This is a genomic window from Candidatus Dormiibacterota bacterium, assembly GCA_035532035.1.
Taxonomy (GTDB): Bacteria; Vulcanimicrobiota; Vulcanimicrobiia; order Vulcanimicrobiales; family Vulcanimicrobiaceae; genus Tyrphobacter.
The window spans coordinates 173,014-230,684 of sequence record DATKRS010000029.1 but is presented as its reverse complement, the minus strand read 5'-3'; the positions used below and the strand labels follow the sequence as shown (position 1 = coordinate 230,684).

Sequence of the window (57,671 nt, the reverse complement as noted above, 5' to 3'; positions counted from 1 at the left end):
ACTTCGTGACGTTCGTCCTGTGCGCGATCGGCGCGTACGCGGCGTACGCCATGCGCCGCCGGACGGCGCGCCCGCTCCTCATCGCGGCGGCGGCAATCGCGCTCGCATGGACGGGATGTTGGCTTGCGTGGCCGGCGCGCCGCGCCGTACCGCCGACGATTCCGGTCGCGGCGATTCAGGGCAACATCGTGCAGACGCTGAAGTGGCAGCCCGGCTCCCTCGCGCTAGCCGTGCATCGCTACAGCGCGATGACGCGCAGCATTGCGTGGTTGCATCCCAGGCTGGTCGTCTGGCCGGAGACCGTCATCGCGATTCGCGGTACCGGCTTGAATGCCGATCCGGCGCTCGAAAGCAGGTTCGCGTCGCTTGCGAAACGGCTCGGGACGACGCTCGTCGTCGGATCGATCGACCAGCATGAGGGCGACTACTACAACGCACTCTTTTTCTATACGGGCGGAACGCGCACCGCCATCTACGACAAGCGCCAGCTCGTGCCGTTCGCCGAAGATTTTCCCGCGTCGAGGTTTCTCTCGTGGCTGCCGTACGTCGGAACCCTGAACGGCGGATTCGCAGCCGGAAACGTCGATGGCGTCTACGCGACGAGGACGGGATTGCTCGCCGCGCCGCTCATCTGCTGGGAGTCCGCTTTTGCGGATCGCGTGTACGCTCAGGTTGCGAACGGAGCGCAATTTCTCATCGTCAGCACGGACGACGCATGGTTCGGCCGGACGTCCGGCCCGTACCAGCACGCACAGATATCGCAGCTGCGCGCGGTCGAAAACGGCATGTGGGTCGTGCGCGCCGCTGCTACCGGCGTCAGCGGCATCATCGCTCCCGACGGCCGGTGGACGCAGCGCGCACCTATGGACGTGCAAACGGCGGTGACGGGCAAGATCGGCCCTCCGTCGGGATCGCTCTTCGCGCGCATCGGCCCGGCACCGGTGATCGGCGCATTCGCGTTGCTCTATCTCGTGCTCGTCACGCGCAAGCGCAGACCGTCCGAGCCCACCGCGTGACGCGCAAGAAGCGACTGCGCTGGGCACTGATCGCGGCAGGCTGCGCGTTCCTTGCCTACGTGATCGTCGAGATCGTTCTCGCCGGCCGCGGCCCCTCGCCCACTCCCCCGGCAAACGCTCCCATCGTCCTGCGCGGCGGTGAGGTTCGCGGCGGCAGCCATACCGTTGCAACGCACTCCTGGAGCCTCTCCTACGACCGCGGTGAGTTTTCGTCTGACGGCATCACGGGTACGCTCGACGGCGTGCACGACGGAATCGTGTACCGCAAAGGGAAGCCCTATATCGCGATCGACGCGCGGCACGTCGCACTCAACACGCAGACTCTCGACTTCACCGCGATCGGCCGCGTGCACATCCGCATGCTCGAGGACCCGTACCGCCGCTCGTTCGACACGGACTACGTCACCTGGACGAACGACGCGAAGCTTCTGTCGATGGAGCATCCGAGCTTCTTGCACGTCGGCGGCCAGACGCTGCGCATCCGAACCATCACGATCGACTTCGGGAAGAACGAAGTGCACCTCGGAGCGCTCGACGGCTCCGTCGGCATTCCTAGGCGCTGACTCGTCGCGCCGGCGCTACTTTTTCGGCTCGCGGCTGGCGTCTTCGGCGATGCGCCTCTTCGCCTCGGCGATCAGTTTTTTCACCTTCTGCCCGCCCTTGTGCCCGATTTCTTCGTAAAAGTCTGCGCCATATTTTTCCTTGACGATCTTGCCGCCTTTTTGGCCGATCGACTCGTAGAACTCTACGCCATGACGATCGCGCGTCGCCTTCCCGCCTTTGCGCCCGATCTCTTCGTAGAAACCGGACCCATACCGGTCGCGCACGGTGTCGCCGCCCTTTTTCCCGGCTTCGCGAACCGACATCTCTCGGTCCGCGTTGCCGGTAGGTCTCTTCGACGCCATGACCGTTTCTTTAGCCGTGCAGCCTTGCGTTACGCGGTCTTGCGCTTCGGCTTCTGACCGCCTTTTTGTCCGATGACTTCGTAAAACGACGGGCCGTACTTGCTCTTTGTGGCCTCGCCGCCTTTGCGGCCGATCTCTTCGTAGAACTCGGTGCCGTACTTCGCCTTGACACGCTCGCCACCGCGGCGACCGGCTTCGCGGACACTCATGCCGCCGACGTGAATTTCGTTTTGCATCTGGACTACTTCACCTCGAAAGAAAGGGGGTACTCAGCCTCGTTTACCCATACGAGCGCTCGCTAAACCAAGGTAAGGGGCTTCGATTCATCCTACGCGTGCAGTCTGGAGAAAAGCTGAGGCTCGGGGACTCGCATGGTGCCCTGAATTGGGCGCTCTTAGCCCGCCGCGCTCAGAAGTTTCTCAAAGACGTCCGTCACGCGGCGGTGCAGCAGTGCGAGATCTCCGTCGTTCTCGATCACTGCGTCGGCGCGCCGCATCGCCTCCTCGGGCGCGATCTGCGCCGCCATCCTGGCACGTACGTGCGTTTCGTCCATATGATCGCGGGCCGCGATGCGTGCTATCCGTTGTTCCTCCGGTGCGACGACGACCACGGCCTTATCGACGTCGCGCGCGTAGTCCGTTTCGAAGAGCAGGGGAACGACCTCGAGGATCATCTGCCCGGGTTGCGCGAAGCGCGCGCGCTCGCGTGCGAGGCGCCGTACGTGCGGATGGACGATCGCATTCAATCGCGCGCGCGCGTCGGCATCGCTGAAAACGATCTCGGCGAGCGCCGCGCGGTCGAGCGCATCGTTTCGGATGACGCTCGGCCAGACGCGTGCAATCTGCATGAGACCGTCGCTATATGGAGCGACGGCCTCACGCGCGAGAGCGTCCGTGTCGATGATGAATGCGCCGAGCTCTTCGAAGATTCGAGCTACCTCGCTCTTGCCGCTGCCGATGCCGCCCGTCAAGCCTACACGCACGCTGGAAGGTTCCCTAGGAGCCTGTCGGGTTAGGCTTGCGCCGCGCCCTCGTCCTTCGCCACGAGCGCCTCGATCTGTTCCTCGGGCACGTCGGCAATGTGCTGAATCGACGCGGTGATGCGCCGCGTGGCGTGATTGAGCGTCAACAGCGTCACGTCGGCCTCTTGCCCGGCGGCGTACTGCGCGCCGGTATCGAACTCGCCGCTCGGCACCATTGCGAGGATGCCGGGCACGAGTTCCACGAGCAGGTAGTTCGGGGTGACCTTGACGACTTGCGCCGTCAGGCGATTCGTCTCGTAGAGCTTGTCAGCATGCTCGTCCCATGGATCGGGTAGCGTATGTTTGAGCGAGAGGCTAACTTTCTTGGCCTCGGGGTCGAACTTCATGATCTCGACTTGCACGACGTCGCCGATCTTCACGACCTCCGACGGGTGCTTGATGCGCGCGTACGAGAGCTCGCTGTTGTGAATCAACCCGTCGACGCCGCCGAGATCGACGAACGCGCCGAAATCGGCAAGCCGTACGACGACGCCTTCGCGGATCTGACCGACTTCGAGGGTTCCGAGCAGCTCTTGCTTCTTGGCTTGCAGCTCCTCTTCGAGCACCTGCCGTTGCGAGAGCACGACCCGATGGCGCTTGTGATCGAGATCGATCACCTTGAGGCGAAGACGCTGTCCGAGCAGCTCGTCGAGATCGCCGACCGGCTGGCGCCGAATCTGCGAGGCCGGAACGAAGCCGCGCATGCCGAGGTCGACGAGGACGCCGCCCTTCACGACGTGTGTGACGGTCGCTTCGATCACTTGGTCGCGCTCGTGCGCTTCGATGACTTGTTCCCAGGTCTTGAGCGCGCGCGCGCGCCGTTCTGAGAGGAAGAGGGTCCCGTCGAGCTCGTCGATCCGGTGGACCATGACCTCGAGCGTATCCCCGACGCGAAGCGTCTTCGCATCGACGGCGAGCGAGAGCTCCTTGAAAGGAAGCACGCCCTCGGATTTGCCGCCGACGTCGACCAGGAGTTCGTCTTTGTCTTTCTGGACGATGGTGCCGGTGAGCACCTGACCTTCGTCGAGTACCTTCAGCGACTCTTCGTAGAGGCGCTGCTCCAGTGCGAGTTGATCCTCCTCGGCCGGCGCGGGAGCAATTTGCGTAGTTGTGATGGTGTCTGCCTACCTTATGAAAGGCGAAGCACTTTCACGCTTCACCTGGCGCTACGCTTCGCATCCGGCATTTTCGCGCCGGAAGCTTCGCTTTCGCGCCCCGTGCGGACGTTGCCGCGCGGATCCCCTTTCTTTCTTCACTAATTTTATATTCAATGCTGGCAACCCCGGCACCACCACGTTCCACGCTGGCCAAGCACCGTCCGTACGATCGACTTGCCGCAACGCGGACACGGCGCTCCGTGCCGCCCGTAAACCGAGAGAACGTCCTGAAAACTGCCCCGCGCTCCCGCTGCGTCCACGTAGTCGTCGATGCTGGATCCGCGCAGCGCGATGGCCCGCGAGAGAACGCCGACGACGGCGTCGTGCAGCCGGCTCGCAGCCGCCCTGGTCAACGATTTCGAAGGGCGACTCGGACGAATCCCCGCTTCCCATAACGCTTCGCAGGCGTAGATGTTTCCGATGCCGGCGATGCGGTGCTGATCGAGCAGGAGGACCTTGACCGGTATTTTCCGCCCCGCCAGCATACCGGTAAAGGCCTCAGGTGTAAAGCCCGAACCCAGGGGCTCGACGCCGAGCGCGTGGTCCCAGACCCGGTCCCGTTCGACAAGCGTCATCCTCCCGAACGTGCGCACGTCGGCGAAGGTGAGGAGCCGATCGCCCGAGAGTCGCAGCACGACGTGCGATCCCGGCACCGCACGCCCGCCCGGAGATCCGGCGAGAAGCCGCCCCGTCATTCGCAAGCCCACAACCAGCCGCCGTCCGGATTGCAACTCGAGCAGGACGTACTTCCCTCGCCGCCCCGCGCGTTCGATTCGCTCGCCGCGCAGAGCCGATGCAAAGTCGACCCCCGGAGGTGCGACCGCGTTCTTGCGCGAGCGTACCTCGACCGAAAGGATCGTCGCCCCGGCGATCGCGCGGTCGAGCCCGCGAGCGATCGTCTCTGCTTCAGGGAGCTCGGGCAAAGCACAGTCGAACGCCGCGAGCGATGCCATCGCGCGCGGCTTCGCCCGCCGCAAGCTCGATGACATAGCGGGCGTTGGCAGACTCCAGCGGAATCGCGGCGTCGGGAGTCCCCGGCGCAACCGGCCGGACATCCGAGAAGATCTCGCGCACCGTGCCGTCCGTCGCGACGAAGATCATGTCGAGCGGTATCAGCGTATCCTTCATCCAGAACGACACGGGCCCGTCAGAATCGAAAACGAAGAGCATGCCGGTGTGCGCCGCGAGACGCGTACGGCTCATCAGGCCACGCTCGCGCTGCGCGGGCGTGTTTGCAGTTTCGAGCGTGAGATCGGCACGCGGCGCGACGACGCGTATCGAAGGCAGCGTCGGATTCGGCGACGCAAGTGCAAGCGCTGCGGCGATCGCGATCGCGCTAAACACCGGTCAATACCTTGACGTCGTACCAGTTGGGACCCGCTTTGAGCGTCGTCTCGAGAGGAACGCTCAACGCCATCGCGCCCTCCATGAGATCTCGAACGAGGTGCGCCGCTTCGTGCAGATGCGCTTCCCGCACGTCGAAGATGAGCTCGTCGTGTATTTGCAGCAGCATCGTCGCATCGAGTCCCGCGTCGCGCAGTCCGCGGTCCACGCGCACCATCGCGAGCTTCATGAGGTCGGCCGCGCTCCCTTGTAACGGTGCGTTCGTCGCCTCGCGTTCCGCAGCGCTGCGAATCGCGAAGTTCGACGAAGCGAGCCCCGGCATATACCGCCGGCGGCCGAGAATCGTGCTCACATAGCCGTCACGACGCCCCTGCTCCAGGCTCTTTTCGATGAACGCTCGCACCGACGGAAACCGCGCAAAATAGGCGGCCGTGATCTCCTTGGCCTGCGCGCGCGGAATTTCGAGACGCTGCGCGAGACCGAACTCGGACATTCCGTACAGCAGACCGAAGTTGACGCTCTTGGCCATGCGCCGTTGATTTGGATCGACGCGCTCTCCTTCGGGTATCGCAAAGAGGCGGCGGGCGGTGAAGTCGTGGATGTCCTGTCCTTCCTCGAAGGCGCGACGCATCGCTTCATCGCCGGAGAGATGCGCCATCAACCGAAGCTCGATCTGACTGTAATCCGCTGCGAGCAAGACGTAGCCGCTAGACTTCGCCACGAACGCGCGGCGAATGCGCCGTCCGAGCTCGCCTCGAACGGGAACGTTCTGGAGGTTCGGGCTCGTCGACGACAGGCGCCCCGTTGCGGTCGCCGTTTGATTGAAAACGGTGTGCAGCCGGCCGTCGCGAGGATCGATCAACTGGGGGATGACGTCGATGTACGTGTTCTTGAGCTTCGTGACCTCGCGCCAGTCGAGCACGAGCGCGCAGATGGGATATTCGCGCGCCAGCGTAAACAACACGTCGACGCCCGTCGCCCACCCCGTCTTGATCTTCTTGCCGCCCGGTATTTGCAGCTTTCCGAACAGGATCGCGCCGAGCTGCTGCGGCGACCCGATGTTGAACGTTTCGCCCGCGAAATCGTAGATGCGGCGCTGAAGCTGCTCGACCGCACGATCGATCTCCGTGCCGATGCGCTGCAACTCGCTCGGCTCGACGGCGACCCCCGCGCGCTCCATCCCGGCAAGGATGGGGGCGAGCGGCACTTCGACCTCGTCGTACAGACGAAGCTGGCCGCGCTGTGCGAGCGCCGTGCGAATCGGATCGACGAGCTGCAGCGTCGCGTCGGCATGGGCTGCGGCCTCCGCGGCGACGCTCGCAGAGAGCACCTCGGCGACCGCATCGCCGACCGACGAAAACGCGCGCCCTGGGTTGAGCAGATGCGCGCCGAGCATCGTGTCGTCGTCGAATTGCACCTCGATGCCGTGCGCGTGCAACGCGTGACCGGCGCGTTTTGCGTCGTGGACGACGCGCCGCCCAGCACCGGCGAGCAACGTAGAAAACGCCGCGCGCACGCGCGCGTGCACGAGCGCGTCGAGCGCGAATGCAATGCCTTCACCCGCCCGCACGCTGGCACCGACCGCTCCGTCGTGAAACGCGATCGCGGCGCGCGCCCCGCCGCCCATGCGCTCGAGCTCTTCGGCCAGACGTGCGAACTCCGGCGGATCGACCGAGGCGACGTAGCTGCGGTACGAGCCGGCGATCTGCTCGGCTCCCGGCGCGAGCGGCAGATCCTCGGGAGGCTTCATGCGCGCGAGAAGCGTCTTGAACTCGAGCTCCGCGAAGAGCGGATAGAGCGTCGCATCGGAGGGCTTCTCGTAGCGGCTGCGCGTCCAATCGAGATCGATCGGCAACTCGCGATCGGCAACGGAGACGTCCCGGCAGAGCTGCGCTTGCCCTGCGTACTCCGCGACGAGACGCTCGAGCTTGGGGGATCCCGCGAGCGACGGATTCGCGACGAGCGCGTCGAGCGATCCGGCGGACTGTAACAGCTTCGAGGCGGTCTTCTCGCCGACCCCGGGGATCCCGGGAAGGTTATCGGAGGGATCGCCTTTGAGCCCCCGATAATCGGGCAGCTGCGCCGGAGCGAGACCGAAGCGCTCGTGCACGGCGGCAACGTCGTAGCGTGCGAGATCGGTGATGCCGCGCCGCGTCGCGAGAACGGTCGTCTTGTCGTCGACGAGCTGCAACAAGTCCAAGTCGCCCGTAAGGATCAGGCTGCGCGCGCCGTGCGCCTCCGCCTGCGCGGCGAGGGTCGCGATCACGTCGTCGGCCTCCTGCCCTTCAATCTCGGCGATGGGAACGCCGTACGCATTGAGTACGCGTCGCACGAGCGCGAACTGCCCGCGCAGATCCTCGGGCATGGCTTGGCGCTGTGCCTTGTAGTCCGCGTAGAGCGCAACGCGATGCGCGGGCATGCCTTTGTCGAACGCTGCGATCACGTGCGTCGGTTTCTCTTCGGCGACGACCTTGTTCAGCATCATCGTGAAGCCGTAGACGGCGTTGATCGGCATTCCTTTGGCGGTCGAGAGCGGCGGAAGCGCGAAAAACGCTCGATATACCAACCCGTACGTGTCGATCAGCATCACCGTGTCGCGTTCGTGTGCCATGCGGTCCGCCGTCAGCGGATGTCGATCGTCGACGACGCCGCGATGACGCGCCCGTCGTCGGTGATGGCAAGAACGGAAAGCGTGTAACGACCGGCCATCGACGGGAGCTGCACGCGAGCGAGGCCTCCGACGCTGTGCTCGACGCTCCACGAGACCGGCCGCGTGTCCGCCTGCGCGAGCATCAAATCCGGCGGCGGCTCCGTGTGGCGCACGAACTCCAGTACGAGCGGATGCGTGCCGGTCGAATCGACCCACGGATGCCACGTCGTACTCTGCGGCGCGCTCGTCTGCGTGGTGCTCACGTCGAACGCGAGCGCGTCCGGCGCGGAGGTAAAGAGCGCGCTTCCAGTGGGGTCGCCGCTGCTCACGCGAACCACGACCGTTCCGGCAAACGGGCGCACGCCCAGCAACGACACGGCGACTTCGGAGCCAGGCTGCGGTGCCGGATCGATGTTCAGTGCGGCGGTGCCCGCTCTGCCTTGCCCGTCGACGTCGAGCGGCGACGCGCTCGATTCGATCGCGCCATCGCGAACGAACGACACGGAGACCTGCAGCGCGCCGGCTGCGTCGACTGCGTGCAGCACCGCCGACGCCCGTCCGTCGCGAACGTTTGCAACCACGGCCTGCACGCCGAACGCGCCATCCAGCGAGAACAGCGCATCCCCTCGCGCGCCCGGCGCGACGGCCTCCACGCGAACGGCCGTGCCGGGCGTGTAGCGGTCACGGTCGAGCGTAAGCGAAACGTCGGCGCTGTCGCTCTGCGCCGCGCCGAGCACCGCCTGAGCGTCGACTTCGACTTGCGTCGCATCTTCGGCTCGCGCGCCGCCGCGGTCGAGCGTCGCTGTGACGAGGTTCGTGCCGAGGTCCGCCGACGTGAATGCGCCGCTCGCTCGCCCCGCGGCATCGAGAGACAACGTCTGCTCCTGCACCGACCCGCCATGCGCGAGCGTAACGACGACGCGGCCTCCGCCGGCCGGTCTGCCGCTGCGTACATCCGTCGCGTACACATCAAAGCCGATCGGCGTGCCGAGCGTCTCTTGGTCACGATCGAGCTGGAGGCGCAAAGCGGTCGGTGCCGTCGCAACGATGATGCGCGTATCGGCGGTCGCGCCCCCCGATTCAACGCGCACGCCATAGGTCGACCCGAGGGCATCCGTGGGATGCGCGATTCGAATCTCGGCGCGGCCGGAACCGTCGGTCGTTATTCGCTCGTCCAACCACGCCGTCGTTCCCCATGGCGTCGAGCGCGATGCGTAGTCGACGTAGACGTGCGGAGAGCGAATGACGGTAACGTGAACGGGCGTGTCGGGCCGTGACGAGTGAATGACGACCGGGACGTCGGCCGACGGGTTGCATTCGTCGCCGCACGCGGACGCGACGTCGAGGATCAGGCCGCCTGCATCGGCATCGACGTGCACGCTCGCGCCTCCGACTCCGCCCGCCGCCTGCGCGAGAATCGCATCGTCTCCGGCCGCGGCGTTCGCGGGGACGTCGAGATCGGCCGTAAACGCTCCCGCCCGGTCGACCGCAACTCGCTGCTCTGCGAGCAGCCTCGCACCATCGCGCAGCGAAATCGTCACGTCTCCGGTCGCGGGAACCAGTACGCTGCCGCGCCGCACGCGCGCGAATCCGACGACGCGCACGCTACCGCCGGCATGCACGACGGCCGATGCGGTGCGCACGCCGATCACGCTCGAGGGAAGCGGCGCCTGCGGCAAGAGACTCAAGAACGCGAAGCTCGCACCCCACTGTGCCAGCGCGAAGATCGGGCGATTGGAGGAGCGCCAGGCAATGGTACCGTCGCGGTCGGTGTAGCGCGTGACGAAGCGATCGCCGACGAGAAGCTGCACGCGCATTCTCGCGAGCGCGGCACCGGACCCGAGATCCGTGCCGTACAGGAAAAGCTGCTCCGGCGTCTGTTTTGCGATCAAGCCGATGCGTGAGCGATTGATCCATACTTGTTCGCCGACCGCGCCGCGTCGCGCTTCGATGACGAAGAACCCTTCGCGCGTACCGAGCGGGACGTCAACCGCATTCGGTTGAAACTGATATCCCCCCGGCGGCGTGAATCGAAAGCGCATCAGTGGGCGCAAGCGCCGCGTATCGATTGCACGCGGGCGCGCGTTCGATCCAGCCGTGAGCACGTCCGCCGGATCGACGCGATAGACGGAGAAATCTACGGGCGCGCTCGAATACGTGTCGAGGCGCACGGTCGTCGCTTTCCACGAAGCGTTTGAGTCCGCAGCGAACAGGGCAAAGTAAGCGTCGAGCTTATGCAAATCGACGATGGGTCTGGCCGCGGAAGCGGGAGCGACGAAGAGCGACGCAAGCAGCACCGCGGCAAGGGTTCGAGCAGCCGGCATCAATGGTTTGCCCTTCGACGGCGGGGCGATTACGGGCCTGCGGGGCAGGGCCGCGAGGCGGCTGCGCGTAACGTTCGCCCAGTGGATGAACATGGCGCCGAAGGTTCGACGTCGACGCGTTGCCGCTTTTGCGGTTCCGACGACGGTGACGAGTTCGCCAAAGAGATGCGCGAGAAAGCGCACATCCAAGTCGTCGTTGCTTGCGGATCTTGCGGGCACGCTTTCACGGCTCTTTCACGCAATTGAGGAGCCGCTGAGGTTCCTTAGACTAGCACTTTTAATGCTGCTCGGTGCAGCGCCGCTTCTCGCTGCCACGAGCCCCAGCGCACATCGCACGCCCGCGCCGCGTCCGTCCGCGCACGCACCCGTTCCACACGTCCCGATGGTTCACGAGCCGCTCGTTCGACTTCATACGGAGTTCGTCGTCGAGGTCAACCGCAAGGGACAGGTCGTGCGCGTGAAGAGCGCCCGCGGATGTCCAAACCCGACCTTCAACGCGCAGACGTACGGAAACGTCTTACAAATGTGGATCCGTCACCCGAACGGAACGGCCGACGCCGGCCTTTATCGCGTCACGTATGATTACGATCCGCGCGCCCGCCGCGTCACCCGCCGCGTCGCGCTGATTCGGCGAGGCGGCACTTGGGCAAACGCGCAGGGTGCGGCGAACGACATGCTCGACACGGCGCGTCGTGAAGCCGAATCTGCGTCGGGCAGAAACCTCCCCCCGCTGCAGAACATCATCGGCAGTACGCCGACGCCGCACCCCCACTAAAAGCCGCGTTGCGCTACGTGAGCTTCGCCTCTCCCGACGCCGGCGTGCGCCCGGGAGTGATCGACGGCGACTCCGTTCGTGCGATCGCATCCGCGACGATGCGCGAGTTCATCGCGCTTCCTCCGGCGCAGCGCGCTACACGCATAACCGACGAGCGCGTCGCGCTGGCACACGTGCATCTGGATGCGCCGGTGAGACCCGCGCGTAACGTCTTCTGCGTCGGCCGCAACTATCTCGAGCACCTCAAGGAAGGAGCGCTGGTCTTCGGCCGCGAGGCGAAGCTGCCCGAGGTTCCGACGTTCTTCACGAAGGCTACGACGGCGATCGCCGCCCCGGATGCGACGCTGCACTTCGAGGCGTCAGTTTCGAATGAGTACGATTACGAGGCCGAGCTGGCAGTCGTCGTCGGGAAGCGCTGCAAAGACGTCGCAGAGACGGCGTGGCGCGAAGTCGTGTTCGGATACACGTGCCTGAACGACGTCACAGCGCGCGATCTCCAGCGCGCGCACGGCCAGTGGTTCAAAGGCAAAAGCCTCGATGACGCGTGCCCGCTCGGACCTTGGATCGTCTCCTCCGACGAGATCGCGGATCCCCAGCGGCTGGAGATCGCATTTCGGCGCAACGGCATCGAGAAACAGCACAGCAATACGGGACGCATGCTCTTCCCCATCGCGCGCCTGATCGCCGAGCTGAGCCGCGGCATGACGCTCGAGCCCGGCGACGTGATCGCGACGGGAACGCCCGAGGGCGTCGGCTTTGCGCGGCAGCCGCCGGAGTTCTTGCACGACGGCGACGAGATGATCGTCGAGATCGAAGGAATCGGAAGCCTGCGCAACCATATCCACATCTCATGATCGTCGCCGTTCCACGCGAAGCCGCTCCTCGCGAGCGACGGGTAGCGCTCGTGCCCGAGAGCGTCGCTCGCTTCGTCAAACTCGGCACCACGGTGCACGTCCAAAAGGATGCGGGAACGCGTGCGTCGTTCCCGGACGAGCTCTACGAAAGAGCCGGCGCGACGATCGTCGAGGACGCGACGACGCTAGCGCGTGACGCCGACCTTCTCACCTGCGTCGCTCGGCCCAGCGACGAGCTGCTCGCGCTGCTGCGCAAGGGTACGACGATCGTCGGCTTCTTCAACCCGCTCGGCGACCCGGCGTACCTGCAGCGACTCGCGGGGCGCGGTTTGACGGTGCTGGCCGTTGAGGCGATACCGCGCATCACGCGCGCTCAGTCCATGGACGCACTATCCTCGCAGAGCAACATCGCAGGATACAAGGGCGTCTTGCTGGCAGCCGCGGCGCTGCCACGATTCTTTCCGATGCTCACGACGGCCGCAGGGACGATCCCGCCCGCGAAGGTCTTCGTCATCGGCGCCGGCGTCGCCGGACTGCAGGCCATTGCAACGGCGCGGCGCCTCGGTGCCGTGGTCAGCGGCTACGACGCGCGTGCCGTCGTGAAAGAACAGGTGCAATCGCTCGGCGCGACGTTCGTCGAGTTTGACGTCGGAAACGCCGAGGGCAGCGGAGGCTACGCGCGCGAGCTGACCGGCGAGCAGCTCGAAGCACAGCAGCGTGCGATGGCGGAGACGATCGCAAAGAACGACGTCGTCATCACCACCGCGGCCGTGCCCGGCAGACCGGCGCCGGTCATCGTCACGGAGCGGGCGGTTGCCGCGATGCAGCCGGGATCGGTCATCGTCGATCTCGCGGCTGAAACCGGGGGCAACTGCGCGCTCACCAAACGCGACGAAACGATCGTGACCGAGAACGGCGTCACGATCGTCGGCACGACGAACCTGGCCGCGACGATGCCGTACGACGCGAGCCGATTGTATTCGCGCAATCTCTTCGCGCTTCTTTCGCCGTTCGTGAAGGACGGATCGTTCGCACTCGATCCGAACGACGAGATCGTCAAGGGTGCGTGCGTCGTGCGTGACGGCGTCGTGGGAGGGAGCTCGACGTGACCGACGTTTCGCATTTGCTGCAGCTCGTGACGGTGCTCGTTCTAGCGGTCTTCGTCGGATTCGAGGTGATCTCGAAGGTTCCGACGACGCTGCACACGCCGTTGATGTCTGCGACGAACGCCATTCACGGCATCGTGCTCGTCGGAGCGATCGCCGTCGTTGCGGCACTCTTCGGCGCTCCGGTGCACGGCGCGTGGATGACCGCGATCGCGATCGTGGCCGTAGCTCTCGGCGCCATCAACGTCTTCGGCGGCTTCGCCGTCACGGAGCGCATGCTGCAAATGTTCCGCCGCAAAGAGGGCCCGCGCAAATGACCGCGACACAGACGGTTTTCGCGCTGCTCGACCTCCTGGCCATCTCGCTCTTCATCATCGGGCTGCACTATCTCAACGCGCCGCCGACGGCGCGCTTCGGCAACCGGCTGGCGATGGTCGGCATGCTCATCGCCCTCGTCGTCGTCCTGGTCGGAACGCTAGGCATCGGTTGGTGGGCGGTCGCGACCGGCATCGTCATCGGCGCGGCAATCGGAATCGTCGCCGCCGTAAAAGTCAAGATGACGGCGATGCCGCAGATGGTGGCGCTCTACAATGGCGCCGGCGGCGGCGCCGCCGCGCTCGTCTCGACGGTCGAGCTCGCGGTCGCGCGCGCACACGGCGCCTCGTTGGATCCCGTCGTGGCCGTTTCTCTCGTTCTCTCGGCGACCATCGGTGCAATCAGCTTCGCCGGCTCGCTCGTTGCCTTCGCAAAGTTGCAAGAGCTGATGACCGGAAGACCCGTGACGTATCGCGGTCAGCAGATCGTCAACGCAATCGTCGCCCTAGCGATCGCGCTCCTCCTCGCGCTCTTCATCGCGCGCCTTGGCGACGCCGCGCCCTGGGTCTATCCAGGGCTCGTCGCTGCGGCACTGCTCTTCGGCGTGCTCTTCGTGCTGCCGATCGGCGGCGCCGACATGCCGGTCGTCATCTCGTTATTGAACTCGGCCACCGGCGTTGCAGTCGCCGTCACCGGCTTCGAGTTGTCGAGCCCGTTGCTGATCACCGGAGGCGCCCTCGTCGGCGCGAGCGGCACCATTCTCACCGTTGCGATGAGCCGTGCGATGAACCGCCCGCTCACGAACGTGCTCTTCGGCGCGTTCGGCGCGGCCGGCGGCACCGAGCCGGCTGCCGCCGGCAAACAGCAGAACATCCGCAGCGTCAGCGTCGACGACGTCGCTGCGATGCTCGCCTACGCATCGAAGGTGATGATCGTTCCCGGCTACGGCATGGCAGTCGCGCAGGCGCAGCACAGCGTCAAAGCGCTCGCCGACCAGCTCGAGAAACGCGACGTCAAGGTGCTCTATGCGATCCACCCGGTTGCAGGGCGGATGCCCGGGCACATGAACGTCCTGCTGGCCGAAGCGAACGTGCCGTACGAAGCGCTGCTGGACCTCGACGCTGCAAACGCGGAGTTCCCGACGACCGACGTCGCGCTCGTCATCGGCGCGAACGACGTGACGAATCCCGCCGCACGTACCGTCAAGAGCTCGCCGATCTACGGCATGCCGATTCTCGACGTCGACAAGGCGGCAAACGTCGTCGTGTTAAAACGCTCGATGCGTTCGGGCTTCGCTGGAATCGAGAATCCATTGTACGAGCTTGCGAACTGCTCGATGCTCTTCGGCGATGCGAAAGCCTCGGTTGACGCGCTCACCGCCGCCGTGAAGGAGCTCTGATGCCGGCGATGGTCCAATCGTAGGCATTCCACGTCGGGAGGAACGCGTTCGGTAAAAAGCCGTGTAAGCGGCGGCGATACGCGTAGATGTAGTCGGCGTTGAAGAGGTAGATGATGGGAACGTCCCGGGCCACGATACGGGCGATCCGCGAGTAGAGGACCTTGCGCGCGCCGCGCGACGTCGCGGCGAGCGCACGGCGCTCGAGCGCATCGACCGTTGCATTGCACCAGCGCATGTAGTTCGACGGTGCGCCGCACGCGAGCACGCTCGAATCGTCCGGATCGGCGCCCATCGTCCACGGAACGTACGCGAGGTCGAATTTGCCGGCCGCTAGCGTCCCGGTGACCGGCAAGAAGAGCTGGGCATTACTGATGCTCTTGATCTCTACTGCGATGCCGCGCGACTTCAACTCAGCTTGAACCTCGGTCGCAATGCGAACGCCGCTCGCCGTCTCAGGGAACGCGACATACACGAGCTGGAGCGGCTTGCCGTCCTTGCGCCGCATCCCGTCCCGGCCGCGCGTCCAGCCCGCACGGTCGAGAAGCTCGTCGGCCTGGCCCGGATCGAACGCCGGCTCGTGCACGCTCGGGTCGAACGCCCACGAGAACTGCGGCTGCAGCATGTTCGTGACGACGTAGTTTCCCAGCGTGATGCGCCGGGTGATGCCCGAGCGGTCGATCGACATGGCGATCGCGCGGCGGACGCGGACGTCGTCGAGCGGCGGATGCGAAACGTTGATCGCGATGCCGGCGACAACCGCGGTCGGAACGCGAACGAAGGCAATGCCCGCCTTTCCACGCAAGAGCGACCACTGCACGGGCGCGACGAGATTCCAGTCGACCTGACCCGACTCCAGCAGCACCAGGTTCGTTTGCGGATCCGGCACGATCCGCAGATCGAGCTGTTCGACGCGGGGTTTTCCGCGCCAGTAGCGCGGGTTCCGTACCAACCTCAGCGCGTCGCCGCGCCGCCAGGAGACGAAGCGAAAGGGCCCGTCGACGACGGACGGCGCCGCATTGAACGCAGCTCGCGCGAGCGGCGTTTGGTTGCGAAGCACGTGGGCGGGAAGAACGGACTGCGGCGACGTTCCGTAGGAGAAGTACGTCGTCACGGCCGGCGCCCACGCGTGGCGAAGGCGAAAGATCACGGTATGCGCGTTCGGCGCCCACGCGCGCTCGATGAGATCGTATCCTTCGTGCGATTGCACCGGATTGTTCGGATCCAAGACCGCGCGGAGGGTAAAGAGGACGTCCGCGCTCGTCAGGGGCACGCCGTCGCTCCACACCACGTTGCGCCGGAGGTGATAGGTGATCGTCCGGCCGTCGCGTGAGATACCGCCGTTGCCGGTCGTCGGAATCTGCGCGAGCAGCTCGGGGATCATACGGCCCCTGCCGTCGAGATCGACGAAGGGTTCGAAGAGCAGCCGGTCGACCTGCTGTTCGACCGAGGCGGCATCGGGATGGATGAAGAGCGGGTTGAGGCTCGTAGGGTCCTCGGCGAGATTGAAGCGAACGGTCCCCGCCGGTATCCGGGGCGCACCCGCGCAAGCGGCAAGCAGGGCCAGCAGCGCCGGAACTTGTGCCAAACGAATGAACTGTGCTAGGCTATCCATGCCAAATATTTCGCCGCCCTAACATGATTTTAACGAATATGATTGCGCTCTCAACCGAGCTTGACGACCTGGATCTTCGCCTCCTCGAAGCCCTTCAACGCAATGCTCGAGCGACCTTTGCCGAGTTGGGCGCCGTCGTCGGCCTGCGCGCGCCGGCCGTGCACGAACGCGTGAAGCGGCTCGAGCAACGCGGGCACATCCGCAGCTACGGCGCACGTGTCGACGCCCGGCGCCTCGGCTATGCGTTGACGGCGTTCGTCAGCTGCTACACCTCCCCGGATTGCGACTACGACGCGTTCATGCAGCGGCTCGGCGCGATTCCGGAGGTGTGCGAGGTGCACTCGGTCGCGGGCGAGGAGAGCTACATGTGCAAGGTCGTCACGCGCTCGACACAGCACCTCGACGATCTGCTCGCGCGGCTCAAGGCCATGCCCGGAATGGCGCGCACGCGCACGACGATCGTGCTCTCGACGCCTTTCGAGCGCGACGGGATCGCATTCTCGTGATCGTTCGCAGCACGCGCGCCTGCCGCTTCGGCTCCCACCGCGTCCTCGATCCGCCGGGCGCGCTCGCGCAAGCCGCGTGGCGCCTCGACGCAACGCCCGTTGCGTACGAGAACGAGATCCTCTGCGACGTGGATGCACTGAACATCGACTCGGCGTCATTCGCGCAGCTTCGGGCGGAATGCGGCGACGACGTGCACGCGATCGGCGAGCGCATCCTCGCAACCGTTCGCGAACGCGGCAAGCAGCACAATCCCGTCACGGGATCCGGCGGCATGTTCGTCGGCCGCGTTCGCGAGGTCGGAACGGCGCTGCGCGATAGCGTAGCGCTGCAGGCCGGCGACCGCATCGCGTCGCTCGTCTCGCTCACGCTCACGCCGTTGCTGCTCGAGCGCGTCCTCGGCGTCGATCTGGCGACAGGTCACGTGCAGGTGCGCGGTACCGCAGTGCTCTTCGAAAGCGGCTCTTGGGCTACGCTTCCGACGGACCTCGACGATCGCGTCGCACTCGCGGTCTTCGACGTTGCCGGCGCGCCGGCGCAGATGCGCCGTCTCTGCCGCCAGGGCGATACCGTCGTCGTGATCGGCGCCGATGGCAAGAGCGGCATCCTTTCATGCGTCGAGGCCAAGCGGGCAACGGGGTCGAGCGGCAGGGTCATCGGCGTCGTGCCCAACGCCGCTTCCCCGGGCGCCCGGCTCGTCCGCGACCACGGCTTCGTCGACGTCGCGATCGAAGCCGACGCACGCGACGCGTTGCAGATTTCGCAGCGCGTCGGAGCAGCCGCGCCCGGCGGCGCCGACCTCGTGGTCAACTGCGTCAACGTTGCCGGAACGGAGGCGGGCACGATCCTCTGTGCCAAAGACGGCGGCAGCATCTATTTCTTCTCGATGGCAACGTCGTTCACCGCAGCCGCGCTCGGCGCCGAGGGTCTCGGCAAGGATGTGACCATGATCGTCGGCAGCGGTTTCGCCCCGAATCACGCCGAGATTGCGCTCGAAACGCTGCGATCGCATCCGGCCGTGCTCGCCCACTTCACTACTACGTATGGACGGAAATCATGATCGAGCTCTACCCATTCAAGCCACCCGCCCCGCACGATGTCTTCGCGTATCGCGATCTGCTCGGCGGTGAGTTCTGGCGCCACGTGCCCGCGTATGCAAACGTGGACGAAACGGAGTTCCTCGACCATATTTGGCAGCAACGCCACTCCGTCAAGACCCCCGAAGAACTGCTCGCGACCGTGCGGGACCTCGCCTCCCCAGAGTTCATTGCCGACGCGGAGCTCGGCTTTCACCGCGCGCCGATGGCGGTGCGCGTTTCACCGTACGCCATCGCGCTCGTCGACTGGAGCGACCCGTACCGCGATCCGATCCGCCGGCAGTTCATACCGGTTGCCTCCGCGTTATTGCCCGACCACCCTGCCTTGACGTTGGACTCGCTGCACGAGCAAGCCGATTCCCCGGTTCCGGGACTCGTGCATCGCTACGTCGACAAGGCGCTCTTCCTGCCGCTGAACGTCTGTCCGGTCTATTGCCGGTTCTGCACGCGCAGCTACGCGATCGGGCCGGACACGGAGAACGTCGGGAAGGTCGAGCTCGCGAAGTCACCCAAACAGTGGCAAGACGTCTTCGCGTACATTGCGAGCCGCCCAGAGCTCGAGGACGTCGTCATCTCCGGTGGCGACGCATACCAGCTTCCGCCGAAGAACCTCGAGCTCATCGGTGACGCGTTGCTCGACATCGACCACGTGCGGCGCATGCGCTTCGCAACGAAAGGCCCGGCGATCATGCCGATGAAGCTGCTCACCGACCATGCATGGGTCGACGCTCTGACGCGCATCGTCGAGCGCGGCCGCAGCATGGGGAAGGACGTCGTCCTGCACACGCACTTCAACGCCCCGGAGGAGATCACGGAGATCACCCAGCGAGCGATGCGCGTGCTCTTCGAGCGCGGGATCTTCGTTCGCAATCAATCGGTCCTGATTCGCGGAGTCAACGATGAGCCCGAGCGCATGCAGCGGCTCGTCAAGCGGCTCGGCTACGTGAACGTCCATCCCTACTACGTCTACATGCACGACATGGTCAAGGGCGTCGAAGACTTGCGCACGACCGTTCAAACGGCGGTCGACGTCGAGAAGTTCGTGCGCGGGAGCACGGCCGGCTTCAATACGCCGACGTTCGTTTGCGACGCACCGGGCGGCGGTGGGAAGCGCGACGTGCACTCGTACGAACACTATGACCGTGAAAACGGCATTGCCGTCTACGCAGCGCCGTCGGTAAAGCCGGGCCGAGCCTTCATCTACTTCGATCCGATCGATCGGCTCGAGCCCGCCGCACGCAAGCGCTGGCGGGACGAAACCGTCGCGCAGGAGATGGTCCACGAGGCCTTGCGACGCGCCGGCGCCGGCGACGACTCCTTCGTCGTCGCATAAGTGCGCGTCTGCATCTTCTGCGGCGCTCGGTCCGGGCGCGGTGACATCTACCGCGCGATCGCGCGAGACGTGGCGCGCGCGATCGTCGCGCGCGGAGATTCCGTCGTCTACGGCGGCGGGCGCGTCGGGATGATGGGCGCACTCGCCGACGCGGCATTGGAAGCGGGCGGCGAGGTTATCGGCGTGATCCCGGAGGCTCTCGCCAGCGCCGAGATCGCGCATCAAGGCATCACCACGCTGCACGTCGTCGATTCGATGCACGCTCGCAAGGCGCTGCTCACCGCGTTGAGCGACGCGTTCGTCGCGCTACCGGGCGGCATCGGGACGATGGACGAGCTCTTCGAAGCGCTCACCTGGCATCAGCTCGGGATCCACGACAAGCCGGTCGGCATCCTGAACGCAGCCGGCTACTACGACCCGTTGTTCTCGCTGCTCGACCGCATGTTCGAAGAAGGCCTGCTTCCGGCATCGACGCGCTCCTCGATCGTCACCGGCAATGCGATCGAAGCGCTGCTGGAGGAGCTCTTCGCCGCGAACCGTAGAAGCGCGCATGGCTGAACACAGCGCCGCCGACGCGTTGCACGAGGCGGGCGAACGGGCGGAACAGTTGGAGTCCGGCTCCAAGCTCGTCCCGGTGTGCGCCGCCGTCATCGCGGTGCTGGCGGCGATCGCAACGCTCTTCTCCAACCACAGTTCCGTTGCCGGCCTCGAGAGACGTACCCTTGCGGGCATCATGCAGACGCGCGCTGCCGATCAGTACGGCTATTACGAGTCGAGCCGCATCAAGATCGAGGTGAACCAAGCGCTAAGCGAATCGCACCTCGTGACGAACCCCACCGCGCTGCACACGATGCACGCGCGCATCGCGAAAGAAGAACGCAAATCCGGCGGAACGCTGCGCGTCGCGCACAACGACGAAGCTTCGGCGCACGTTCAGCTCGCCGATGCCGAACGCTCGCTCGGGTCCTACGAACGGTACGAGGTATCGGCGACGCTCTTCGACGTCTCGATCGTGCTCGTTTCGATCACCGCGCTCACGCGCGGCTCGAAGGCGTTACTCTGGCTCGGTCTCGGCCTGACCGTCGTCGGCTTGGGCTACTTCACCGCCGGCTTCATCCACATTTAAACGCTAGGGAGCTAACAGCCGCTTAGCGGAGGCCTACAGGCGCGACGAATTCCCTAAAGGGCGACTACTCGGTTAGTGCCGCTGCGATGATGCGTTCCTGCTCGACCGCGTGCTGGCCGGCGTATCCCTCCGACGGGCTCGCGCGATAGGGGCGCCCGACGTACGCGATGTCGAGCGACTTGTCGAGCCGCTCGAGCAAGCGCCGCCGCACGTGCGCTCGCGCGCCCATGTTCTTCGGCTCCTCCTGCACCCACAGCAGCGTCTTCACGCCGGAGTACGAGTCGATGACGGCGCGGAGTTCCTCGTGCGGCAGCGGTGCGAGCATTTCGACGCGCACGATCGCGGTCTTGCGCGTCTTCTTGTACTGCTCGCTCTCGGTGAGATCGTAGTAGATCTTGCCGGTGCACAGGATCAGCCGCTCGATCTTCTTCTTGTCCTTGACGGCCGGGTCGTCGATGACCGAGCGAAATGCGCCGCGCGCGAGCTCATCGATCGTACCGTACGAGGCCTCGTGCCGCAGCAGCGATTTCGGCGTCATCAGCACGAGCGGCGCGGGGGCACCGTCGCTTGCCTGCAGCCGAAGGACATGGAAGTAGTTCTCCGTCGTCGACGGATATGCGACGCGCAGGTTGTTCTCCGCGCTCAACTGCAGGAAGCGTTCGAGCCTCGCGCTCGAGTGCTCGGGACCGCCGCCCTCGTAGCCATGCGGTAACAGCAGCGTGAGCCGCGATTGCTGCCCCCATTTGGCCTGACCGGCCGAGATGAACTGATCGACGACGATCTGCGCGCCGTTGAAGAAGTCGCCGTACTGCGCTTCCCAGAGCACGAGCGCGTCTTGCGCGACCGCGCTGTAGCCGTACTCGAAGCCCATGCAGGCGTACTCCGAGAGCGGGCTGTTGTGGATTTCGAACGAGGCGCGCGCGCCGTCGAGATGGTGCAGCGGAACGTACCGCGCGCCGGTCGCGACGTCGTGCCAGACGGCGTGACGGTGGCTGAACGTGCCGCGCTCGGTATCCTGGCCGGTGAGGCGTACCGGAATCCCCGCGCAGACGAGCGACGCGAATGCCAACGCTTCGGCCGTTCCCCAGTCGACGAGCCGGCGCTCGCGCACGACGCCGCGACGGCGCTCGAACTGCGTCTGCAGTTTCTTGTTGAGCGCGAAGCCGGTGGGAACTGCGACGAGCGCGTCGTTCCACGCAAGCAGTTGTGCCGTATCCGGCGCCCGCAGCGCCGGCGCCGCCGGCGGCGAAGCGCCGGCGAGCTCGGCGAGAATGCCTGCGAGGCTCGCACCGGTGCTCTTGACGCGCCGGTGCGCCTCCTGCAGCGCCGCCGTCGCCTCGGTAGCGAGCTCGTTTGCCTCCTCAGCGGTGAGAATCGACTGCGCGGCAAGCTTGTTCGCGTAGAGCTCGCGCGCCGTCGGATGAGATTTGATCGCCTCGTACATGCGCGGCTGCGTGTACGCCGGCTCGTCGGTCTCGTTGTGCCCGACGCGGCGGTACCCGATGAGATCGATGAGGACGTCGCGCTCGAACGTGCGGCGGAAGGCGACCGCGAGGTGGACGGCGGCAATGCATGCGTCGAGATCGTCGGCGTTGACGTGCACGATCGGCAGGTCGAAGCCCTTCGCGAGATCGGACGCGTAACGCGTCGAGCGCCCGTCCTGCGTCTCGGTGGTGAAACCGACCTGATTGTTTGCGATGACGTGCAGCGTACCGCCGGTCGCGTATCCCGGGAGCGCCTGTAGGTTGAGCACCTCGGAGACGACGCCTTGCCCGGTAAATGCGGCGTCGCCGTGAATGAGGATCGGTACCGCCTTGCGGAGATCGTGGCTCGCCAGGGGCACGGAGCGATCGGTCTGCAGCGCGCGGCTCGCGCCCTCGACCACCGCGTCCACAGCCTCGAGATGGCTCGGGTTGTTTGCGAGCGTCACCTCGATCGCGGCGCCGGAGGTGCGGTAGGTGCCGTGCTCTCCGTGGTGGTACTTCACGTCGCCCGTCACGTCTGCGTCGCCGACGCCGCTGCGCTCGTTCGCGGCTTCGAACTCGGCAAGGATCTCGTCGTACGGAAGATTGAGAATGTGCGCGATCGTGTTGAGCCGTCCGCGGTGCGCCATGCCGATGACCGCATGCTCGACGCCGTCGGCGGCGAGCAACTCCAGCGTCTCTTCGAGCATCGGGACGAGCGCGTCGAGCCCCTCGAGCGAGAAGGTCTTCTGGCCGAGGAACGTCTTGCGCAGATAGCGTTCGAACGATTCGACGCGCGTAAGACGGCGAAGGATCTCGCGCCGCCGCTCGGGGGAGAACGCGATCCGGTGCTTGCCAGACTCGACGTAGTCGCGCAGCCAGCGCCGCTGCTCGGTGCTCGAGATGTGCTCGATTTCGAATGCGATGGTCGAGCTGTACGTCGCACGCAACTCCGGAATCACCTCGGCAAGCGTGTTGCCGGGAACCTTGACTTCGAGCACGGCGGCGGGCACGGCGCTCTGCAACGCGGGGGTCAAGCCGTACGTCTTCGGGTCGAGCGACGGGTCACCGGAAGGCTCGCTTCCGAGCGGATCCAAGTGCGCGGCGAGATGTCCGTGCGTGCGATACGCGGCGACGATGGCCATTCCGGCAGCCACCGCGCGCAACATCTCCTCGGAGGGGCCTTTCTCGCGCGAGGGCTCGAGCGCGACCGTCTGCGCTTCGCGCGGAATCGGCGGCGCCAGCGCCAATGCCGAGAAGATCGACTCGTAGAACTCTGCGCGACCTTGCAGCAGCTCGTCGACGCGGCGAAGGTACTCACCGGATTGGGCGCCCGCGATGACGCGATGGTCGTAGGTCGAGGTCATCTGCATCACTTTGGCGACGCCGAGCGAGCGCAGCGACTGTTCGCTCGCGCCGGCGAGGCCGGCCGGAAATCCGATTGCGCCCGTCGCGATGATCGAGCCCTGACCTGCCATCAGCCGCGGCACCGAGGCGACGGTTCCGATGCCGCCCGGATTGGTCAGCGTAAAGGTCGCGCCGGCCACGTCGTCGGCGGCGAGCTTGTTTTCGCGCGCGCGGGCGACGAGGTCGTCGTACGCGGCATGAAAGCGCACGAAATCGAGCGCGTCCGCATTCTTGATGACCGGAACGATGAGAAAGCGCGTACCGTCCTTGCGCTCCGTGTCGACGGCGAGCCCGAGATGAATGCCCGCTTCGACGCGCTGCGGTCTTCCTTGCTCGTCGCGCCGGAAGGAATGTGTCATGAACGGCAGCTCGTGCGCGGCACGCACGAGCGCGAACGCGATCACGTGCGTGAACGAAACCTTCTCGCTTCGGCCTGCGGCACGCAGTGACGCGTTGATCTCTCGGCGACGCGCGTCGAGCGCATCGACCGATACGGTGCGGAAACTGGTTGCCGTCGGAACCGAAAGGCTCTGCTCCATGTATCCGGCAAGCGCTGCGGCGGGCCCCTTGAGCGGCGTAACCTGAGCGTGCGATGGAAGGGGCGGCTGAGGCGGCGCAGCGGCGCGCTTCGCGCTTTCGACCTGATCGAGCACGTCTTGACGAAGGATCAGCCCGTTGGGACCCGAGCCGCGGACGCGGGCGATCTCGAGATCGCGGCGTTGCGCGATACGCTGGGCTTGGGGAGTCGCGACGGCTTCTGCGGTGCGCGCTCCGGTAGGCGCCGCGGGCGGCGGAGCCGGCGGCGCGGGCGTCGCCACCTGCGCTTTCGGCTTCGCCCTTGCCGCGGCACCGTTACCCAATGCCTTCGTGGTGTCGATCTCGACGAGATCGGAGCCGACTTTGACGGTGGCGCCCTCATCGGCAAAGATGCGCGTGATCACGCCCGAGGCCGTCGCCGGCACCTCGACGTCAACCTTGTCGGTCGTCACGTCGACGAGAGGATCGCCCTCGGCGACGAAATCGCCGATCTTCCTGCGCCATTCGACGATGGAACCTTCGGTGACGGACTCACCCATCTCGGGCAGCGTCACCTTGACCGATGTTTGCATCACGCTGGTTCGTTCACGCTTCTCGGAGATTCTATCGCCAACCTAGCTCCTAGGAGCCTAAAAATAGCGCGCCGGAAGGGCGGGGAAGCTCACGATCGCGTTCCGGCGAAAGGCCGGTCGCTCGTGTGACAGCACGAAACCGGCGATGTCGTAGGCGTCCTGAAGAGAGAGCGACCCGGGCGCGTTCTTCGGCATGTTGTAGTAGACGAACCCCGTCATGCGATCGACGTGCGCCATCCCAGCACCGTTGTTGAACGACGCCGATCCCCATAACGGCGGAAACGCCCCTCCGCCCGCACCGTTCGCTCCGTGGCACGCGGCGCAGCTCTGCGCGTAGAGCACCTTCCCTCGGCTGCGATCGGGCCGACCGTTCGGCAGCGCGATCGCAAATCGCTGCGAGCTCGGCACGCCTCTGCCGGTCGGCGTCCCGCGTGAAAGCCACGCGATATATGCGACGAGCGCGGTCATCTCGCGACTCGTGTACGCGGGGGGACGGCCGTTCATGCTGTAGAGAAAGCACTCGGCGAGGCGATCCTGAAGCGTGATGACGCGCCGCGCGCGTCCATTCCATTGCGGAAACGCCGCGAACGTGCCGACGAAGCTGCCGCCCCGCGCTTGCGTGCCACCGCCGATGTGGCATGCGGCGCAGTCCATGTTCGCGCGAACGTCGCGCGGCAGAACCCGCCGCGTCTGCATGATGATCTTACGGCCGTACGCGATCTCTCTGCCGAGCGCTCCGCTCGGCAGCGCCGCGGAGTCGTACGCCGCTGCCTGCGGCGCCGCATGCGCGCACGCGGCGACCGCAAGCGCAAGCGCGCAGACGGCGACCAGACGCATCGGCCTAAAACGCGAGCGTAAGGTACGTATAGCGGTACTCGGCCTGGAGGACGGCGACCGTCGCGACCATCGACGGCACGACGAGTGCGCCGCGAATCAGGTGGGTGAGCAGATCGTCGGCAACGTCCTTCGGCGTCGCCCCCGACGGGGCAAAGCCTTGCGCGACGAGATTGCGCGACTGCTCTTCGATCGCCGTGTGACACGCCAGGACGATCAGCCCGCGTCGCTGCAGCATCTCGAGGGACGTGTCCTGGTACATGCCGTGCTCGTCGTCCGGGCTCGCCTGCGGATCGTATCTGCTCTTCGCCGGATAGTGAACGTCCGAGGTCAGCGGCGTGCCGTTCGTCGCGGCGATCTTGTAGAACTCCGCGAGACGGTACTTACGCCACATCGCGTCGGAGAGCACGTATGCCGTGGACGGGCCGTGATTCGCCATCGCGACCGCGATCGCGCCCGGCGCGTAGCCGTAGCCGAACTGCAGACCGTTGAACGTGTTCTTAATGTTGTTGAGCGTCGTTGGGTTGAACGCGATCGACTCGACGACTTGACGGATCCTCGCGGGGCGGCCGACGACGCGCGCAAAGGCTGCCTCGTCGAAGCTCGTGCGCCGCTCCACCAAGGCGGTGCCGCCGGGCACGGCGGCGTTAGCCGTCGCGGTGCTCGCTCCAACGGCAAGCGCGCTCGACGACATGAGAAACATGCTGCGGTTCATGCGACTCGATTCTCCGCTACGGTGCGGCTTCCCACCACTAGGGAGCGGTGCGACGAAGGTCAAACGTCTTGCTGCGTGCCCGCGGTACTGACGATGCTCTTGGTCCTCGTCGTGGGGCTTCTCTGCGGTGGGGCCGCCGCGTGGATCGCCTCCGAACGGCGCACGGAGCGCCTGCGCGCACGCGCCGAAGCCGCCGAGCGCGACCTCGCGGCGAGCCGCGCGCATCTAGCGGCCAGCTCGGGCACGCAAGAACAGGCACTGAGCGCGCTGCTCGAGCGCGCCAAAAATGAAGTACGGGACGCTACCGCCGCGCGCGCGGGCGAGCGGGTCGGAGATCTCGTCAGGCCGATGAACGAGCAGCTGAACCAGTTCAACGCACTCGTCGGCGGCCTCTTGGCACGCACCGAGCGCCTCGAATCCGCTGCAACGACGCTCTCGTCGCAAACCTCGTCGCTCGTCAGCGCGCTTCGCAATCCAACCACGCGCGGCAAGTGGGGCGAGATGCAACTGCGCAACGTCGTCGAGCGCGCGGGCATGCTCGAGCACTGCGATTTTTCGGAGCAGCAGACGGTTGCCATCGAAGGCGTGCGCGTGCGACCCGATTTGACCGTGCACCTTCCCGGCGGACGATGCGTCTTCGTCGATGCGAAGGCTCCCCTCGACTCGATGCAGGCGTCGCTGGAGGCTCCCGACGACGCGTTGCGTCAAGAGCTCGCGCACAAGCACGTCAAGGCATTGCAAGACCACGTCGACGCGCTCGCGCGCCGTGGATATCAGACGGCCAAAGGCTCGGTGGACTTCGTGATCCTGTTCGTACCGGGCGAGTCGTTTTTGAGCGCTGCCTGCAACGAGGACCCGATGCTCACCGAGCGCGCACTCGACAAAGGCGTCATCGTCACCGGGCCGATACAACTGATCAGTATTCTGCGCATGTTTGCTACAGGCTGGCAGGCCGTGCGCCAGGAAGAGAACGCGAAGCGCATCGCGGCGATCGGCAAGGAGTTGTACGAGCGAGCGCAGCGCTTCGCGGAGCATCTGCTCAAACTACGCCGAGGGCTCGAAAGCACGGTCGACGCCTTCAACACCGCGGTCGGGTCGTACGAAACGCGCCTGCTGCCGCAAGGGCGCAAGCTGAAAGACGAAGCCGCGCTGCCGGGTGACGACCTTCCCGAGATCGCCGCGATCGACAACGCGGTTCGGCCGATTACGGCGCTCGATGCCGCGCCGGAACCTACTCGCATCCCGCGCAAACAAGAACTCTTCCCACCCGCCTAAACGGGTAGTGGTCCCTTTTGAAAAAACGCGCGCCTCGGCCGGTACCCTGCCCGTGCCCGTAGCGGCCTAGCCGTGCCCCAAGTGGGGTGTTATTAACTTAGAAACACGGGATGGGTTTAACTTGAAGCCTTGCCTCACATGAACTTTCGACGCATGAAGGCCTTGACGTCACTCGCGTCCAGTTCAAACCATTCACCATTCTTGCGCCTTTCCTGAAACCGCTGATGCCAGTAGCCTTCGATGCCGACGGGGTCATCCGTACGAATCATGTGAACGGTCTTAACCTTGTCGGGAAGTTGAATTGCCAGCTCGCGTTCCCGGCGTCCCACAGCGTTGGTGCGTCCGATTTTGTAGTGGCGCCCGGACTTGATGAGGTAGACAAAGCCAAAGGCCTCCTCGACGGGTTCCTTGGTGGCCCTTGCGCTACTACCTTGCGGCATACTTGCCGTTACCGTAGTACACGCGTCGATGACGTCGCCGTAGCCTTCGCGACTTTCACAGTACTGCCTTACGCGGGCAGCAAGTGCGCCTCGATTGCCAAAGCGCTCGAACGTCTTAGGGGAAGGGAATGAACGATCAGTCCGACGCCGTAGGTCCATCTCGGGTCTCGTGGGAAACGTTCCAAGTGCGCGAATGAGCTCAACAAGGCTCTCTATCATATGTTCGTCGGTATGCGCTGCTTGAAATTCGTTAGGCTCGTATCCCGCCTCGCGAAGCGCGTCACCCCATCTAGCCCAGTATCTTCCTAACCAATCGGACTCTTTAACTCCGCTGTTTGCGAGGAACTCATCTCTCCCTGGCGCTCGCCCGATACTAGCAGCGACGCGCTGTATTTCTGCGACAATGGAGTCTCTGGTTATGCTGCGCTTATCCATTTTGCCCGTGCTGTTCTTTCAACGCAGGTCCGCACACCGAAGCGAGAAAGTCGCCAACCGTAGCTATTTGATGCGGCAACCGCTTCGCACAAATGTTCATCCTAGCAGTTTCATGCCGCTAGCCCACCGCGCATGAGATCAGGCAAGTTTGCGAGATCGTGGAGTGTCCAGAGGCGATCCGTGAGCCCTGCTGCGATTGCTGGCGTCGTCTTGATCGTCGAGTGCTTGCGGCAGAAATTGTAGTAGGCGAAGTTCAAGGCGATTGCTCGCTGTAGGTTCTCGGCCTTCTTCGAGAAGCCATTCGTTAGCCGCGTGAACCGACGCATCGACACACGCATCGTGAGGTTCTGTCGCTCAACGTAGGCGGTCGAAATATGGTCGAGATCGGGAACGCCCCAAGCTTTCGTGCGCTGAACGCTCTTCACGACCATCGGGCTATACTTGCGCTCAGGCGATTCATCGTCGAGAAGCCCGTAATCCTTAACCTCCGTGCCGTAGTCAGCGCGTGCGAAGTGGCGACGGATCGCTTCTGCGTAGGAACCGAGGCCGTCCGTCGTGATCTGTACCTCCGGTGAATCGACGCGCGAAGCGAGGTCGCGAACGAAGGCGTCCGCGTCCTCTTTGAGCCGCTTCCCGAGATACCATGACGCGATTAACTTGGTGTCCGCGTCGATGGCGACCCAAGTCCAAAGGTCGCCGACGCCATCGGCTCCGCGCAGGTGCGGCTTGAGATTCCGTTCCTTCGCGTGGCAGTAGCTCCAGATTTCATCGAGCTGGAGCCGCTTGCACTTGAGACCGCGCAGCGTTTCGTCGAGGTAGGCTTCGCAGGCATCGCCCACGTCGGCCAGGAGCCGAAGGATGGTTTTCTTGTCGATCCCGACCATACGGCAGGTCCCACGGATGGAGTTCCCCTCGACGAGCGCCGAGAGGGCCTGAACGCGGAGGGCCAGCGGGAGACGGTTCATACTCCCCATTATGCGTGACCGGTCTCGGATTTGTCAAGCGTAAAGGGGCGCCGATTCGGTATAGCGCTGCAGGTATCCGGAAATAGTTGGATGAATCATGGCCTTATTGTGGTTGTACCGCGGCGCTGTTCTAGCTATAGTGCCGCTAGAACCCGCCGCTGAGAGGTGCTCCATGCCGCTGTCGAACGAAATGCGCCGTCTACAAGCCAAATGGCTAACGGGAACGTCCTGGCCCCAACGTCTCGATTGGGTCGAGATCGACGGGATAAGGGGCTGGACGGGGCAACGGGTGACCTTCGCCTTTCCCATCGTCGCCCTGGTCGGCGAGAACGGGTCCGGCAAGAGCACGATACTCCAAGCTGCCGCGGCCGCGTACGCCGTTACGTCCGGGCACGAACGGTACGCATCCGATTTCTTTCCGGACACACCGTTTGAGAAAGTAAGCAAAGCGTCCATTCGATACTCTTTCAAACAAGGCGGCAAGTCACAAGAAGCCTCGATCCGCAAGCCGGGACCCCGCTGGCGCGGTAACCCTGGTCGCCCGCGGCGGGACGTTGAGAACATCGACCTTCGTCGAATCCAGCCGGTGGGAGCACGGGTCGGCTACTCGAAGTTGTTGACACCTGGAGCGTCTGAGGGCACTCACAAGGCTTTTGACGCCGATAAATTGGCGCGATTGTCCGCCGTCATGGGACGCGAGTACGCAGGCGCCGGTCTATCGACGACCACGGCTGATAACAAGAGATTTATCCCTGTCCTCAAGGCGGGCGGAAGCAGATACTCAGGTTTCCATACCGGTGCCGGGGAGCTTGCTGCGGCTGAATTGCTCGCGAAAGACCAGCCCCCGTATTCTCTTGTCTTAATTGACGAAGTCGAGACTTCATTGCATCCAAGAGCGCAGCGAAAACTGCTCAACGATTTAGCCCACCTTGCACGCACGAAGGAAGTTCAGATTATCCTGAGCACGCACTCTCCGTACGTGCTTGACGAGCTGCCGCCTGAAGGTCGCGTTTATATCATGGATGGCGCTTCTGGTAAGACGATCATCACGGGCGTCAGTCCGGATTTCGCGATGACGCGCATGGATGACGAACCGCATCCGGAATGCGACGTTTACGTCGAGGATAAAATGTCGGTCATTTTTGTGACCGAGGCTTTAGTCGCCGCAAACGAACGGGAGGTCTTGAGTCGGATAAAGGTTCTCCCCTATGGGAGCGCTTCGGTTGGGCATGCCCTCGGTCAAATGGTTTCGGGAAAACGATTTGGCAGACCCACAGTTGTGTTTCTCGACGGGGATCAGGACAAATCGGTTGGTTGTAACCTACTACCCGGTGAGGACGCGCCGGAGCGTGTCGTGTTCGGAGCCCTAAAGCAAATCGCTTGGATAGGAGTACATGATAAGATCGGTAGAAGCGCGTCGGAAACCATCGACGCGCTAAACAAGAGCATCACGATAGCGGATCATCACGAATGGGTACGGAGCGCTGCCGATTCCTTGGTTGTGGGCACGGAGGTCCTTTGGCAAGCTATGTGCGGTGCATGGACAACACACTGTACGAAGTCCGCCATCTTGGATTCCATTGCATTACCTATTAAGGACGCCCTGGGAGCTTAGCGCTTTTTCCCCCACCGGGCGATCGCCGCTTTCTTGGCGCTCGCTTTACGCTGCACGGCGGTTAGTTTCTTCGCTCGCGCTGGTCCGCCGCGTAGGCCGCCTCTGCGTCCTAGCTCGACTGCCGCCGCGTTCTTCTCCAGCGGCTGAACCTTCTCCGATTCGCCTGTGACTTGATCGAGTATGGACCGAGCCGCTAGGTTCGGATCGGATGGGGGCTTGCGAGACCGCTTAGGCATACCCCAAGCGTAGCACAAGCCCGCACCGAATCCTACCTCACAGCGGATTCAAAAGGGACCACTACCGCCTAAACGCACCGTATTGACTACGAGCGCAATCGATTCCGCTGCCGCAACGATGAAAGCGTCGCAGAGGGAGAGCCGGTCGCTCTACGAGATCGAGGCTATTCCCCCATTTAGCAACGAGCATGGCCGTACGCACTTTCGAAGATATACATGTATGTCCGTACATCATATCGCGACGGGCCAGGTCAGGGCACCTGCGCGCGTGGGTGTTGCCTCAATGCGGCGAGGGGTGCGCCCGCTCCCAGCCTCGCAGCGCGGCGAGCGTGTTCGCGACGTGCTGCGACGGATCCAGGTTCGTATACGTGTAGATGATCGTTCCATCAGGCACGATCACGTACGAGGTGCGGTTCGCATAGGCCGTATTTTGCGGAAGAACGGCGTCGTAAGCCTTCGCCACGGTTAGCTGCGGATCGGCCGCGACGGGAAACTTGCTGCGGCACTCGCTTACTGAAAAACGATTGAGGGTGGCGATCGTGTCGTGCGAGACGCCTATGACCGTCGCGCCGAGCGCCTTGTATTGATCGATTGCCGCGGCGAAGTCGTGCGCCTCGATCGTACATCCGGGCGTGAAGGCCGCCGGATAGAAGTAGAGGACGACCGGACCCTTCTTGAGCGCGTCGGCGAGATTGAACGTATAGACGGTGCCGCCCAGGGAGGCCTGCGCCGTGAAATCGGGAGCCTTGGTTCCCAGGCCGAGAGAGGCCGAAGCGGCCGCGGTCGCTGCCACCGCCGCAAGCGTCGTGGCTACGATGAGTCGTGCGAACATGGAACCCTCCTGCGCCTGCAGCGCAAGCGATAACTTCGAGCAGCCGCGGCCGGAGCCCCGTCAGACTCCGATGAGCTTCGCGAGAATCATCCGCTGGACTTCGTTCGTTCCCTCGCCGATCTCGTTGATCTTTTGATCGCGATACATGCGCGACACGGGATATTCATCGATGAAGCCGTAGCCGCCGTGAATCTGAACGGCATCGTTGACGACGCGATGCGACACCTCGCCGGCATAGAGCTTGGCGAGGCTCGCGCTGTAAACGTAATCGCGTCCGTGATCTTTCTCCCACGCTGCCTTGAGCATCATGAGCTTGGCATGCTCGATCTGCACGATCATGTCGACGAGCTTGAACTGGATCGCTTGAAAGGAGGCAATCGCTTGGCCGAATGCGTGTCGCTCTTTCGCATAGTTCATGGCCTCGTCGTACGCGCCCATCGCGAGACCCACGGAGAGCGCGGCGACCGAGATGCGGCCGCCGTCGAGGATCGTGAGAAACTGACGAAAGCCTTCACCGCGCCGGCCCAGGAGATGATCTTCGGGTACGGCAGCGTCGGCGAACGACAGCTCGCGCGTGTCAGAAGCGCGCCAGCCCATCTTGCGATACTTGCGGCTCCGCGTGAAGCCGGGGGTCTCCTGCGGCACGACGATGTTCGATATCTCGGACTTGCCGTCGTCGCGAACTCCGGTGACGGCCGTGATCGTCGTGCCGCCCGTAACGTCGGTGCCGGAGTTGGTGATGAACGCCTTGGTCCCGTTGATTCTCCACGCGCCGTTCTCGAGCACGGCGCGCGTCTTGCAGTTCGCCGCGTCGCTTCCCGCCTCGGGCTCGGTCAATCCGAATCCCCAAAGCTGCTTGCCTTGTGCCAGCGGAACGAGGTAGCGCTCTTTCTGCGCCTTCGTTCCGAAAAGGTGAAAGGGCATCGCGCCGAGCGAGACCGCGGCGGCCAGAGTAATCGCAGTCGACGCATCCGCTCGCGCGATCTCCATGACGGCGAGCGCATAACTCATCGTGTCGGCGCCGACCCCGCCGAATTCCTCGGGAAACGGAAGACCGAAGAATCCCAGCGCACCCATTTTCGCCACCAAATCGTAGGGGAAGCGCTCCTCGCGGTCCATCTCCTCGGCCCGCGGACGGACCTCGTTTTGCGCGAACTCTCGCGCGAGACGTTGAATTGCGAGCTGATCCGGCGTTAGGTCGAAGTCCATGGCCCGAAGGTATAGGTCCGGGCCCTGCGCAAAACCCTCCCTTCCACGATGATCTCTCTGCGTGGCGTCTCGCTACTCTATCCCAACGGCGTTCGCGCTCTGGACCAGGTGAGTCTAGAGATCGCGAAGGGTGAGTTCGTCTTTCTGGTCGGCCACTCGGGCACGGGAAAGTCGAGCTTGCTCCGGTTGCTCTATCGCGAAGCGCCGCCGACGACGGGTGAAATCACCGTCGACGGCATTCGCGTCGACCGGCTCCCCGCCCGGCGCGTGCCCGCGCTGCGCCGTCATCTGGGCGTCGTCTTTCAAGACTTCAAGCTCTTGCCGGACAAGACGGTCTGGGAGAATGTCGCGTTCGCCATGCAAGTCACGGGGGCACCGACGAAAGAGATCATGCGCCAGGTACCTCGCGCGCTCGACCTCGTGGGGCTCTCGCATCGCAGCCGTATGTATCCAGACGAGCTCTCGGGCGGAGAGCAGCAGCGCACGGCAATCGCGCGCGCACTGGTGAACAACCCGAAGATCCTGCTCTGCGACGAGCCGACCGGCAATCTCGATCCCGCGAATACGACCGAGATCGTGGACCTTCTGTTGCGCATCAATCTCAAAGGAACGACCGTCGTCGTGGCAACGCATAACCAAGCCGTCGTCGATCGCATGCGGCGGCGCGTCGTGCGTCTGGAGAACGGCAAGATCGCCACCGACAAGGAACGGGGTTACTATTATCTTGGACTGGGGCAGGGTCAAGTTCTTTCTGGGTGAGGTTGCGCGGAGCTTCTCCCGCAACTCACTCATGCAGCTCACCGCGATCGGCACGGTCGCGGTGACGTTGATGTTGCTCGGCGCGTTTCTCTTCATTCGCACGACGCTCGCCGATCTCGGCAACGGCATGCTGCAGCAGATCGAGATTTCCGTCTACGTGGACCCGAACGCGACGCCGCACGAGATCGCCGCGCTGCGCGCATCGTTTCGCGCGGATCCGCGCATCGCGTCGGTCGCGTTCATCCCGAAGAGCGAAGGTCTGAAGGAGCTTCGAGACCGGACGCGCGGCGTGATCGATACCTCGTTGCTCACGGAGAACCCGCTTCCCGACAAGTTCCGCGTCCGCGTGCACGACCCGGCGCTCGTCCCCGCCGTCGCAGCGGACCTTCGCCGCCTCACCGGGGTCGGCAACGTCGTCTACGGACAACAAGTCGTGCAACGTCTCCTGCGCCTGGGCGAGGTTCTCCGGCGAGTCGGCATGGCGCTGATCGCCCTCTTCCTCGTCGTCGCGGGGATCATCATCTCGAACACCACGCGCATCGCCGTCTACGCGCGCCGGCGCGAGATCGGCATCATGCAGCTGGTCGGCGCAACCAACATGTACATTCGCATGCCCTTCATCTGCGAAGGGCTCGTCGTCGGAATGCTCGGATCCGCAGCGGCGGTCGTGCTCCTCGTCGCCGCGCGCGAAACGCTCTGGCCGCGAATGCTCGAAGCGCTGCCCTTCGTGCAGTTCAACGTGGCCTCCGTCGACGTCCCGAGCCTCATACTGCAGCTCTTCCTCGTCGGCGGTATCATCGGCGCGAGTGCTGCGTGGTTCGCCGTCGGACGCCATCTTCAGACGTGATGCGACGGCTGCTCGCCTGCCTGCTGCTCGTGGCAATGCCCGCCGGTGCGGCGGCGGCGTCCCGCGCGAGCGTACGCCTGCACGAAGAGCACGTGCAGCACATGAGGACGCTCGAGCAGCGCATCAGAGCGCAGCGATTGCGCACCGAGGAACTGCATCGGCGCCTGCACGTCAAACGCGTGCAGCTCCACGCCGCGGCTGCGCGGGTGAACGATCTCCAGTCGCAGCTCGATCAGACCAACGCCGCGATCTCGACGGTCGACGCCACGCTCTCGCATCTCGGCGCCGAGCAGCACGAGACGGAGCGGCGCTTACATTGGTACGCGCTGCAGCTCGTGGCCGCGCAACGCTCGCTGCAGCTCCAAGACTCCCTGCTTCGCCACAGGCTCGTCGACATCTACGAATACGGCTCGCCAAACTACCTGAGCGTGCTGCTGGCGGCAAGATCGTTTAGCGACTTCGTCGAGTCGTGGGACGACCTGCGCCTGCTGATCGCCGCGAACCAGCGCGTCGTGCGCCAGCGGCAGGCAGCGGCCAAGCGCGTTCTCTCCACCGAGCGCGCGCTCGAAGCGAACCAAGTCGCGCTTCAGGACGAGGAGCAGCAGCAAGCGCAGGCGCGCTCGCAACTGGGGTCGCTTGCCGCCGAGCGCGTCAACCTCGTCTCTCTCGCCGATAGCGACCGGCGACACATCGCGACGCAAGTTGCGAACATGGAAGATCTCTCTGCGGCCCAAGAAGCGCAGCTCGAAGCGCTGATCCAGCTGCGCACGCGGGAGATCGAAGCGGAGCAAGCATCGGGCCGGCGCGCAGCCGGGATCGCCGGCGCGCCCATCCGCTCCAACGGACGCTTCTCGTGGCCGGTTACCGGCCCCATCACCTCGCCGTTCGGCTGGCGATCGAATCCTTTTGGCGGCGGACCGGATTTTCACCCAGGGCTCGACATCGCGGTTCCGGTGGGAACCACCGTAACCGCCGCGGCGGCAGGGACGGTTATCATGGCACAATGGTATGGTGGATACGGAAACTACATTTTGATCGACAACGGTAATCACTACTCGACCGGCTACGGGCATCTCTCCGCGTTCTACGTCTCGGCAGGACAGGTCGTCCAGCGCGGGCAGGCCATCGCCGCCTCGGGGAACACGGGGTATTCGACCGGTCCCCACGTCCACTTCGAGATCCGCTACAACGGAAAGCCGATCGACCCCGCTCCGAGGCTCAGCCATTGAACGTCCGCACCACAATCATCGCGCTTCTCGTCGCCGTCCTCGTTGCCGCCGGCGCGTTGTACGTCGGCAACCGCAGCGGTGCCTTCGGCACGCAGAACGGCCTGCCGCTTCGCATCGCGGCGAGCGGCAGCATCGGCGATCTCTTCGGAGGACCGTCCGACGATCAACTCGTCGGCATCGCCCTCATGCAGCTGGAACGCGCGTACTACAAGCCGATCGATCCCCAGACGCCGTTCCGCGGCGTCACGAGCGCGCTCGTCTCATACCTGCACACCAGGCACATCGTGGCGAAGCTTCCGGCCGAACGGGCAACCGGGAATCCGGCCGTGGATGCGTCGCGCCTGGAGACCGAGGTCGCGTACGCGCAATCGCACTACGGTGCGGCCGCGGGCCGAGATCAGATCCTCGAGCAAGCGCTCACGGGCATGATGAGCTCGGTCGACGATCCGTACACGGTGTATCTGTCGCCGCGAGAGATTCAACAGTTGACCGAGACGCTGAACGGCGGCAATTTCGGCGGCATCGGCGTCTACATTTTCCCGCTGCGCAACCGCGAGATATTGCTCCAGCCCATCGAAGGGCTACCGGCAGAACGCGCTGGAATGAAGGTTCCGCTGATCCTCGACAGGGTGAACGGCACGCGCGCCGGCGGGCTCTCCTCCGACGGCGTTCAGGCGCTGATTCGCGGACGCGCCGGCACGACCGTCACGATCCAAGCCCATCCGATCCAGGCACCCAAGAGCGTACGCACCTTTCGCATCGTTCGCGAGATCATTCACGTTCCGACCGTGCACGCCAAAATGGAGAACGGCTTCGATTACATTCGTCTCTCCGAGTTCGGCGAGACGTCCGCTAGCGAGATCCATGCCGCATTGCTCGACGGTCGCGCTCGCGGCGCGAAGGGCTACATCCTCGATCTGCGGGACAACGGCGGCGGCCTGGTCGACAGCGCCGTCGCGATCGTCAGCTATTTCGTTGCGCGAGGAGCCACCGTCGTCTCCGAGGTGGATCGCGCCGGGCGCGTCGCGCCTCAGTACGCCGACGGCGCAACGATCGCCGGGCTGCATCCGCTCGTGATTTTGGTCAACAAGTACACCGCGAGTGCCTCGGAGATCACCGCGGGCGCGCTGCAAGATTACCACTTGGCGACGCTCGTCGGGACGCAGACCTTTGGAAAGGGCGTCGTGCAGAGCATCTACGTCATGCCAGGCAACCAGGGCGCACTCAAGATCACGATCGCGCGCTACGTCACGCCGAGCGGCCGTGACATCGAGCATCGCGGCATCCGCCCGGATATCATCGTCAATCAGAGCCCCGATCCGCGCCTCATCGACACCCCGGCAGATAAGCAGCTCGCCGCCGCCAAGGCCCGTCTCCGGCAACTCGCGAATCCCTAACGCCGCTCTCCCTAACAAGAAAGACCCAATGAATCGCCACCCGCTTCTCCTCGCACTCGCCCTCGTCGCCGCCCTCTTGGGCGAGTCCGCGGTTCACGCAGCTCCCACGTCCGTGCTCTCGGCCACGGACCGCAGCGAAATTGCGGTCAGCTACACGCACCTGACGACGGACTTCTACCAGAAGGTCTCGCCGCAATCGGTGCTCGACAGCGTTCGCGGCGACCTGATCTCCACGCTTCGGTCGGCCGGCTTAAAGCACGCAACGCTTCCCGTGCTGCGCGCCAACGGGCTCGAAGGCAGCAACGTCCACGCGATCGAGTCGGAGATCGCAGCCGCCGCACGCGCCGGCGCGCACCGCGTCCCGGTGCATCAGCTCGCCTATGCGGCGATCGACGGCATGATGCGGTCGGTGCACGATCGCTACACCGTCTTCTTGACGCCCAAGGAGTTCGCGGAGCTGAACCAAGGACTCGACGGAGGGAACTTCGGCGGCATCGGAATCGTCATCCAGCAGGACGATCGCACGCACTACATCGCCGTCGAGAACGTCATCCCCAACGGCCCCGCCGACAAGGCTGGGATCGAACAGGACGATCTCATCGTCTCGATCGACGGTGCGCAGACCAAATCGATGACGCCGCAACAGGCCAGCAGCCATCTGCGCGGCCGCGAGGGAACGCACGTCTCGCTCACGATCCAACGCGACGGGAAGGTGCTTGCGCAGCCGATCGTGATCACGCGGGCGAAAATCCACGACGTCAGCGTCTTCGAGAAGATGCTTCCGAACAAGATCGGGTACGTCGAGTTGACGGTGTTCGGACTGGACACGGGCAGCGAGCTTGCGGATGCGCTGAATCGCTTGGAGCAGGAGGGCGTACGCGCGATCGTGCTCGATCTGCGCGACAACGGCGGCGGCTATCTCGACGCGGCCATCGCGGTCAGTTCCAAGTTCATTTCCAGCGGCCCCATCGTCTCGGTCGAGGAACGTCACGCCGATGTGACGACGTGGGAGGCCGACAACACGGCCATCTCACCGCTTCCGCTCGCGGTGCTCGTCAATGGGCACACTGCATCCGCTTCGGAGATCACGTCGGGCGCGATCCAGGACAGCGGCGTCGGCACGATCATCGGCACGCGCACGTTCGGTAAGGGCGTCGTGCAGACGATCTATCCTCTCGGCGACGGCTCCGCGATCAAGATCACGACCGCGCGATACCTGACGCCGCACAACCGCGACATCAACCATCTCGGGATCTCACCGGATATCACGGTGTCGGAGAACCAGCATCCCCGCTACGGTGACCCGCCGCACGACGTGCAGCTGCAGCGCGCGCTCGAGTTTCTCCAGAACCGACTTGCGCAGTTGAACGCGGAAAACTCCTAACCGGCTAAGAGACCCCGTCCCTCTTCTTGCGCGGGCGTCGCGTCGAGGCGCCCACGCTCGACTTCTTTGCGGTCGCTTTCTTACGTGCGCGCTTCGTCGCCGCCGGCGGAAGCGCAGGCTGTTCGGCCGCTGGAACTTCCTTCGCCTCCACGGGCGCCGCCGCGCGCGTTCGACGCCTTCGCGTCGGCTTCGCAACCTGCGGCTCCTCAGCGGGAAGCCTGATGCTCGGCGGTGGCGCCTCTACTGCCGGAGCGGCAGCAGGCGCGACCGCAAGGATGGATCCACCCCGTCCTCGGCGTCCGCGGCGCCGCCGCCGCTTACGTCCGCCCGGATGCTGCTCTTCAGAATGCGCGGGCTGCGCGGGCTGCGCGGCCGGCTGGCCGTCGAGCTGCGCCTCTGCGCTCTGAGCGGGGATTCCGACTGCAGACGCGGCTTCGAGCGTGGCGCGACCTCGCCCGCGCCCTCTGCGTCCGCGGCGCCGGCGCCGCTTGCGGTGCGCCTCCTCGCCGGAGGTGCCCTCGCCAATCACGATGGCGTCCGGCCGCTGCTGTGCCTTCGCTTCGGCTGCAAGCGCCTTGTCCTCTGCCTCTTCCTCTTCGGTAACCGTCGTAATGCCGATCGGCGGCCGTCCTTGCGCCTGCTTTGCGGCCTCTTCGGCAAGCTCGCGTAGCGCTTTGGTCTGTTCCGCCGCACTCGGTGCGGCCGTGCGCTTGCGCCTGCGCGCCTTCTTCGCAACCCCTGCCGTCATCATCTCGGCGATAACCGCGTCGTTCTCGTCGTCGACGTCGATGATGCGAATGCGCGCGGAGCCGCCGGAGTTGTTCGCGGCATTCTCCACCTCGACGACGCGCCCGTTCACGACCGCAGCCGCCGACGTCACCGTCGGAAGCCGGCCGGCGAGCAGCTCTACGTCGTGCTCGTCGCCGACGCGAACCGCTCCTTCGTCCTTCACCGCAGCGACGCGCTCGATGCGCCAGCGCTCTGGGTGGAGCATCGGATCGACGCGTACATAGATATCCTGACCGAGACTCTGCGCGAGCGCGCGGCACTCGTCCCGGTACCAGAACTCCATCTGCACCGCGACCGTGGGGGCGACGTAGACGACGAAATCACCGGCGCCGCTACGGCCGCGATCGCGAATCGCTCGAAACGCCTCGATGGCCACCGATTCCGGAGACATCACCGCGCCGAGGCCGTCACACGACGGGCACGCCCCTTGGAGCTGCGCGCCGAGATCCTTGCCGATTCGCTTGCGCGTGAACTCGAGGAGGCCGAGGTTCGAAAATGACTGGATCGTCGAGCGAGTGCGATCGCGGCGCAAGCCGTCCTCGAGGGTCTTGACCACGCGGTTGCGCGACGTTTCGCTGGACATGTCGATGAAGTCGACCACGATGATGCCGCCGATGTCCCGCAAGCGAACCTGCCGCGCAATCTCCGCCGCCGCCTCGACGTTCGTCTTCACGATCGTGTCTTCGAGATTCTTGCCGCCGGTGAACTTTCCCGAGTTGACGTCGATGACGGTCAGCGCCTCCGTCGTTTCGATGACGATCGATCCCCCAGCGGGAAGATTGATCTTGGGTCGCAGCAGGCGCTGCAGCTCCTCGTCGACGTTGAAGTCCTTGAAGAGGTCGTGCCCGCGCTCGTGCAGCTGGACGCGATCGAGATACTGCGGCCCCAGCAGCTGCAAGAACTCGCGGACGCGGCGATACTCGGTTTCATCGTCGATCAGCACGCGCTCGACGTCCGCGGTGACGAAGTCCCGCGCCGCCTTGTAGACGAGATTCATGTCCTTGTGCAACAGCGCCGGAGCGGGCGCGCGCTTGTAGGTTTCCAGAATGCCGTGCCACATGCGGATCAGGACGCCGAGGTCCGCGATCAGCTCGGCCTCGCTCACGCCTGCCGCCGCCGTCCGCACGACCGTCGCCATCCCCTCAGGGCGAATGCGCTTCATCACGCCCTTCAGACGGTTGCGTTCCTCGGCCGACTCGATCTTGCGCGAAACGCCGGAGAACCGGCCCGTCGGCATGAGGATCAGATATCGGCCGGGCAATGAGATGTTCGTCGAGATGCGCGCGCCTTTGAGTCCTCGCGGCTCCTTGACGATCTGCACGAGCACCTCGTCGCCGCGCTTCACCTTTTCGCCGATGGTAAATCCACTATGACCGTGCGTGATCTCGACGTCGCCGATGTTCAGCGGTTGCTTGTTGATGTCGTCGACGTACAGAAAGGCGTTGCGGCCCAAGCCGATGTCCACGAACGCCGCACCCATGCCGGGCAGCACGTTCTGAACCTTTCCCTTGTAGATCGAGCCGATGACGCGTTCTTCGCGTTCGATGTAGAGCTCGGAGAGCGTGCCGCCCTCCAGTATGGCGACCCGGTTCTCCCATGGGTCGCTCGAGATGAGAATCTCGGTTGTCAACTATCGTCCTCTGGTGGATCCGAAGATCCGGATCGGGAGTCTGGGGAAGCCATCGAGCGTTCGAGCGACCATATGGCCGTCGTCATCGCGCGGCACCGCCGCAACATCCCGGAATAAATCTTTGCGCCGGGCTTTCGAGCCTGCGTCAGTTTGCCCTTCTAGCAGTTGCTAGGAACCTGTCTAGGGATCACGCGTTGCCGAGCACGTCCCGGTCGCGTTGGCCGTAGATGTTCAGGAGCATTCCCACCGCGGCGAAGTCGGTGAGGAGAGCAGAGCCCCCGTAGGACATGAAGGGCAACGGGATCCCGGTGATCGGCATGATTCCCACCGTCATCCCAACGTTGACCAGCACGTGGAAGAAGAGCATCGCGGTCAACCCCGCAGCGAGCAGATAGCCGAAGCGGTCTCGCGCCGCGAAGAGCGTCCGAATGCCGCCGTAGAGCATCGTGCCGTAGAGGGCCAAGAGGAGCACCCCGCCGGCGAACCCCATCTCCTCGCCCAGCACCGTGAAGACGAAATCGCGCGAGTGCTCGGGAACGAAGTTCAGCTGCGTCTGAGTGCCGTGATAGAGGCCGCGCCCGAACCAATCGCCGTTGCCGACCGCGATCTTCGCTTGGTCGAGGTTGTAGCCCGCGCCTTGCGGATCGGCGTTAGGGTTGAGAAAGCTGAAGAGTCGCGCCTTTTGGAAGGGTTTGAGCAGGACGTTGGTCCCAACGGCGATCGCCGCTGCCAGCAACACGCCCATCGCGTAGATCACGAAGTCGCCGATCTTCGGCAGGCCGAAGAAGAGCTGTGCGCTGACGATCGCGAGCAAAACGAGCGTAGTTCCCAAATCGGGCTGCTTAAGGATGAGCAATGCCGGCAGCGCGACCGTCGCAAGCGGCTTCCACAAATCGACGAGGCGCTCGTAGCGTCCGCGGCAGAGCACGGCCGCGAGCGAGATCGCCAGCACGAGCTTGGCGGGCTCCGATGGTTCGAAGGTGCCGAGCGGGCCCAGCGATACCCAGCGCTGCGCACCGAGCGCCGCATGACCGCCGCGCAGGATGAATCCGAGCAGCAGCAAGTTGGCGACGTACAGCATCGGCGCCCACCGCGCCCACGCTCGATAATCGACGAGCGAGAGCCCGATCATCAACGGCACGCCGAGTGCGATGTAGAGAATCTGGCGCCGGTACTCTCCCGCCGCGCCTGGGTCGTGCAGTCCTGCGGACTGCACGCACAGTACGCCGAGCAGCGCGATCGCCGCACACGGAAGGGCGAGCGTCCAGTTGAAGTTGCGCAGATACCGCCGCAACGCGCTATCGCCACGCAATACCAGCGAGGCCACCTTAGCCTCGTTCGCCGGACAGGGTCACGAATTATTGTTTCTACGTCGCGGCGGCGGGCTCCGTGGGCGAGGTGCCGCTCGCGCGGCGGCGGGTGCGCTTGCGGCGTGGACGCGTCGGCGGAGCCGCGGGAGGCTCGGGCGGCTGCGGCCGCCGGACGGAGAGGATCGGAATGTTGGCGAGCAGCGCGACCGCGCGGTCTTGGCGCTCGAACGTCACCTCGATCTTCTCCCGATCGACCTCGACGTGCCGCGAGATGACGTCGACCAGATCGCGCTTCATCGCCTCGACGATCTCGGGGCTCAGTGCGAGATGATCGGTCATGAGCACGAACCGCAGGCGCTCTTTCGCCGCCGACGCGCTCGGCGGTGCGGCGCTGAAGAACCGGCGTAAGAACTCGATCATGCGCGGCCTCCTCGCAGGAGCCGCTCGAGGAAGCTCTGCTTTTTTAGCTCGACCGTCGGCATCGCTACATTCTCTCCCGCGACGCGGGCCGCGATCGCATGATAGGCGTTCGCGGTCGCCCCGTCGCGCCGCAGCGCGAGCGGTTCGCCTCGATTTGTCGTGACGATGATCTGCGGCTCGTCGGCGATGACCCCGAGCAGCGGCAGCCGCAAGATCGCGTCGACGTCCTCGACGGAGAGCATCTTGCCCTTTTGCACGAGCTGCGGTCGCAGCCGGTTGATGATCAGCTGTGGCCGGAAGCGATTTCCGAGCAGACCGACGACGCGATCCACGTCGCGCACGGCCGAGACTTCCGGCGTGCAGACCACGATCGCTTCCTGCGCGCCGGCAACGGCATTCCTGAAACCCCGTTCGATGCCGGCCGGCGAATCGATGAGCACGTAATCGAAACGCTCGCGCAGCGACGCGACGAGCGCGCACATCTTTTCCGTGTCCACGTCCTCCTTCTCCCGCGATTGCGCCGCTGCCAGAAGATAGAGGTTCTCGCTGTGCTTGTCGGGGATGAGCGCGTCGTCGAGCGTCGCACTCTCCTCGAGCACGTCGAGAAGATGATGCGTCACGCGATTTTCGAGCCCCAAGAGAATGTCGAGATTCCGAAGACCGATATCCGCATCGACGAGCGCGACGCGCGCGCCACGCCGTGCGAGCGCCGTTCCCAGATTCGCGGTCGTCGTCGTCTTGCCGACGCCGCCTTTTCCCGACGTAACGACGATCGCGCGACCGAGTTTGGTGATCTCGCCGGTCGTCGCGCGCCGCTCGTTCCCCTCGGCGGGATCGCCGTTCTGGGAGAGGAGATGCATCACACTATCCTGCTTTCAGGCCTGCGAACAGGCGGCCGAAGAGCCCCTGCCGCGCACCGTTATTGAACGTCGTGAACGGAACGATCTCGCCTTCGAGACGCCGCGCAATTTTCTGATAGACGGCTGCAAGGCGATTGGTCTCGTCGAGCACGAGCGGCTCGCCGCGATTCGTGGTATCGATGACCTCCTCGTCGTCGGGAACGATCCCCAGCAGCTCCACCGCGAGCACCTCGCATACGTCGTCGACGCAGAGCATATCGCCGCTGTGCACCATCTCCGGGCGCAGCCGGTTGACGATGAGGCGCATCGGCAGGGCGCGGTCGGTCAGCTTTCCGACCACGCGATCTGCATCGCGGATCGCGCTGACCTCCGGCGTCGTCACGAGGATCGCCTCGGCCGCGCCCGCGATCGCGTTGCGAAAGCCGCCCTCGATGCCGGCTGGACAATCGATCAGCACGTAGTCGGCAGCGCGCGCGGCCTGGTCGACGAGCGCCGCAAACTGCTCTTCCGTGACCGCGTCCTTGTCCCGCGTCTGCGACGCGGGCAGCAGCCAGAGCGCGGGAAAGCGCTTGTCACGAATCAGCGCTTGGCGCAGTTGGCATCGCCCTTCCGCGACCTCGACCAAATCGAAGACGATGCGTTTCTCGAGCCCGAGCACGAGATCGAGATTTCGCAAGCCGATGTCGGCGTCGACGAGAATGACGCGCTTGCCCGCCTTGGCGAGCGCCGCTCCGAGGTTCACGGTCGTGGTCGTCTTCCCGACGCCGCCTTTGCCGGACGTGACGACGATTTTTCGCGCGCTCAGTTTGACACCTCCGTGACTTCGCGGTCGAGCCGATCGAACGGCACGATGGTAATATGCGCGTCGCGCACGAATGCGACCTCCGGCTGTGCCGGCCGCGACGCGTTCTCCTGTTCTTCCGCCGCGATGCATGCCGCGATGCGCAGCTGCACGGGGCGAAGCTGCATCGCGTACACGCGCGCCCGTTCGTCGCCTTGCGCGCCGGCGTGCGCGACGCCGGCGAGCCGCCCGAAAACGAGAATGTCGCCCGTTGCGACGACCTCCGCGCCCGGGTTCACGTCGCCCACGACGACGAGATTGCCGACGTGGTGGAGCGCTTGACCGCCCCGCAGCGTTCCCGTGTGATACATGGTCGTAACCGCCTCGACCAAGCGCAACTGCGCCTCGCGCGGCTCGGTGCGGCGGACGCTCGGTTCGCCGCGCCTCCGGCGCGCTGCAATGTCAGAGCGAGCGCCGGCGAAGTCTGCGACGAGCGAGCGCGCAGAGGACGAAAGCCCCGGTGCAAGGATCTCGAGTGAGAACTCGAGCCCTTCGGCACGCGCCAGCTCCTCGGCCTCGGCTCCGCCGCGCAAGGCGCGCAGCGCGATGCCGCACTCGTCGAGAATCGCGCGGAGACGCTCGAGCTGCTCGGGCGCGGGAAGCTGCTCGCCGAGGACTGCGGTCGCGCTGCTTCCCCGGTAGAACTCGGGCTGGCGAGCAAGCCGAGCATGCAGTTCCGCCAGCGCCGCATCGAGGTCGCCTTCGGAGAGTACGACCTCGAGGCCCCTACCGGTACCGCGCAGCACGTTCATCGGGCGCAATTGCTGCTTGGGCCGTCCGGCCTCCCTTGTCGTCCACACGTCGTTCGCAAGTTCTTCGGCTTATCCACACGGAATTCACAGTGGAGCGCGAATACTCTGTGCCATGAAGCCGCTTCGTCGCGTCCTTCCGCTTCCGGTCATCGCAGCGCTGCTGCTCTCCTGCTATCCCGCGCGCTCCCTCGCCGTCACGACGCAACAGGAGATTCGGGCCGGTCAAGCCGAGGACGAGCAGATCACGCGCAGCGAGGTCGTGGAGACCGACCCGCTTCTCAACGCGTACGTTCAGTCAATCGCGAACAAGCTTTGGACGCAAGTCGCCCGTAGGGACATCCCCTACAACATCAAGGTCATCAAGGCGAGCGACGTCAACTCGTTCGCGACCGAGGGCGGCTTCGTCTACATCGATGAGGGATTGGTCGATTTCGTACAGTCGGACGATGAGCTCGCGAGCGTGATCGGACACGAGACGGGCCACATCGAGCGGCGTCACGTCGTCACGTTGAACTCGAAGGCGCAGATCCTGAGCCTCCTGCTCGGCATCGCATCGATTTTCTCTCCGTTCATTTACGATTTCGGGAATCTCGTCGGCGCAACGGTGATGGCGAAGATGTCGCGCGAAGACGAGCTGGAGGCGGATCGTTACGGCTTACAGCTGATGTCACGCGCTGGATACGATCCCCGCGCGATGCTGACGATGATGGCGCACATGAACGTGCTGGCGGACCAGCACAGCGATCTCGTCGACAAGTATTTGCAGGGTCACCCCGATCCAAAGGCACGCATCGCACACCTTCTCGGATATCCAGAACTCGACCCGACCGTCGTCACCGAACAGCAGCGCTTGGTGCAAGCCTTCTCGGACGCCGAGCGCGCCCGTTACTCTTACGCCGCGCTCGACCTCGGCAAGATCCTGCAATCGGACCCGCACAACGTCGAAGCCCTGCTCAAGCTCGCGCAAATGCAACTTGCGCTCGGCTTGACGAACAAGAGCGGACAGACGCTGGCACAGGCGGCACAGCTCGGCTCGCCGCAGGCCCGAGCCCTCGTCGCAGTGCGCGAGGCCGAGCTACGCGAGCTCGAGATCCATCGGCTCTCGTTGCTTCGCGTCGATCCCGACTTCAGTCGGCTCGATACCGCAGTGGACGGCGCGCGCCAGACGCTCGCCGATGCCGCGCAGCAGCTCGAGACGCGCCGTGACCAGGCCCGCGACCAGCTTAAAGCCGTCCAGGCGCGCCTCCAAAACGTCTCCTACGAGCTCCCGAATCTCGGCAACATGCAGATACGCCCGAACTCGCGGATGGCGGCCGTCGTCAGCAACCTCGAAGCGATGGCGCGCGCCGTCAACAGCGGCATCGACGACGCTTCGCAAGTGATCGGCAACATCGGCTCCCTACAAACCGACAAGGAGGGCGGCCTCCTGCTCGGGAGCCGCGAGATATTGAACGAGATGGCGGCGCCGCTTGCGATGCATCCGGTTCCGGACGATTCCCTGGCGATTCTTCCGTCCTACACGCACATGTTCGAGCAGCTCTCGCTTGCCGACGGCGACATGATTCGCTCCATCGACGCGTCGCGGGCATCGATGACGCTCATGGATCAAGGCGTCGGTGAGTTGGACGACTTTCTTCGCGAGCTCGACCATGCATATGTCAGCTTCGGCGACCTCGACGTCCCGGATTACAACGGCTTGCAGCCACGCATGAGCAAGGTGCTACAGGATTTCGACGCGGCCGCGACCGCGGCGTCGCAGGCGTCGCAGCTCTACAACATGGCCCGCGCACGTCAGCTCTCGGTTCGGATCACCCTGCTCGGGCTGGGAGGCTCGTCGCAGCGCTATGCGACGCTACAGTACGCGTTGCAGCAGCGGTTCGGTATGAACGGAATCGGTTATCACACGATGGTGCTAGACGGTCTCACGCCGGGTGACGTCGTCGCCGCTACGATTCTCGCGGCCGACATTGCGAGCACGCCGCAGGCGATCGTCGACGAATCGCTACGCACGCATACCCCCATCGTCGATCTCGCCAACGAACACGGCATGCACGCCTGGCCCCTCGAAATCTTCATGGGTCTGGTCTACCTCGACTACACCGACGACCCGACGAAAGAGCTGAGCGGCGCGGCGCCCGGGTCGCTCACCGTGGGAGTATAACGGCCGGTATGTCCTCGGCAGCGATCGGCGCGCGCGATCTCTTCGCGCTCGTGCGCAAGGGAATCGATGCGGAAGCGATCGGCGCGCGCGTCCGCAAGCCGTTCCGTTTTTTGCTCTGCGGAGATTGCGCACTCGTTGCCGAGCTGCGCGCGCTGCTCCTGAGCGGACACGCCGGCGTCGTACCGCCGGAGGCCGCGGCGTGCCTCGAAACGATTCCTTCCGACGGGTCGGCGATGCTGCAGGACGCGCAATCGCGCGCCGTGCTCTTTTTGGGCGGCCCGGGCGATCTCGCCGGCGCGAACATCGCGGTTCTGGAACCGCTCGGTCTCCCGATCCTCTGCATCACCGTCGACGCGCACGAGCAGCCCGCGGGGCCGCCGACGCCCCCGCTCGGCGGCACGTGGGCCGAATACGTCGTTCCGTCGCTCGCGCCGGCGGCACTGCGCGCGCGCGTTTTCCCGCACCTCGTCGAATGCTCGCGGGGGGCAGAGATCGCCGTCGGGCGAGCCTTGGCGCCGCTACGGGAGAGTGTCGCCGCGAAGCTCACGCGCGATGCCGCCGCCAACTCCTTGAAGGTTGCAATCGCCAGCGCCGTCGTCGACCACATCCCGCTCGTCGGTCTCGTCCTCGGAGCGATGGCGTCTGCCGGCGACATCGTCGCGATCACGGGCATTCAAATCGTCCTGCTCATGCACATCGAAGCGGCGTACGGTAAGGACCCCGACGTCCAACGGCTCTGGCGACTCCTTCCGGTTATCGGCGGCGGCCTCGGCTGGCGTGCCCTCGCGCGCGAGCTGGCGGGCTTCGTGCCGGTCGCGGGCATCGCGATCAAAGGGGCGATCGCGTATGCGGGAACGATCGTGGTCGGCGAAGGCGTCACGTTCTTCCTCGAGCACGGCAACCACATGACCAAGCAGGACGCAACGGTGCTCTACGAACAGACGAAGAGCGACGCGCTGCGCTTCGCACGCGACCTCGTCACCAAACTGCGCAAACCAGGCGAAGGAACCTAGGACCGGCTCCTAGAGCCGCTCCAGCAGTCCTTCGTCGTCGAGCCGCGCGAGATCCGGCCCAACGCGCGGGCGGATTCTTTGTGCGAGCCGTTCCGCCAGTTCGGCGCGCTTCTTCGCGGGAAGCGCCGTGCGCCGCTCCAGGAAGCGGTGGACGAGCGCACGCTCGTCGCCCGAAACGAGGTTCGTCGCCGCATACGAAACCTGCGACGCGGAAGCGCCCAACCCTTGCAGCGCCACATCGAGATCCAATCCTTCGCGTCGAATCCGCACGTCATAATAGTACACGGAGTAGAACACCATCTGCACGGCCCACGACACGACCGCAACGAGCGCGCTCGTGAGGGCGGCGACCGCTTGTAATCCGGGGATGAAAAGAAAGGCGAACTCCGCTATCGCGCCGAGCGTGCCGATGCCCCACGCGACGAGAAGCGCGACGAGCATGAGCACGAGCGCCTTCCGCCACTCCTGACGATTGAAGATTCGCTCGAAGCCGGAGCCGACCGACGCCATCACGGGCTTGCGCTCGATGACGACGGCGTATCCCGCGAAGAGCATGGAGAGCGCGAAGAGACCGCAGACGACGCATAACGCGACGAGCAGCGCGAGCCCAAGAAGCACGAGCGCCGTAATCGTAAGCGGCGATCGCGCGAGATCGGGAAAGGCGTTCGCGGTGGCGATGGAACCGAAGACGATGCCGACGCCCAACACCACGATCACGCAATACGCGCCGACGACCATGAGTATCTCAACCGCCAGTAAACCGAGGAGCTGCGCCCAGCGGGCGAAGGCCGTCGCGAGGCTCGCGCCGATGCTCGGCCGCCCGCCCGCATAGATGGCCGCGATGCCGGCGGCGACGGCGTTGAATGCAAACGGCGACAAGATGACGGTGACGACCTCGAACGCGTAGCCGAGCATCAACTCCGGATACGAAATCAGCCGCTCGAGCGCTTGCGGCGACGCCGGCGTTCCCGATGCTGCGTGGCGGAAGACCTCGATCATGCTCTGAAACGCTCCGGCTTGGGCGTCGAGCAGGAAGTACTGCGCGAGGACGAGCGGAACGAAGAGGACGATCAGTGCCGTCGCCGTCAGCGCAACGAAGTTGCGAACGTACACGGCGAGCGCGCGGTCGATGATCTCGCCGATGCCCAGGGGACGCAGCAGAACCGGAGCCGATGCATCCATGACGTCCGCGCCTTCTGGAGCATTGGGAGCGCCTCCTCGCGAAGCACGGACCGATGCCGCTTGGAACGCTCGCGTGGATCCGGCGTTACCCCGTCAAGAGCCTTGCCGGCGAACTCTTGCAGTCGGCGGAGATCTGGGACGGCGGTGTCCGTGGCGATCGGACGCGGCAGCTCATCGTCGAAAGCGGTCACGCGCGCGTAGGGCGCGCGTATCGCGGCATGGAGCACGAAGGGCTGCATCTCACGGGAGATACCGGCGTTGCCGTCGCGCTCGCGCGCGGGCGCGGCGTCGGCATTCGCGTCGAAAACGGCGAACGGTTCTATTTCAGCGGCGCGATCTCACTCATCTTCGACCGTTGGCTCGACGAGGTGAGCGCGCATGTAGGCTACGCGGTCGAGCCCGAGCGCTTTCGACCGAACTTCTTCGCGCAGGCTGCGGAGGATTTCCGTTTCGGTGAATCGGCGCTCGTAGGAGCGTCCCTCGACGTCGGCGACGTGCGACTGCTCGTCACCAAAGCGATCTCCCGCTGCGTGACGATTACCTACCACCCGAGCGGCGCCGCGCCCGACCCTCGAATCCTTCGCTACATCGCACGAGAACGCGACGCAAAGATGGGCGTTTACTGCGACGTGCTGCGTGCGGGGACGGCGCGCAGCGGCGACTCCGTACGCTTGGTCGAGCGCTGAACGTCGCGCACGATCGCTTCCAGCGCGTCGATGTACTCGAGAAACCGGCGACGTCCGGCATCGGTGATGTGGAGAATCGTCTGCGGACGCCCGGCGCCGGTGCGCCGTTCGGTGGCCACGATGCCTTCCTCCATCAGCGCGTGCAGGTGGCGGTTCAGATTGCCGTCGGTAAGATCGCAGGCGCTCTGCAGGCGCGTAAATGAGATTCCTTCGCTGCGCGCGACGAGCGTCGAGCAGATCGCAAGGCGCCCACGCTCGTGAAATACGCGATCGAGCTTCGCCGTGCTCATGCTTTTACCAACGTGTCGCGGCGCACGAAGATGCCGATCGCCGCCTGACCGATGCCGAACCCCGCGGGGAGCACCCACCACGCGAGCGCGATGTGCGATGGCACGAAGAGCAGCGCGACGCCGATTGCGAGGAAAGCGGCGCAGATCGGAACCACGCCCCGCGGAAGCATCGTACGCGATGCGAAGAGGCCGACGCCGTAACAGCCGTACCAGACGCCGGGAAGAAGAACGGTCTCGCCTCGCGCGAGAAGCGCGAACGAAAATCCGGCACCGAGCAGCAGCGCCGGGAGGATCGAGAGCCCGACCGTACGCGTCTGCCAGCGGTCACGCGCGCTCGCATCGCTCCAGAACCAGTTCAGGATCGCGCCGTAGTTCACGAGTGCGGCGAGCGCCGCGCAGGCGAACCAAATGGCGAAGTAGACGTGCTCCTGGTACGGACCCTGCGGTGCCGGAGCGAGGCCGCGCTGAGCGATGCCCGCAAGGACGGCCAAACCGCCCGAGATCATCGCAGCGATGCCGGAGTAGCCTTTGAACCGCTGCGCCATTGCCAGGCGCTCGCGGACCTCGGCGATGTCGGAGAGAGCCCGGTCCAGCTCGGTCATTCCCTACTTTGTACCACAAAGCCGGCGTCCAATCCAGCGCCTTCACGGGCACTCTCTCGGACGTGGGAGGCCATGGAGCCGGCGGGCTCCATCAGCGCGGTGCGGCACTGCTCGATCTCGTAGTCGGTGCCGCCGCCGCGCTGGTCGTCTTCTCGCTCCTCGTCGCTGTTCTACACGCGCTCGTCGTCACCGCCGCCTCGCGGCACGCCGTGATGCTGGCGCGTACCCAGAGCGATCAGCTGCTCGAGCGCATGCGCAGCGAGGCTGCGAGCGCGTGGAGCATCGCCGTGCCTGCAGCGGACATTACCGGCGAAAGCAACGCCGACGGTCACGAGGTGGACTTCGTCTCCGAAGACGCCACGCGGCGCATCTTTCACTGGGTCTATCGTTTCGACGCAGCAGCGCAGACCGTCACGCGCTACGTCGTCGCGGCGGGGAGCTCGCCTGCGCCGGGCTCGTCAGCCAGCGGCATTACGGGTTTTACGGCGCGTCTCTTCCCCGCGAGCGCGCTCACCGACCCCGCGAGCCCCATCTACGATCCGCTCTTCGCGGGTGCGACCGTCGTGCCGGTGGAGTACGCGTTCGGCGGCGGCGGCGCCGTCGGCGGAAACGCGCTCGTGCAGATCACGATCCGCGCCGCGCAGACATCGCGGACCGAACTCTTCTCGACGGGCGTCGCGCCGACGCAGTTCACGGTCGTCGTGCGGTACACGCCGCAACCGTAGCGTGCGTTTCACCGGCTTCCGGTTGACGCCGCCGCCGGCGAGAACACCGTTTGACTCCAGGACGCGCCGTATTTCCGATCCCGTGACGAGGGGAAGCTCTAGCTTGCTAGAGTGTCGTTCTACCCTCGAGCGATTTAGCGAGCGTGATCTCGTCCGCGTAGTCGAGATCGCCGCCGATGGGCAATCCATACGCAAGACGCGTCACCACGACGCCGAGCGGCGCGATGACGCGCGAGAGGTAGAGCGCCGTCGCCTCTCCCTCGGCGTTCGGATTCGTTGCGAGAACGATTTCCCTCGGACGCTCGCTGCCGACGCGCTCCAGCAGCTCGCGCAAGCGCACTTGCGCGGGGCCGATGCCGTCGATGGGTGAGATGAGGCCTCCGAGGACGTGATAGCGGCCCTTGTACGCACCGGTGCGCTCGATCGCGTAGACGTCTTTCGCCTCCGCAACGACGCAGATCGTGTTCTCGCGCCGTTCGTCGGTACAGATGTCGCATGGATCGCTCTGCGTCAAACCGAAGCAGATCGAGCAGAAGCGCACGTTGTCTTTCACCGCCAAGATCGCTTCCGCGAGCGACTGCGCTTCGTGCCGGGGGCGAGAGAGCAGATAGAACGCGAGACGCGCGGCGGTCTTTGGCCCAATCGTCGGAAACTTTGCAAACTCGTCGATGAGCGCTTGCAGCGGACCGGCGATCGATCCGGTCACGAGAGGCCCGGAATGCGCATGCCCCCGGTGACGGCGTTCATCCGCTTCTGCGACTCCTCGCCGACGCGTTGCAGAGCGTCGTTCGTTGCGACGACGATCAGGTCTTCCAGCGTCTCGACGTCGCCGGGATCGATCGCCTGAGGATCGATCTTCACGGATTTCACGCGCTGATCGCACGTCATCTCGACGCGAACCGCTCCTGCGGCGGCGGAGCCGCAGACGACCGTCGCCGCTAGCTCCTCCTGGACTCTCAGCATCTCGGCTTGCATCTTCTTGACTTGGGCCATCATGTTCGCCGGATTCATCATCTCTCTCGTATCACTTCGCTTGCATAATCGAACAGCTCGTCGGCATCTTCGGGCTCGGGCGCAGTAGCGTTCGCGCGCACCGAGCCGTCCACACGAACCTTTACCGCGAGCGCGACCCCCAACACGTCCTCGATTGCTCGCTCGATCAGCTTTGCGTGCTGGAGGAGCGCGTCTGCGATCCACGGCTCCGGTAACCCGAGCGTGATAGCCTTCGCGTCTACGGCCTCCACGACCGCTCGGGAGAGCGGAGCGCGCAGCGACTGCCGCTGCCCTTCAGCCTTCGATCGAATGCTCTGCCACGCAGCCCGAACGTGCTGCAACGAAAGGTCGCCCTGGCTCTTCGGTACCGCTTTCTGCGGCGGCGGCGCCGGCGGCGCTTTTACGGATGGCTGCGCTTCCCGGCGCTTCGGAGGCGCTGTGTCGGCAACGTCTTGCTGTTCGAGCATGAAGCGCAGCAGAGCGGTCTCGAGCTCCAAGCGCGGGTTACCGCCCATGCGCGCAAGCGCAAGTGCATCGGAGAGAACGCGCAACGCTCGTACGATCCTCGTCTGGGGAAGATCGGGCGCGATCCGCGTGGCTCGGGCCGCGTCTTCCGGAGCGAGATCGCGCGCCAGCAGTTGCGGATCGATCCGCGCCACGAGGATGTTTCGAAACTCTGCGACGAGCGTACGCGTCAAGACGGCGAGGTCCGCGCCTGCGTCGCTCGCCTCTTCGATCGCGCGCAGCGCGGCGGAGGCGTCGCATGCCAGGACTGCGTCAACGAGCGCCGCTGCCTGTTCCCGCCCAGCGGAGCCGAAGGCGAGATCGATCGTTTTCGCGTCGATCGTTGCGCCATTGCCGCCGAAGGCCGCCGCCTGCTCGAGCATGGTGAGTGCGTCCCGCAGACCGCCGTCGGCGCGATAGGCGATCGCCGCCAGCGCCGCGTCGTCGATGCGAATGTTTTCCGATTGCGCGATCTCGCGCATGCGCGCGATGATCACCGGGATCGAGATGCGACGAAACGCATACCGCTGACAGCGCGACAGGATCGTGACGGGCAAGCGCTCCGGCTCGGTGGTTGCGAGGATGAAGACCGCGTGCGGTGGCGGCTCCTCGAGCGTGCGCAAAAAGGCATTTGCGCCCTCCTTCGTGAGCATGTGCGCCTCGTCGATGATGTAGACTTTCATCCGCATGGCGGATGGTGCGAACTTCACCGCATCGCGTAGCGCACGGATCTCGTCGATTCCGCGGTTGCTGGCGGCATCGATTTCGAGAACGTCGAGCGCCGTGCCGTCGATGATCGCCCGGCAGTTTTCGCAGGTGTTGTCCGGCGTCGGGGTCGGTCCGGCAACGCAGTCGATGCAGCGCGCGAGAATCTTCGCAGCCGAGGTCTTCCCGGAGCCGCGCGGACCCGAAAAAAGGTACGCGTGGGCCAGTTTCCCGGCTGCGAGAGCGCTCGTGAGCGTGCGGACGACGCTATCCTGGCCGACGAGCTCGGAGAAGCTCTTCGGGCGCCACGCTCGGTACAGGGACATGCCTCACAAGCTACGCAGCGCCGTTTGGAGGAGCCTGCACGAGGGTAGACCCTGAACATCGCAACCTTTGCTCTCTATGCTGCGTAGTATAGAGAGCAGGGGGTTGGCGCCTCTGCCGCATTTGAATTATCGCTTCGAGCGATGACCGAGTTAAGATTGAGCTTCATGAATAGGGTGGATCTGAGAGCGGCGCTTTCCGATAAGTTCGGTTTTCAGCGCTTTTATCCAGGGCAGGAGGAGGTCGTTCGTCGCGTCCTCGGCCGGAAAGATACCCTTGCCATCCTCGCTACGGGTGCGGGGAAGAGCCTCACGTATCAGCTGCCGGCACTCCTCCTCGACGGGACGACGGTCGTCGTCAGCCCGCTCATCGCCCTCATGAAGGACCAGGTGGACATGCTGCGCGACCGCGGCGTCACCGAGGTCGTCGCCCTGAACTCGACCCTTTCCGAGGAGCAAGAGATCGCGGCGCGCCGGCGCATCGCCGCCGGCGGGGTCAAGATCGTCTACACGACGCCCGAGAAGCTCGAGGACGAAGCGTTTCTCACGCTCCTGCGCTCGATCGACGTCCCGCTCTTCGTCGTCGACGAGGCGCACTGCATCAGTCAGTGGGGCCACGATTTCCGGCCCGCCTATCTCGCGCTCGGGCACGTGATCGACCGGCTCGGCCGCCCGGCGGTTCTCGCGTTGACCGCCACGGCTACTCCAGCGGTGCGAGAGGACATCCTTCACCAGCTCGGCATCGAACACGTCAAGCCGATCGTCAAGGGCTTCGACCGCCCGAATCTCGTCTATGAGGCCTGCAAAGCCGACAAGGAGAGCGACAAGCTCAAGATCTTGGCGCGCCTTTTCTCCGGCGCCGAGGCGCTCGAAGGAACGGGCATCGTCTACACGGCAACGATCAAGAACGCACTCGAAGTGCAGCGCTATCTCGTTCAAGAGCTGCGTGTTCCAGCTGCCGTCTATCACTCCAAGCTGCACAAAGAAGACCGCACCACCGTTCACGAACTCTTCATGGACGAAAAGATTCGCGCGGTCGTCGCCACCAACGCCTTCGGTCTGGGCATCGACAAACCGAACATCCGATTCGTCGTCCACTACGATTTGCCGGGATCGATCGAGGCGTACACGCAGGAGGCCGGCCGCGCCGGGCGCGACGGCGAAGCTTCACGCTGCATCCTCATCTATCGCATGAGCGACACGCGCGTTCAGAACTACTTTTTGACCGGGAAGTATCCCGACATCGAGGAAGTGCAACGCGTCTTTGGAACGATCGAGGTCTTCGGCGATCAGAGCGCCGGCGTGTCGATGACCGACCTTCGCAGGATCCTTCAGCTGCCGCTCACCAAACTCAAAGTCATCCTCGCGCTCTTGAAGAAGTCCGGCTACCTCGAGCCCGTTGGGAGATCCGCGTACGGTCTTACCGAGGCCGTGCGGAAGAATCGCGATCTCATGCTGAGCCTCGCGAACTACGAAACGAAGAAGTCGTACGATCAGAGCAAGCTCTCGATGATGCTGCAATATGCCGAGAGTGGCGTCTGCCGTAGGCGCTTCATCCTCAACTACTTCGGCGAAGGCTTCGACACGGTCAACTGCGGCGCATGCGACAACTGCCTGCGCGCGGAGGCCAACGGCGTGTACGAGGGCTTGGTCGTCGGGCCGTTCAAGATAGCCGACGTCGTCTTTCACCGGAAGTTCGGGACCGGAACGGTCGAGCGGATGGAGCGGGACCTCGTGACGGTGCTCTTCCCGAGCTTCGGATACAAGACGCTCCTCGCGAGCGCCGTCGATCGCGCCGAGCCAAAGATCGCTTAGGCCGCCTTCGGCTCTTCGCCCGGAGTAGAATATCGAGCCTTCCACGGAGGAGCTTCTTTGAGAAGAGGCATCAAGTTCTTTGGAGCGCCGCTTGCGCTCGCGTGCATTCTCGTCGCGTTCTCTGCGCACGCGTTCGGTCAGGTGACGCCTTCGCCGAGCGCCCCGGCAGCTGCGATGCCCACGCCGGGCGCGCCCACCATTCCGCAGCCCGCCCCAACGCCGAGTCTCACCCCGACGCCAAGTCCGACGCCGACACCCACTCCGCCGCCGATCACCGTCTCGCCGGAAGCAGCCCAGGCACCGGTCGGCCTTTCCACGCAGCTCGCCGTTGGCAGCGCCATCATGCCCATTACGGCGATCGCTCGCGATCCGTCGATCGTCGGCGTAGCGATCGATCAGCAGACGCAGACTGTCACATTGACCGGCAGAGTACCGGGGACGACGGTCGTCACGATCGGCGATGCACGCGGCCTCACCAAAGACGTTCCCGTGACCGTCGCATATCAGGCCGGCAGCATACCGCCTTCCCTCGAGCTTCGCATCACCGGCAATCCGGCATCTGCGCAGTTCGTTCGCGGAGCGGTCGCGCGCGCCGTCGCGGCGGCAGTCGTGGCGCGACCGGGCGCTCAGGTCGTGGTCGGCCCTGACGACGTCACGTTCGAAGGAACGCTCGGTGAAGACGACGTCGCCAACGTCGATGCCGACGTCCTCGTTCAGGGCGAACAGTACTTCAGCGTCAACGGCACGGCGCGCGTACGCGTGATCGACGTGGCCACGCCGCGCATCGCACCGGACCGGCTGATGGTCAGCGACTTCCCGGAATCGCTCACCGAAAACGGCGTCCTCTTCACCGCCGATCTGCGCCTGAGCGCCCCATCGCGCTTTCTGTTCTTTCACTACGATCCGCCGGCGCAGCCGGATCGGCGCATCGTGCTCAGGGCGGAGAACGACGGCGGCGAGCCCGCGCTCGTGCAGTTCATCGCGGGCACGGGTCCGGCGACGACCAACGAAATGGAGACCGGCCACGATGCGGACACGACGTTCCTGGTTCGCATGATTCAAAACGAGGGCCAGCTCATTACGATCGGCGCGCACGCATCGGTGAATCTCGTCGAGGACGACCTGCCGCACGGCACCGTCATCAGCTCGCTGCTCCAGCTTCGTCTGCTCTCCGGAGACCACATACGCCTGACGCTCTTCGCGCAGAACGCCTCCGACGATCCCGACGCTCCCATCACGCAGACGGACCTGCTCGTCGGCGCGCAGCGTCACGCCCGGGGCATCTACACCGTGCCGGAGTTCCATCAGGAGCGTGCGTGGAGCGTCGACGATCCCTATCTCGACCTGCGCATCGGGCAACTGCCGCTCCATAATACCCTAC

At 64.9% G+C, this 57,671-nt stretch carries 53 protein-coding genes (2 of these 53 only partly in view); 25 read left to right on the top strand and 28 right to left on the bottom strand.

The features are described from left to right. Positions 1 to 1,016: the 3' portion of an apolipoprotein N-acyltransferase gene (lnt, locus tag VMV82_09590; protein ID HUY41805.1), read on the top strand. 490 nt of this gene lie to the left of the window's left edge; 1,016 of the gene's 1,506 nt are visible here — the last part of the coding sequence; its start codon lies beyond the left edge, outside the window; it ends in the stop codon at positions 1,014 to 1,016. After that, positions 1,013 to 1,579, top strand: a complete 567-nt coding sequence (locus VMV82_09585; protein HUY41804.1) for a hypothetical protein — start codon at positions 1,013 to 1,015, stop codon at positions 1,577 to 1,579. Before lnt ends, VMV82_09585 begins: the two co-directional genes overlap by 4 nt. Before the next feature lie 15 nt (positions 1,580 to 1,594). Here VMV82_09585 and VMV82_09580 read toward each other — a convergent pair whose 3' ends face one another. The 8 genes from VMV82_09580 to VMV82_09545 form a co-directional block, all read right to left on the bottom strand. Further along, positions 1,595 to 1,882: a general stress protein B gene (locus VMV82_09580; protein ID HUY41803.1), complete on the bottom strand. Its 288-nt coding sequence runs from the start codon at positions 1,880 to 1,882 to the stop codon at positions 1,595 to 1,597. A 68-nt stretch (positions 1,883 to 1,950) separates the two neighbouring features. Next, a complete protein-coding gene (locus VMV82_09575; protein HUY41802.1) occupies positions 1,951 to 2,157 on the bottom strand; it encodes a hypothetical protein in 207 nt (68 codons plus the stop codon). Between the two features lie 158 nt (positions 2,158 to 2,315). Next, positions 2,316 to 2,903, bottom strand: a complete 588-nt coding sequence (gene coaE / locus VMV82_09570) for a dephospho-CoA kinase (protein HUY41801.1) — start codon at positions 2,901 to 2,903, stop codon at positions 2,316 to 2,318. A 29-nt stretch (positions 2,904 to 2,932) separates the two neighbouring features. Then, positions 2,933 to 3,955, bottom strand: a complete 1,023-nt coding sequence (locus VMV82_09565) for a S1 RNA-binding domain-containing protein (protein ID HUY41800.1) — start codon at positions 3,953 to 3,955, stop codon at positions 2,933 to 2,935. Positions 3,956 to 4,209: 254 nt separating this feature from the next. Next, on the bottom strand, positions 4,210 to 5,052 hold the full coding sequence (gene mutM / locus VMV82_09560; protein HUY41799.1) for a bifunctional DNA-formamidopyrimidine glycosylase/DNA-(apurinic or apyrimidinic site) lyase: 843 nt from the start codon (positions 5,050 to 5,052) through the stop codon (positions 4,210 to 4,212). Further along, a complete protein-coding gene (locus VMV82_09555) occupies positions 5,006 to 5,443 on the bottom strand; it encodes a DUF192 domain-containing protein (GenBank protein ID HUY41798.1) in 438 nt (145 codons plus the stop codon). The genes mutM and VMV82_09555 overlap by 47 nt, the downstream gene beginning before the upstream one ends. After that, positions 5,436 to 8,054: a DNA polymerase I gene (gene polA / locus VMV82_09550; GenBank protein HUY41797.1), complete on the bottom strand. Its 2,619-nt coding sequence runs from the start codon at positions 8,052 to 8,054 to the stop codon at positions 5,436 to 5,438. Before polA ends, VMV82_09555 begins: the two co-directional genes overlap by 8 nt. An 11-nt stretch (positions 8,055 to 8,065) precedes the next feature. After that, on the bottom strand, positions 8,066 to 10,636 hold the full coding sequence (locus tag VMV82_09545; GenBank protein HUY41796.1) for a hypothetical protein: 2,571 nt from the start codon (positions 10,634 to 10,636) through the stop codon (positions 8,066 to 8,068). 61 nt (positions 10,637 to 10,697) lie between these two features. On the opposite strand from VMV82_09545, the gene VMV82_09540 reads away from it, so the two are divergent. From VMV82_09540 to VMV82_09520, 5 genes are read left to right on the top strand one after another with little or no spacing between them, the layout of a single operon-like run. After that, positions 10,698 to 11,192 (top strand): hypothetical protein, encoded by a 495-nt coding sequence (locus VMV82_09540; GenBank protein HUY41795.1) that lies wholly within the window; start codon positions 10,698 to 10,700, stop codon positions 11,190 to 11,192. 17 nt (positions 11,193 to 11,209) lie between these two features. After that, the gene (locus VMV82_09535) at positions 11,210 to 12,046 is read left to right on the top strand and encodes a fumarylacetoacetate hydrolase family protein (GenBank protein HUY41794.1); all 837 of its coding nucleotides are present in this window, start codon (positions 11,210 to 11,212) and stop codon (positions 12,044 to 12,046) included. After that, positions 12,043 to 13,155: a Re/Si-specific NAD(P)(+) transhydrogenase subunit alpha gene (locus tag VMV82_09530; GenBank protein HUY41793.1), complete on the top strand. Its 1,113-nt coding sequence runs from the start codon at positions 12,043 to 12,045 to the stop codon at positions 13,153 to 13,155. The genes VMV82_09535 and VMV82_09530 overlap by 4 nt, the downstream gene beginning before the upstream one ends. Beyond that, positions 13,152 to 13,469 (top strand): NAD(P) transhydrogenase subunit alpha, encoded by a 318-nt coding sequence (locus tag VMV82_09525; protein ID HUY41792.1) that lies wholly within the window; start codon positions 13,152 to 13,154, stop codon positions 13,467 to 13,469. The genes VMV82_09530 and VMV82_09525 overlap by 4 nt, the downstream gene beginning before the upstream one ends. Next, positions 13,466 to 14,866, top strand: a complete 1,401-nt coding sequence (locus tag VMV82_09520) for an NAD(P)(+) transhydrogenase (Re/Si-specific) subunit beta (GenBank protein ID HUY41791.1) — start codon at positions 13,466 to 13,468, stop codon at positions 14,864 to 14,866. The genes VMV82_09525 and VMV82_09520 overlap by 4 nt, the downstream gene beginning before the upstream one ends. Here VMV82_09520 and VMV82_09515 read toward each other — a convergent pair. Next, positions 14,841 to 16,478: a peptide ABC transporter substrate-binding protein gene (locus tag VMV82_09515; protein HUY41790.1), complete on the bottom strand. Its 1,638-nt coding sequence runs from the start codon at positions 16,476 to 16,478 to the stop codon at positions 14,841 to 14,843. The two genes, VMV82_09520 and VMV82_09515, sit on opposite strands and share 26 nt — an antisense overlap. Before the next feature lie 38 nt (positions 16,479 to 16,516). On the opposite strand from VMV82_09515, the gene VMV82_09510 reads away from it, so the two are divergent. The 5 genes from VMV82_09510 to VMV82_09490 are packed head-to-tail and all read left to right on the top strand — an operon-like array spanning position 16,517 to position 20,538. After that, complete coding sequence (locus VMV82_09510; GenBank protein HUY41789.1) at positions 16,517 to 16,984, top strand: Lrp/AsnC family transcriptional regulator; 468 nt, start codon at positions 16,517 to 16,519, stop codon at positions 16,982 to 16,984. Then, positions 16,981 to 18,042: an L-erythro-3,5-diaminohexanoate dehydrogenase gene (locus tag VMV82_09505; protein HUY41788.1), complete on the top strand. Its 1,062-nt coding sequence runs from the start codon at positions 16,981 to 16,983 to the stop codon at positions 18,040 to 18,042. Before VMV82_09510 ends, VMV82_09505 begins: the two co-directional genes overlap by 4 nt. Beyond that, positions 18,039 to 19,412: a KamA family radical SAM protein gene (locus tag VMV82_09500; GenBank protein ID HUY41787.1), complete on the top strand. Its 1,374-nt coding sequence runs from the start codon at positions 18,039 to 18,041 to the stop codon at positions 19,410 to 19,412. The genes VMV82_09505 and VMV82_09500 overlap by 4 nt, the downstream gene beginning before the upstream one ends. Continuing rightward, the gene (locus VMV82_09495; protein HUY41786.1) at positions 19,413 to 19,970 is read left to right on the top strand and encodes a TIGR00730 family Rossman fold protein; all 558 of its coding nucleotides are present in this window, start codon (positions 19,413 to 19,415) and stop codon (positions 19,968 to 19,970) included. It begins immediately after the preceding gene. Then, on the top strand, positions 19,963 to 20,538 hold the full coding sequence (locus VMV82_09490) for a DUF4337 family protein (GenBank protein HUY41785.1): 576 nt from the start codon (positions 19,963 to 19,965) through the stop codon (positions 20,536 to 20,538). The genes VMV82_09495 and VMV82_09490 overlap by 8 nt, the downstream gene beginning before the upstream one ends. 64 nt (positions 20,539 to 20,602) lie before the next feature. On the opposite strand, the gene VMV82_09485 is transcribed toward VMV82_09490, so the two are convergent. Genes VMV82_09485 through VMV82_09475 form a run of 3 tightly spaced genes read right to left on the bottom strand, consistent with a single transcriptional unit; the run spans position 20,603 to position 26,066 of the window. After that, a complete protein-coding gene (locus VMV82_09485; GenBank protein HUY41784.1) occupies positions 20,603 to 24,517 on the bottom strand; it encodes a multifunctional oxoglutarate decarboxylase/oxoglutarate dehydrogenase thiamine pyrophosphate-binding subunit/dihydrolipoyllysine-residue succinyltransferase subunit in 3,915 nt (1,304 codons plus the stop codon). A gap of 57 nt (positions 24,518 to 24,574) precedes the next feature. Beyond that, positions 24,575 to 25,354 carry a c-type cytochrome gene (locus tag VMV82_09480; GenBank protein ID HUY41783.1) on the bottom strand — a complete coding sequence of 260 codons (780 nt, stop codon included), beginning with the start codon at positions 25,352 to 25,354 and terminating at the stop codon, positions 24,575 to 24,577. Between the two features lie 4 nt (positions 25,355 to 25,358). Then, positions 25,359 to 26,066, bottom strand: a complete 708-nt coding sequence (locus tag VMV82_09475) for a hypothetical protein (GenBank protein HUY41782.1) — start codon at positions 26,064 to 26,066, stop codon at positions 25,359 to 25,361. A 75-nt stretch (positions 26,067 to 26,141) separates the two neighbouring features. Between VMV82_09475 and VMV82_09470 the strand changes: the two genes are divergently transcribed. After that, positions 26,142 to 27,341, top strand: a complete 1,200-nt coding sequence (locus VMV82_09470; protein ID HUY41781.1) for a DNA recombination protein RmuC — start codon at positions 26,142 to 26,144, stop codon at positions 27,339 to 27,341. A gap of 134 nt (positions 27,342 to 27,475) precedes the next feature. Here VMV82_09470 and VMV82_09465 read toward each other — a convergent pair whose 3' ends face one another. Together VMV82_09465 and VMV82_09460 are read right to left on the bottom strand one after the other, a co-directional pair. After that, a complete protein-coding gene (locus VMV82_09465; GenBank protein ID HUY41780.1) occupies positions 27,476 to 27,781 on the bottom strand; it encodes a GIY-YIG nuclease family protein in 306 nt (101 codons plus the stop codon). A gap of 545 nt (positions 27,782 to 28,326) precedes the next feature. Beyond that, the gene (locus VMV82_09460; protein HUY41779.1) at positions 28,327 to 29,181 is read right to left on the bottom strand and encodes a DDE-type integrase/transposase/recombinase; all 855 of its coding nucleotides are present in this window, start codon (positions 29,179 to 29,181) and stop codon (positions 28,327 to 28,329) included. 172 nt (positions 29,182 to 29,353) lie between these two features. Here VMV82_09460 and VMV82_09455 point away from each other — a divergent pair, with 172 nt between their 5' ends. Beyond that, complete coding sequence (locus VMV82_09455; GenBank protein HUY41778.1) at positions 29,354 to 30,796, top strand: AAA family ATPase; 1,443 nt, start codon at positions 29,354 to 29,356, stop codon at positions 30,794 to 30,796. Positions 30,797 to 31,312: 516 nt separating this feature from the next. Here VMV82_09455 and VMV82_09450 read toward each other — a convergent pair. Together VMV82_09450 and VMV82_09445 are read right to left on the bottom strand one after the other, a co-directional pair. After that, positions 31,313 to 31,864, bottom strand: a complete 552-nt coding sequence (locus VMV82_09450) for a peroxiredoxin (GenBank protein HUY41777.1) — start codon at positions 31,862 to 31,864, stop codon at positions 31,313 to 31,315. Positions 31,865 to 31,924: 60 nt separating this feature from the next. Next, positions 31,925 to 33,073 carry an acyl-CoA dehydrogenase family protein gene (locus VMV82_09445; protein ID HUY41776.1) on the bottom strand — a complete coding sequence of 383 codons (1,149 nt, stop codon included), beginning with the start codon at positions 33,071 to 33,073 and terminating at the stop codon, positions 31,925 to 31,927. Positions 33,074 to 33,121: 48 nt separating this feature from the next. Between VMV82_09445 and ftsE the strand changes: the two genes are divergently transcribed. Genes ftsE through VMV82_09420 form a run of 5 tightly spaced genes read left to right on the top strand, consistent with a single transcriptional unit; the run spans position 33,122 to position 38,689 of the window. Next, positions 33,122 to 33,832: a cell division ATP-binding protein FtsE gene (gene ftsE / locus VMV82_09440; GenBank protein HUY41775.1), complete on the top strand. Its 711-nt coding sequence runs from the start codon at positions 33,122 to 33,124 to the stop codon at positions 33,830 to 33,832. Then, a complete protein-coding gene (gene ftsX / locus VMV82_09435) occupies positions 33,798 to 34,679 on the top strand; it encodes a permease-like cell division protein FtsX (protein HUY41774.1) in 882 nt (293 codons plus the stop codon). Before ftsE ends, ftsX begins: the two co-directional genes overlap by 35 nt. Then, positions 34,679 to 35,908 (top strand): peptidoglycan DD-metalloendopeptidase family protein, encoded by a 1,230-nt coding sequence (locus VMV82_09430; GenBank protein ID HUY41773.1) that lies wholly within the window; start codon positions 34,679 to 34,681, stop codon positions 35,906 to 35,908. The genes ftsX and VMV82_09430 overlap by 1 nt, the downstream gene beginning before the upstream one ends. Then, complete coding sequence (locus tag VMV82_09425; GenBank protein ID HUY41772.1) at positions 35,905 to 37,305, top strand: S41 family peptidase; 1,401 nt, start codon at positions 35,905 to 35,907, stop codon at positions 37,303 to 37,305. Before VMV82_09430 ends, VMV82_09425 begins: the two co-directional genes overlap by 4 nt. Before the next feature lie 28 nt (positions 37,306 to 37,333). After that, on the top strand, positions 37,334 to 38,689 hold the full coding sequence (locus VMV82_09420) for a S41 family peptidase (GenBank protein ID HUY41771.1): 1,356 nt from the start codon (positions 37,334 to 37,336) through the stop codon (positions 38,687 to 38,689). Between the two features lie 4 nt (positions 38,690 to 38,693). On the opposite strand, the gene VMV82_09415 is transcribed toward VMV82_09420, so the two are convergent. The 6 genes from VMV82_09415 to minC all read right to left on the bottom strand — a co-directional run bounded on the left by VMV82_09415 (position 38,694) and on the right by minC (position 45,291). Beyond that, a complete protein-coding gene (locus VMV82_09415; protein ID HUY41770.1) occupies positions 38,694 to 41,108 on the bottom strand; it encodes an Rne/Rng family ribonuclease in 2,415 nt (804 codons plus the stop codon). Positions 41,109 to 41,295: 187 nt separating this feature from the next. Further along, a complete protein-coding gene (gene rodA / locus VMV82_09410; protein ID HUY41769.1) occupies positions 41,296 to 42,435 on the bottom strand; it encodes a rod shape-determining protein RodA in 1,140 nt (379 codons plus the stop codon). Positions 42,436 to 42,475: 40 nt separating this feature from the next. Further along, on the bottom strand, positions 42,476 to 42,838 hold the full coding sequence (minE, locus tag VMV82_09405) for a cell division topological specificity factor MinE (GenBank protein HUY41768.1): 363 nt from the start codon (positions 42,836 to 42,838) through the stop codon (positions 42,476 to 42,478). Next, positions 42,835 to 43,701 (bottom strand): septum site-determining protein MinD, encoded by an 867-nt coding sequence (gene minD, locus VMV82_09400; protein ID HUY41767.1) that lies wholly within the window; start codon positions 43,699 to 43,701, stop codon positions 42,835 to 42,837. Before minD (VMV82_09400) ends, minE begins: the two co-directional genes overlap by 4 nt. Position 43,702: 1 nt before the next feature. Next, complete coding sequence (gene minD, locus VMV82_09395; protein HUY41766.1) at positions 43,703 to 44,503, bottom strand: septum site-determining protein MinD; 801 nt, start codon at positions 44,501 to 44,503, stop codon at positions 43,703 to 43,705. After that, entirely contained in the window at positions 44,500 to 45,291 is a 792-nt protein-coding gene (minC, locus tag VMV82_09390) for a septum site-determining protein MinC (GenBank protein ID HUY41765.1), read from the bottom strand. The genes minD (VMV82_09395) and minC overlap by 4 nt, the downstream gene beginning before the upstream one ends. Before the next feature lie 112 nt (positions 45,292 to 45,403). On the opposite strand from minC, the gene VMV82_09385 reads away from it, so the two are divergent. Together VMV82_09385 and VMV82_09380 are read left to right on the top strand one after the other, a co-directional pair. Further along, the gene (locus tag VMV82_09385) at positions 45,404 to 47,452 is read left to right on the top strand and encodes a M48 family metalloprotease (protein ID HUY41764.1); all 2,049 of its coding nucleotides are present in this window, start codon (positions 45,404 to 45,406) and stop codon (positions 47,450 to 47,452) included. Between the two features lie 8 nt (positions 47,453 to 47,460). Then, complete coding sequence (locus VMV82_09380; GenBank protein ID HUY41763.1) at positions 47,461 to 48,465, top strand: hypothetical protein; 1,005 nt, start codon at positions 47,461 to 47,463, stop codon at positions 48,463 to 48,465. 9 nt (positions 48,466 to 48,474) lie between these two features. Here the strand turns inward: VMV82_09380 and VMV82_09375 are convergent, their stop codons facing one another. Further along, a complete protein-coding gene (locus VMV82_09375; protein ID HUY41762.1) occupies positions 48,475 to 49,647 on the bottom strand; it encodes a hypothetical protein in 1,173 nt (390 codons plus the stop codon). 53 nt (positions 49,648 to 49,700) lie between these two features. Here VMV82_09375 and VMV82_09370 point away from each other — a divergent pair, with 53 nt between their 5' ends. Further along, positions 49,701 to 50,333 (top strand): MOSC domain-containing protein, encoded by a 633-nt coding sequence (locus VMV82_09370; protein HUY41761.1) that lies wholly within the window; start codon positions 49,701 to 49,703, stop codon positions 50,331 to 50,333. Here VMV82_09370 and VMV82_09365 read toward each other — a convergent pair. Together VMV82_09365 and VMV82_09360 are read right to left on the bottom strand one after the other, a co-directional pair. Continuing rightward, positions 50,267 to 50,623, bottom strand: coding sequence for a transcriptional regulator (locus VMV82_09365; protein ID HUY41760.1), 357 nt, complete (start codon positions 50,621 to 50,623; stop codon positions 50,267 to 50,269). The genes VMV82_09370 and VMV82_09365 overlap by 67 nt on opposite strands. Then, the gene (locus VMV82_09360) at positions 50,620 to 51,225 is read right to left on the bottom strand and encodes a hypothetical protein (GenBank protein ID HUY41759.1); all 606 of its coding nucleotides are present in this window, start codon (positions 51,223 to 51,225) and stop codon (positions 50,620 to 50,622) included. Before VMV82_09360 ends, VMV82_09365 begins: the two co-directional genes overlap by 4 nt. 62 nt (positions 51,226 to 51,287) lie before the next feature. On the opposite strand from VMV82_09360, the gene VMV82_09355 reads away from it, so the two are divergent. Next, complete coding sequence (locus VMV82_09355) at positions 51,288 to 51,950, top strand: hypothetical protein (GenBank protein HUY41758.1); 663 nt, start codon at positions 51,288 to 51,290, stop codon at positions 51,948 to 51,950. Positions 51,951 to 52,056: 106 nt separating this feature from the next. On the opposite strand, the gene recR is transcribed toward VMV82_09355, so the two are convergent. From recR to dnaX, 3 genes are read right to left on the bottom strand one after another with little or no spacing between them, the layout of a single operon-like run. Next, positions 52,057 to 52,656, bottom strand: coding sequence for a recombination mediator RecR (recR, locus tag VMV82_09350; protein ID HUY41757.1), 600 nt, complete (start codon positions 52,654 to 52,656; stop codon positions 52,057 to 52,059). After that, positions 52,653 to 52,964, bottom strand: a complete 312-nt coding sequence (locus VMV82_09345) for a YbaB/EbfC family nucleoid-associated protein (protein HUY41756.1) — start codon at positions 52,962 to 52,964, stop codon at positions 52,653 to 52,655. Before VMV82_09345 ends, recR begins: the two co-directional genes overlap by 4 nt. Next, a complete protein-coding gene (gene dnaX / locus VMV82_09340) occupies positions 52,961 to 54,478 on the bottom strand; it encodes a DNA polymerase III subunit gamma/tau (protein HUY41755.1) in 1,518 nt (505 codons plus the stop codon). Before dnaX ends, VMV82_09345 begins: the two co-directional genes overlap by 4 nt. A 141-nt stretch (positions 54,479 to 54,619) precedes the next feature. Between dnaX and VMV82_09335 the strand changes: the two genes are divergently transcribed. Together VMV82_09335 and VMV82_09330 are read left to right on the top strand one after the other, a co-directional pair. Further along, on the top strand, positions 54,620 to 56,290 hold the full coding sequence (locus VMV82_09335) for an ATP-dependent DNA helicase RecQ (GenBank protein HUY41754.1): 1,671 nt from the start codon (positions 54,620 to 54,622) through the stop codon (positions 56,288 to 56,290). A gap of 57 nt (positions 56,291 to 56,347) precedes the next feature. Beyond that, on the top strand, positions 56,348 to 57,671 hold the 5' portion of the coding sequence (locus VMV82_09330; protein ID HUY41753.1) for a hypothetical protein. It continues 338 nt past the right edge of the window; only the first 1,324 of its 1,662 coding nucleotides appear in the window; it begins with the start codon at positions 56,348 to 56,350; its stop codon lies off the right edge, out of view.

Coding starts and splice junctions, on each gene's coding strand:
- VMV82_09365 (HUY41760.1), bottom strand. CDS start 50,623: ATGAGCACGGCGAAGCTCGATCGCGTATTTCACGAGCGTGGGCGCCTT.
- minE (HUY41768.1), bottom strand. CDS start 42,838: ATGATCGAGTTCTTACGCCGGTTCTTCAGCGCCGCACCGCCGAGCGCG.
- VMV82_09520 (HUY41791.1), top strand. CDS start 13,466: ATGACCGCGACACAGACGGTTTTCGCGCTGCTCGACCTCCTGGCCATC.
- VMV82_09575 (HUY41802.1), bottom strand. CDS start 2,157: ATGCAAAACGAAATTCACGTCGGCGGCATGAGTGTCCGCGAAGCCGGT.
- VMV82_09430 (HUY41773.1), top strand. CDS start 34,679: ATGCGACGGCTGCTCGCCTGCCTGCTGCTCGTGGCAATGCCCGCCGGT.
- VMV82_09475 (HUY41782.1), bottom strand. CDS start 26,066: ATGAACCGCAGCATGTTTCTCATGTCGTCGAGCGCGCTTGCCGTTGGA.
- VMV82_09445 (HUY41776.1), bottom strand. CDS start 33,073: ATGGACTTCGACCTAACGCCGGATCAGCTCGCAATTCAACGTCTCGCG.
- VMV82_09485 (HUY41784.1), bottom strand. CDS start 24,517: ATGCAAACATCGGTCAAGGTGACGCTGCCCGAGATGGGTGAGTCCGTC.
- VMV82_09375 (HUY41762.1), bottom strand. CDS start 49,647: ATGGATGCATCGGCTCCGGTTCTGCTGCGTCCCCTGGGCATCGGCGAG.
- VMV82_09385 (HUY41764.1), top strand. CDS start 45,404: ATGAAGCCGCTTCGTCGCGTCCTTCCGCTTCCGGTCATCGCAGCGCTG.
- VMV82_09540 (HUY41795.1), top strand. CDS start 10,698: ATGCTGCTCGGTGCAGCGCCGCTTCTCGCTGCCACGAGCCCCAGCGCA.
- minC (HUY41765.1), bottom strand. CDS start 45,291: ATGAACGTGCTGCGCGGTACCGGTAGGGGCCTCGAGGTCGTACTCTCC.
- VMV82_09380 (HUY41763.1), top strand. CDS start 47,461: ATGTCCTCGGCAGCGATCGGCGCGCGCGATCTCTTCGCGCTCGTGCGC.
- VMV82_09370 (HUY41761.1), top strand. CDS start 49,701: ATGCCGCTTGGAACGCTCGCGTGGATCCGGCGTTACCCCGTCAAGAGC.
- VMV82_09580 (HUY41803.1), bottom strand. CDS start 1,882: ATGTCGGTTCGCGAAGCCGGGAAAAAGGGCGGCGACACCGTGCGCGAC.
- polA (HUY41797.1), bottom strand. CDS start 8,054: ATGGCACACGAACGCGACACGGTGATGCTGATCGACACGTACGGGTTG.
- dnaX (HUY41755.1), bottom strand. CDS start 54,478: ATGTCCCTGTACCGAGCGTGGCGCCCGAAGAGCTTCTCCGAGCTCGTC.
- VMV82_09465 (HUY41780.1), bottom strand. CDS start 27,781: ATGCCGCAAGGTAGTAGCGCAAGGGCCACCAAGGAACCCGTCGAGGAG.
- VMV82_09530 (HUY41793.1), top strand. CDS start 12,043: ATGATCGTCGCCGTTCCACGCGAAGCCGCTCCTCGCGAGCGACGGGTA.
- ftsE (HUY41775.1), top strand. CDS start 33,122: ATGATCTCTCTGCGTGGCGTCTCGCTACTCTATCCCAACGGCGTTCGC.
- VMV82_09480 (HUY41783.1), bottom strand. CDS start 25,354: ATGCGTCTGGTCGCCGTCTGCGCGCTTGCGCTTGCGGTCGCCGCGTGC.
- VMV82_09510 (HUY41789.1), top strand. CDS start 16,517: ATGATTGCGCTCTCAACCGAGCTTGACGACCTGGATCTTCGCCTCCTC.
- VMV82_09335 (HUY41754.1), top strand. CDS start 54,620: ATGACCGAGTTAAGATTGAGCTTCATGAATAGGGTGGATCTGAGAGCG.
- VMV82_09500 (HUY41787.1), top strand. CDS start 18,039: ATGATCGAGCTCTACCCATTCAAGCCACCCGCCCCGCACGATGTCTTC.
- mutM (HUY41799.1), bottom strand. CDS start 5,052: ATGGCATCGCTCGCGGCGTTCGACTGTGCTTTGCCCGAGCTCCCTGAA.
- VMV82_09515 (HUY41790.1), bottom strand. CDS start 16,478: ATGGATAGCCTAGCACAGTTCATTCGTTTGGCACAAGTTCCGGCGCTG.
- VMV82_09360 (HUY41759.1), bottom strand. CDS start 51,225: ATGACCGAGCTGGACCGGGCTCTCTCCGACATCGCCGAGGTCCGCGAG.
- VMV82_09420 (HUY41771.1), top strand. CDS start 37,334: ATGAATCGCCACCCGCTTCTCCTCGCACTCGCCCTCGTCGCCGCCCTC.
- VMV82_09460 (HUY41779.1), bottom strand. CDS start 29,181: ATGAACCGTCTCCCGCTGGCCCTCCGCGTTCAGGCCCTCTCGGCGCTC.
- VMV82_09455 (HUY41778.1), top strand. CDS start 29,354: ATGCCGCTGTCGAACGAAATGCGCCGTCTACAAGCCAAATGGCTAACG.
- VMV82_09450 (HUY41777.1), bottom strand. CDS start 31,864: ATGTTCGCACGACTCATCGTAGCCACGACGCTTGCGGCGGTGGCAGCG.
- VMV82_09345 (HUY41756.1), bottom strand. CDS start 52,964: ATGATGAATCCGGCGAACATGATGGCCCAAGTCAAGAAGATGCAAGCC.
- VMV82_09490 (HUY41785.1), top strand. CDS start 19,963: ATGGCTGAACACAGCGCCGCCGACGCGTTGCACGAGGCGGGCGAACGG.